Here is a 55,418-nt window from a genome sequence, read left to right on the forward strand (position 1 = left end):
CGCAGCCCAACGCGGGGCAAGCCCGCTCGCCACAGAAAGCTCGTTCCCCTATCCTGCTAGCCACGACATCCCCCGCTACAAAACCAACACGCTTTTCACCTCTCAATCCGTATAATGCGGACCTTTCAGGGTTGTAAGAATTGCGGCATACACTTGTAGCCTTATTACCCGAGCTTCCGCACAGGCCTGCTGAGCCGGGCCATCCACACAGGTGCCATCCATGGATTTCAACCCGCTCGACCTTATCCTGCATCTCGACGTCTACCTCGACCTGCTGGTAACCAATTACGGTCCGTGGATCTACGCCATTCTGTTTCTGGTCATCTTTTGCGAAACCGGTCTAGTGGTCATGCCGTTCCTGCCGGGTGATTCGTTGCTGTTCATCGCTGGCGCCGTGGCCGCAGGTGGCGGCATGGACCCGGTGTTGCTCGGTGGCCTATTGATGCTCGCGGCGATCCTGGGCGACAGCACCAATTATGTAATTGGACGAACGGCAGGAGAACGCTTGTTCAGCAACCCGAACTCGAAAATCTTCCGCCGCGACTACCTGCAAAAGACCCACGACTTCTACGACAAGCACGGCGGCAAAACCGTGACCCTGGCGCGCTTCCTGCCGATCCTGCGTACGTTCGCGCCATTCGTGGCCGGTATCGCCAAGATGCCTTACCCGCGCTTCTTCGGCTTCAGCGTATTCGGCACCATCCTGTGGGTCGGCGGCCTGGTAACCCTGGGTTACTTCTTCGGCAACGTCCCATTCATCAAGAAAAACCTGTCGCTGCTCGTAGTGTTCATCATCCTGCTTTCGCTGGTGCCGATGATCATTGGTGTGTTCCGCAGCCGCTTTGGTCGCACGTCCTCCGAAGCCAAGCCGCAGTAACCTGCTGTGTGGTCCCTCAGCGCCTGGCGTCGCCGGCGCTTGCTGGCCAAGCACCCGATTGCCGATGACACCTGGCAGCGGGTGCGCCACCACCTGACGTTCCTCGACGGCATCAGCGCCGAGCAGGACCAGTGGCTGCGCGAAGCCTGCGTGGTATTCCTTGCCGAAAAGCACCTGACCGCCCTGCCCGGCGTCGAACTGCACCAGGAACAACGCCTGCTGCTCGCCGCCCAGGCGCAATTGCCGCTGATGAACCTCGGCGACCTCGACTGGTACCAGGGCTTCCATGAAATCGTGCTGTACCCCGACGACTTCGTCAGCCCCCAGCGCCACCGCGACAGCAGTGGCATCGAACACGAATGGGACGGCGAACACAGCGGCGAAGCCTGGCAACAGGGCCCGGTGATCCTCGCCTGGCCCGGCGTGCTGGCCAGTGGCAACTGGGAAGGCTACAACCTGGTCATCCACGAACTGGCACACAAGCTCGACATGCTCAACGGCGACGCCAACGGCCTGCCGCCGCTGCACAACGACATGCGCGTGCAGGAATGGGCCAGCGTGATGCAAAGCGCCTACGACGACCTCAACCGTCAGTTGGACGCCAACCCGGACGCCGAGACCGAGATCGATCCCTACGCCGCCGAAAACCCGGCTGAATTCTTTGCCGTCACCAGCGAATATTTTTTCAGCGCCCCGGATTTGCTGGTCAGCCATTATCCCCAGGTGTACGCGCAACTCAGCCGCTTTTATCGCCAGGATCCGCTGGCCCGCCTCACCCAACTGCAAGCCAGCGACCCGCGCTACCAGCCACACGGCGAATGACCGTACGACGTCTGGCGCATGGCATCGGCGTCAGAATGTGCCTATAATCGCCGCCACTTTTAGGCCAATCCGGCCATGTTTAATGGCCAATTAACGGGGGCAACGCCCAATGAGCTACAGCAAGATTCCGGCTGGCAAAGACCTGCCGAACGACATCTACGTCGCCATCGAGATTCCGGCCAACCATGCGCCGATCAAATACGAAATCGACAAAGACAGCGACTGCCTGTTCGTTGACCGTTTCATGGCCACCCCGATGTTCTACCCGGCCAACTACGGTTTCATCCCTAACACCCTGGCTGACGACGGTGACCCCCTCGACGTGCTGGTCGTAACCCCTTACCCGGTTACCCCAGGCTCGGTGATCCGCGCGCGTCCAGTCGGCATCCTGAACATGACCGACGACGGCGGCGGCGATGCCAAAGTCATCGCAGTGCCACACGACAAGCTGTCCCAGCTGTACGTGGACGTGAAGGAATACACCGACCTGCCGCCGCTGTTGCTGGAGCAGATCAAACACTTCTTCGAGAACTACAAGGACCTCGAAAAAGGCAAATGGGTGAAGATCGACGGTTGGGGCAACGCAGACGCCGCCCGCGCCGAGATCCTGAAGTCGGTCGCTGCCTACAAAGGCTGATACCCGCTCCTCATTGCCCCGGCAATTGAAAAAGCCCCGATCATTCGGGGCTTTTTTTGTGGGAAAAATTAAACAGCAAGTTCAATTATTTATAGAACATGTTTAATTTTAGTTTTAATCCGAAGTATCAGGCTACAACTAAGCAAAGACCTACATGCCCCACTCAACGCATGGTTTATTTGATCTGTTTTCCCGATCAGTAAGCTTTGTGTTTATGAATACATCAGGTGATCGTTTAAAAGCACTACTGCGGGAAGTCCATCTTTCCGCCTCCGACTTCGCCAAGAACCGCGGCGTCACGCCTCAACACGTGAACAACTGGTTCAAGCGCGGTGTACCCATGGGCCGACTCAACGAGATCGCAGAACTGCTGTGCATCTCCAGCCGTTGGCTGCGCACCGGCGAAGGCCCCAAACACCCACCGGCCAACTTCCTGCTGGAAGGCCCGACTACCCGAAAAGGACTGCCCACCACCCGCGAAGGAAGCGGCAAATACCTCACAGGCCCCGCCTGTCATCCAGAAAAAATCGACGTGGAGATCGACCTCCACCCCTCATTCACCTCCACCGAACGCATCCGCGTCACCCTGCACACCCTGCAAGCCCTCACCGTCAACCCCGACCGCGCCCTGGGCGCCTACATGGTCGACAACAGCATGATCGACATCATCCAACAAGGCGCCACCCTCGCCATCGACCGAGGCCGCACCCAAATCATCGACGGCGAAATCTACGCCGTCGAACACGACGGCATGCTGCGCATCAAATACCTCTACAACCGACCTGGCGGTGGGTTGAGGATGCGTAGTCACAATGCCGGTGAACATCCCGACGAGTACCTTACGTACGAGCAACGGTTCGAGCAGAACTTCCAGATTGTGGGCTGGGTGTTCTGGTGGTCCACGTTGAATAACCGCCGTCCGCCCGTGCCGCTGGATGAGCATTTATTGGGCTGGGAAGGCTCTAAATCGGATCCGGAGGTGGGCAACTGAGGCGAATGTGGGTATCATGCGCCGCACATTTGGCAGGGGGTGGCTTTAGGCTATTCACCCTGCTCGGCGATGCGGAGGAGTTCCCGCTGATGCCCCTACTATTCAGCCCGACGCAATGTGGGCTGAGCGATTTGAAGGCTGGTGAGGCTTGTCAAAAACAAGCTGAAGCAGTCCCCGAGAAGCCGGCCACAAGCCGGCTTTTTAATGTCTGCAATATTCCTTATTAGTTAGCTGAGTAGCTCAATATCACGACCGCCTGACAAGCCAAGCCGGCATCGAATTGGATGCCCACACCACTCAAGGCTGATCCACTGGACAAACTCAGTTTTGAGATCCAACTGAATCAGTGTAACCGCAGTCTGGTTCATACCCTGGGTGTCGGTTGCAGGCCGGTCGATATTCAACATGTCGTTACCAGCGACACAAGCATGAAACATGTCGCAAAAATCTAAAAACAGCGACACGTTCTGCTCACATGCTTACACTGACGACATGAGAAAGGCGCTCACGAGAGCGGCCTAGCCGTTAATTGGACGACCTAGTGAGCGCACGCCCCGATGACTCAATCCCATTTTCCTTGGCAGGCCGATAAACCCTACAACCAGCTTCCGCCATTGCCGCCGACAACTGAGCTGGAAACCCGGGCAGTACTCAAACGTTGCATTGAAGCCCGCGCAGCTTTGGCCGAATTGAAACAAGCGGCCGAGCTGATTCCTAACCAAACGATGCTGATAAACACCCTCCCATTGCTGGAGGCCAAGGACAGTTCCGAGATCGAAAGCATCGTCACCACTACGGACTTGCTCTTCCAGCACGCCCAGGATGACGCCAACCATGCGGACCCCGCGACCAAAGAAGCGCTGCGCTACCGTAAAGCATTGCATAACGGCTACCAATCATTGGCTGAGCGACCGCTGTCTACCAGTACGGCAATAGAGATCTGTCGCACGCTCAAGGGCGTCAATATGGACATCCGTCGAGTCCCGGGCGTCCAACTTGCCAACGATCGAACCGGCGAGATCATCTATACCCCACCGGAGGGCGAAGACCGTTTGCGCGACTTACTCGCCAATTGGGAGCGTTTTCTACACAACGAGACCGATCTCGACCCTCTGGTTCGAATGGCGGTGGGGCACTACCAATTCGAAGCCATTCACCCGTTCACCGACGGCAATGGCCGTACTGGCCGAGTGCTCAATACCCTGTATTTGATTCACGAAGGTCTGTTGAATCTGCCGATTCTTTATCTGAGCCATTTCATCATTGCGCATAGAGCCGATTACTACCGACTACTGCTTGATGTCACTCGCGAGCAAGCCTGGGAGCCCTGGCTGCTGTACATGCTCACCGCTGTGGAAGAAACCGCTCGTTGGACCACCGCCAAAATTGCCGCCATTCGCAGCCTATCCGAGCACACCAGCCAGTTTGTTCGTGAGCGCCTACCAAAAACCTATTCCCGCGAGTTAGTGGATGTGATTTTTGAACAGCCCTACTGTCGCATCAGCAACGTCGTCGACAAGCAGATAGCACAACGTCAAGCTGCTTCTCGCTACCTAAAAGAATTGGTCTTTATTGGCGTTTTAGAAGAGGTTCAGGTCGGTAAGGAAAAGCTCTTCATTCATCCCAAGCTGATGCAGCTACTGATTCGCGACAGCAACGACTTCAGGCTCTATGCCTGAGCCGCACTTAAAGATTAAGTCGCCTGAACACTGAAGGCTGAACAGGCGACGCTGTCTTACTTAGGCTGCATACACTCCACAGCCCGATCCGCCACCATCTTCGCCATCTCCACCAAATGCATCACCGCCCTCTGCGGCGCACCCAGCGGCTCCCCGAGCACTTGCGATGTCGCTACCGCACATTGCAGCAACTCAGCTACACGCACCCAGGCGTCCTCAAAGCTCAGTTCTTCATTAACGACAAATGGGTTGGGCGCACGCGACGACGGCGAATCAGCGACAACGTTATCCATAGCAAATCTCCAATCGATAATTTGGAGCTGCCACTTCCCGCGACTAAACAAAAGGCGGCAGCTGTACGCAGGTTAGTCGACCGGTCGATTGGACCCGGCGCACCCGGAGGTGCCCTGCGTACAGCCACCATAAGATGCAGGCGAAGGGGTGCCTGACTTATGAGTTGCTCATACGCCAATCGAATCCGGGCGACTAAACCCGATCACTGAATTAACCAGTGACGACCCGCAGCCTAGTCACGCACTCCCGCTGGCGCAATGCGCTTGGGATTCTCTCGGAAACGTCCTTCAAATGAAAGGGACTGATACTGCTGGCCCTCCAACCATTGTCACCTCTGAGTTGACGGTATTACCCATTCCACCCGATTTATCCCCCAAGCCCCACCCATTAATCTGTGCCCATGTTGAACGCAACGCCCAACCAACCTAAACAAAAAAGGATTCAACCATGAGCACTGCAACCTACAACCGCCTCAACAAAGACGACGCCATTGTTCTGCTGGTCGACCACCAGACCGGCCTGATTTCCCTGGTGCAGGACTTCTCGCCCAACGAGTTCAAGAACAACGTGCTGGCCCTGGCCGACCTGGCCAAGTTCTTCAACCTGCCGACCATCCTCACCACCAGCTTCGAGCAAGGCCCGAATGGCCCGCTGGTGCCAGAGCTGAAAGAGATGTTCCCGGACGCGCCCTACATCGCCCGCCCAGGCCAGATCAATGCGTGGGACAACGAATATTTCGTCAAGGCGATCAAGGCCACTGGTCGTAAGCAGATCATCATTGCGGGTGTGGTGACGGATGTGTGCGTGGCGTTCCCGACCTTGTCGGCGCTGGCGGAAGGGTTTGAGGTGTTTGTGGTGACCGATGCATCGGGCACGTTCAATACCACGGTGCAGCAGGCGGCGTGGAGCCGGATGACGCAAGCGGGTGCGCAGTTGATGAACTGGTTCTCGGTGGCGTGTGAGTTGCACCGCGACTGGCGCAACGATATCGAAGGCCTGGGGAACCTGTTGTCCCAGCGCATTCCCAACTATCGCAACTTGATGAATGGTTACTCGGCGTTGACGGCGCGTAAGGACTAACTCAACCGCTGCACACACTAAGCCTGCCTTAAAACGCAGGCTTTTTTGGTTAACTAGCAATGCGCCATTAGCACACTCGCCCTAATTGTGACCGCGCCGCCTCACCACTAAAGTCCTTCGCTTATTTCGAGCCTCAAGGAAGGACGCTATTGAATACCTTAACCAAAGTCGGGCGCTGCCTGGCACTGCTGCCCGTCTTGCTGATCAGCACAACGTCGGTATTGGCCGATGAAGAAACACCGATCGGCGACTGGTCGATCATCTACGGCAGCGGCCGCGCCCATAAAAATGTGATGTATGTGGCCGACCGCACTTCGGTGGTGCCGTCGAACCACAACAAGGGCGCGAAACTGGTGGCCGTCACGGTGGTGTATGAAGAACCGGGCAAGCCGATGATCGATGTGTACAACATCGAGGTGCAGTGCTCCACGCGCAAGTTGCGCTTGCTCAATGGCCAATCGGTCGCACCATTTTCCTACACCCTTACGCACTTGAAAGTCTCCAACACGTGGCAGACGCCGAAGGAATTCTGGCTCGACCGCACGCTCGCGTATGTCTGCGAACCGGGCAAGAGCAAGGACACCATCGCCATGGGCAAGATGACCCATTTGCAGATGATCCAGACCACCAAGGCCATGTTCGATCAGTTGGGGCCGACTCAGGAGAAGAGCCAGATGATCGATGACCTCGACGACATGCTGGGCAACAAGCGCTGAGCAACACTCACCTACAAGAAGGATTCACGATGCCTACATGGACAAGGCTGTTGCTGGCTGGGCTTTTGTTGCCTGCGGTACTGTTTATCAACGGGTGCCACTTGATTGCACAATCGCGCTGGGAAGGACGGGACGTGCAAGAGGCGCTGGATTTATTCGGCAAGCCCGACTCGATGAAGAAGCAGAATGCGCCCAATGGCGACACGCAGGTGGTGATGACCTGGCACAAATCCTCTTCATGGACGACCACTGAAGCCGCCGGGACTTCAATGAATCACACCGGGAACGGGATGGTGTACACGGAGTATTACCAACAGGTCGGGCACAGTTCGGATTGCAAGCTGGAAGCCACGGTGGATAAGACGAAGAAGATCGTGCTGTTCAGGATTGAGGATGGTCGGATCCTGCATGGCAAGTGCCTGAATGTGCCATTTGTGCCGGGGTATATTCCGCCGGGATTTTGAGGCTATCAGTCGGTTTTAACCCGCCAGCTCCCGCTCGATCTGCTCGATGCTTGGCAGGCTGGTTCGCAGCTCTGCGGGCAACGATTCAACCAGTTGATATTCCGCTACACCAATCGGTCGATTGTTATCGCGCAACGCATATTCGGCGACGACTTCGTTCTTGCTCTTGCACAACAGCAGGCCGATGGTGGGCCCATCTTGCGGATGTTTAAGCTGGGCATCGACGGCAGCCAGATAAAAGCTCAGCGTCCCCAGGTGCTCGGGTTTGAACTTGCCGGCTTTCAGTTCGATGACCACGTAGCAGCGTAGCTTCACGTGATAGAACAGCAGGTCGACAAAGAACTCATCGCCCCCGACATCCAGCAGTACTTGCTGGCCGACAAAAGCGAAACCGGCGCCCAGCTCCAACAAAAAATCGGTGACGTGCTTGATCAAGGCGTTTTCTATGTCGCGCTCCTGCGCGTCGAGGGCCAGGCTGAGGAAGTCAAAACGGTAAGGGTCTTTCAGCGACTCACGCGCCAGGTCGGATTGCGGTTTGGGCAGGTGGGTCTCGAAGTTGCTGACCGCCTTGCCACTGCGCTCCAGCAAGCGGTTTTCGATTTGCATCACCAGCGAGTTACGCGACCAGTTGTTCTCTATCGCCTGGGTGATGTACCAGCGGCGGGTTTCGGGGCCGGGGAGTTTGTCCAGTAATGCCAAATGGTGATACCAGGGCAATTGTGCAAGCACCTCTTGCACAAATTCAGCATCTGGCCACGCATCGGCAAAAGCACGCATGTACTTGAGATTACGCGGCGAAAAGCCCTTCATTCGTGGAAAGGCCGCACGCAAATCCTGGGCAAGTCGATCTATGACTTTGCTGCCCCAGCCCTGCTCCGCCTGGCGGGTCAAAATGTCATGGCCGATCTGCCAATAGAGCAACACCAATTCCCGATTCACTGCCAGTGTTGCGCGCTGTTGCGCCGCATGAATACGGCCTTTCAGGTCAGTCAGCCAGTCACTGTAGCCTGCGGGTGGTGTGGTCAAGCCGATACAAGGTTCACTCATGCCATGTCACTCTGGAGTTTTGAGGCAGGCTAGTCAGGCGCATTGACGGTCACAAGGGGCGAAGCGCGTTCCAAGATGGACCTTTCAATAACTACAGAAACGTCCTGCTGGCCATTGCGGACTACTGACTTGACTCTCCCCTATACAGCAGCCTTTACCCTGGAACGCCCTGTTCAGGACCTTCCCATGACCCCGCGTACCCTGGTGATCCTCGGCCATCCTTCCGCTTCCAGCTTTTGTTCAGCCCTGGCCGATACCTACATCCAGACGGCAAAAACCGCCGGCCATGAAGTACGCGTCCTACGCTTGGGCGAACTGGCTTTCGACCCCACCCTTCACCATGGCTACACACAGATCCAGCCGCTGGAGCCCGACCTGCTCAGCGCGCAAGCCGACATCCTCTGGGCCACTCACCTGACATTTGTGTTTCCAATCTGGTGGGGTGGCATCCCCGCTTTGATGAAGGGCTTTATCGATCGAATCTTCTTACCCGGCTTTGCCTTTAAATACCGTGCAGGCAAGGCCTTCCCTGACAAGCTGCTACTCGGCCGTACTGCGCATTTGTTGGTGACCCTGGACACGCCGCCATGGTATTACCGCTGGTTCTATCGCATGCCGGGCATCCACCAGATGCGCAAGACCACGCTGGCGTTTTGTGGCATCAAGCCAATCAAGACGCAGATGTTCGGGCCGGTGCTGGGTTCTACATCGGCGCAGCGGGAAAAGTGGCTGACGCAAGCCGGCGCACTCTTGGGAAAAGGGAGTTTTCATGTACATCGGCAAAGCCGCGCAGTTGTCGGGCACGACCGTCAAAGCGATTCGTCACTATGAGGCAATCGGGCTGCTGCCTGCGCCGCAGCGCCAGGGGCAGTACCGAATTTACTCGGCACAAAGCGTTGAACTGTTGATGTTTATCAAGTGCGCGCAGCAACTGGGGTTCAAGCTCAAGGAATTGCAGGCGATTCTGCGCGATCATCAGGGCGATGCATTACCGTGGGAACGCGCAGACCAAGCCATCGCCAACAAGAAGCATCAACTGGCGGTGCAAATAGCCGAATTACAGAAGATGCACGCGGGTTTGCAGGCATTTGAGGCGCAGCTGCAAACAGCGCACGGGCAATGCGCCTTGAACACCTGACGTTCTTGCGACAACTTCTCATTAGCACTAACATCGCCTTCCCCTACTCCCAGAGCGGCGTCCTCCGCCATGTCCGAAGACCCTGGCAATCGCAACCTCGGCCCGCTCTACCGCCGGCACCGTAGTGAGCTGCTGGCTTACCTCGCTCGCCGGGTCAACTGTCGCGAAACCGCCAACGATCTGCTGCAGGACGCGTTCATCCGCTTGATGAACAGCGAAGTGACCAAGATTGGGAATGTGCGCGCCTTTTTGTACCGCATTGCCAACAACCTGAGCATCGACCACGCGCGACGCACCCGTGTGCGCGGTATCAGTGATGAGCAGGATTTGCAGGATCTGGCGAGTGACGCCGATCCGCAAAGCAGTGCAATTGCCGGAAATACCCTGGAACATTTGCAGCGTTTAATCGATGGGCTACCCTCGCCCACACGGGAAGTGTTTCTGCTGGCCCGGGTCGAGCAGTTGAGTTACAAGGAGATCGCCATTCGCCTGGGCCTGGATGCCCGTGCGGTCGAGCGGCATTTGAACAAGGCCATGGCGCATTGCGCCGCTGTCCTGCAAGCCAACGAGTCCCGATGATCAATCAGCCAAGCCCCTCGCCGTCCGAACGTGATCAGCAAGCGCTGGATTGGTGGACGCGCCTGCGTGGCGACCACGTCACGGCCCAGCAGCGCAACACGTTCGAGCTCTGGCGTGCGGACCCGTTGAATGCCAACGCCTATCAGAATGTGGAGACGCTGTGGAAATTACTGGAGCAACCTGCACACGCGGTTCGGCGTCGCGAGCGGCGTAAGCCGGTGCCGCGACGGGCGATCTATGCGGCGGCGGCCTGCCTGGTACTCGCGTTCGCCACGGTGATGTTGATGACACCGCCAATGAGTACGTGGGGCAGCGATTACGCCACGACAACCGGACAGCAACAAGACATCACCCTGGCTGACGGCTCACAGCTGCATCTGGACAGCGACAGCGCAGTCGACATCACACTGACCAGCGATGAACGACGCGTGAACCTGTTGCGCGGCCGGGTGTTTCTGGACGTGAGTCACGACGGTCGCCCCTTTGTGGTTCGGGCTGGAAACACGCGGGTGAAGGTGTTGGGCACCGCGTTCTCCGTCAGCCACGGATCGGCCGAGGACGAGGTCACGCTGCTGCGCGGCCGCGTTGAAGTGATGGCTGGCGGCAGGCATCAGCCGCTGCAACCGGACGAACAACTGAAGGTCATCAGCGGCCAGATCCAAGCGCCTCTTGCTGTCGACGCCGACCGCCTGCTGGCTTGGCGCGACGGCCAACTGCGGGTGCGCAATGCGCCGCTGCGCGAGGTGCTGGACGAGTTGATGCGTTACCAGGGCGGCCGTGTGATCTGGCTTGATGACCAGGCGGCACAGCGCCCTATCAGCGCCAGCTTCAATCTCAAGCAAATCGACAGTGCCATCGACGCGTTGATCACCACGCAAAAATTGCGCGCCACCTCCCTGACTCGTCGCATCCTGATCGTCCGCGGCTGAGGCCTTCGAAAAATTATTTACGCTGCCCACGGTAATTTGGATTTCTGCTGCGTCTCACCCCGCACTTAGGAAGCATTATCATTTGTAGCTCGGGGGAGGATGTATGCAGTATTCACAGGTAACAGGGTTCAACTACTTACCGCTGGCGGTCGCCTTGATGGCAGCCGGCTTGCCTTTGTCCTACGCTCAAGCCGCCACGCCTGCGGCGAGCGAAGCCACCAGCCAGCGCTTGAATTTCAATATCACCGCACAATCGCTCACCGACGCACTGGATCAGTTCGCCCAGCAAAGTGGCTATCAGGTGATCTACGACGCGGCGCAAGCCACCGGTCTGCGCTCCACGACACTGAGTGGCGAACATACGCCGCAGCAAGCCCTGGCCATTCTCACCAGCGGCACTCACGCCCGTTACAGCAAGCCCAATGCCAGCAGTTTCGTCATTGATATCCCGGCCAGCGCCGGCGATACCTTGCAATTATCGCCTGTGAGTATTTCCGGCAAGGCGCCTGGTTCGACCACCGAAGGCACCGGCTCCTACACCACGCAATCCTCGAGTAGCTCCAACCGCCTGAACATCGCACTCAAGGAAACACCCCAATCGGTCACGGTGATTACCCAGCAGCGTATTGCGGACCAAAAGCTGTCGAACCTGACCGACGCGATGGAGGCCACGTCCGGCATCACCGTGGTCCGCGAAGGCCAAGGCGCGGATTCCGACGCTTACTACTCGCGCGGTTTTGCCATCACCAACTTTGAGGTCGATGGCGTGCCCACCTCATCGAGGATGGACAACTACACCCAGAACACCGCCATGTACGACCGGGTTGAAGTGGTGCGCGGCGCCACCGGCCTGATCAGCGGCATGGGCCAACCGTCCGCCACCATCAACCTGATCCGCAAGCGCCCCACCGCCACACCCCAGGCCAGTATCAGCGGCGAAGCCGGCACGTGGGACCGTTATGGCACATCGGTGGACGTGTCCGGCCCGCTCAACGACGCCGGCAACATCCGTGGCCGCATGGTGCTGGACTACAAGAACCAACATTCCTGGGTCGACCGCTATAAACAGGACACCAACCTGGTTTATGGCATCAGCGAATTCGATCTCAACGAAAGCACCCTGCTGACCCTGGGTTTCAGCTACCAGACCGTGCACACCAACGCGCCGCCCCGCAGCGGTTTCCCACTGTTCGACAGCGCCGGCGGGCGTACGGATTTCAAGCGGTCCTACAACACCGCCGCCAATTGGTCCTACTACGATCACGACCAGACCAGCTATTTCGCTTCTCTGGAGCATCAGTTCGATAACGGTTGGAGCGCCAAACTCGACTTCACCCGCACCGAGAACAAATACGACTCGGCCATCGATTTTCTCTCCGGCAACCCAGACCCAGCCACTGGCCTGGGCGGCGTGGTGATCCCCAATAAATTCCAGGGCAACCCCAAGCAGAATGCGATCGATGCCTATGTCACCGGCCCGTTCGAGTTTCTGGGGCGCGAGCACGAATTGATCGCGGGCATGCAGTTGTCGCAGATCCGCAATACCAACGCCCCGGACTACGGCGGATGGATGCGCGCCTGGACCGGCTACAACGGCAATATCGGGCCGATCTACGAGTGGGACGGCAACGCACCCAAGCCCAATTTCGAGAAGAAAGGCGAAGAGGACTTCAAAGAAAACCAGTACTCGGCCTACCTGACCTCGCGCTGGCACCTGAATGACGCTACCAGCCTGATTCTGGGCGGACGCCTGATCAATTGGAAACAGACTGACGACGTGACCTACACCGCCGCCGGCTACAACGACATCCATCTTGATCGTGAAGAAAACGGCGTGTTTATCCCCTACGGTGGCATTGTCTACGACCTGAGCGACATGTGGTCGGTGTACGCCAGCTACACCAAGATCTTCAGCCCGCAAAGCGACCAGACCGTCACGGGTTCCTACCTGGCGCCGCTGGAAGGCACCGGTTATGAACTCGGGGTCAAGGGCAGCTTCAACGACGACATGCTCAACGCCAGCCTGGCGCTGTTCAAACTCGAGCAGGACAACCTGTCGCAACCCGACGGCAACAACCTCACACCCACAAGTTTCCAGGCCTACAAAGCCGTGCAAGGCACCACCACCCAGGGCGTGGAGCTGGAACTCAACGGCGAACTGGCCCAGGGCTGGAACGTCGCCGGCGGCTATACCTACAGCGTCAGCACCGACGCGGATGACAAGCGCATCGCCACGCAAATCCCCCGTCACAGCGTGAAGATGTTCACCACGTACCGCCTGTCCGGCCCGCTGGACAAACTGACAGTTGGCGGCGGCTTCAACTGGCAGAGCAAAACCGGCTTCGATCTGCGCTACTACACACAGGACAGCTACGCCGTGGCCAACCTGATGGCACGCTACGAGATCACGCCAAACCTGTCGGCCTCGGTGAACCTCAACAACGTGTTCGACAAGGAGTATTTCACTACCACCAGCGCCGGGGTTTATGGGGCGCCACGCAATGTGATGACGGGGTTCAAGTACGACTTCTAACGGCAGGCCAAGTGGACGGTGAGCCGAATAAAATGCACAATCGGCTCACTAAATGAGCCGAATAATGTTTCTATTCGGCTCACGCACTCAGGTACTCCTCAATGGACCAACCGCTCTGGATCTGGCAACACACCGACTGGCCCCACTTCCACTGGCAACCTAAGCAATTGGCGGCCCTGTTGCGCGAGTGCGGCCAGGCGCAAGGCAAGCTGCTGGGCATGCTCGGCACCGTCAGCCAGGCGGTCAACGCGCACAACGAGCTGGATGCGTTGCTGCAAAACATTCTGACCTCTTCGGCCATCGAGGGGGAACAATTGAATGTGGGCTCGGTACGTTCATCACTGGCACGACGCCTGGGCCTGAAGCCGTTGAAGGACGCCAGCGTCAGCCGTCGCAGTGAAGGCTTGGCCGATCTGATGATGGACGCCACCGAGCAATACGCCCAGCCGTTTACCCTCGCCCGTCTTTTGAATTGGCATCATTTGCTATTCCCTGCACCCGAAGCGGGTTATGCCGCACGTGCACTGAATGTTGGAGCATTGCGTGGCGATGAGCCGATGCAGGTGGTGTCGGGGCGGCTTGATCGGCCGACGGTGCACTTCGAGGCACCGCCGCGCAAAGGCCTGGAGCAAGCGCTGGAAGACTTCCTCGAATGGTTCGAAACCAGCCGTGAGCAAACGGAACTGGACCCGCTGGTCCGCGCCGGCGTGGCGCATTTCTGGTTTGTCACGTTGCACCCGTTTGATGACGGCAATGGTCGACTGACACGTGCCATCACCGACTTGGCGTTGGCTCAGGGCGAACACCAGGCCATCCGCTTTTATGCCATGTCGGCCAGCATTCTGGAGGACCGCGCAGGCTATTACAAAGCACTGGAGTCGAGCCAAAAAGCCACGCTGGATATCACCGAATGGCTGGAATGGTTCCTCAAGACCCTGTTGCGCAGCCTGCAGCAAGCCATGGTGCGGATTGACCGGGTATTGGATAAAAGCCGATTCTGGCAGCAGCACCGCGACCTCGCGCTGTCTGCCGAACAGATCAAGGTGCTCAATCGTCTGCTCGATGGCGGTGAAAAGGGCTTTGAGCATGGTATCAGCGCCGCGCAGTACCAAGCGGTGGCGAAGGTGTCCAAGGCCACCGCGACGCGTCACCTGGCGGATCTGCTGGAAAAAAACTGCCTGGTGCGATTGCCCGGTGGAGGCCGCAGCACGCGCTATCAAATCAATGGCGGGGGCGATTGAAGCGCCCCCACTCATTTGCCTGCTCATTTGCCCAGAATCCCCATGTCTGCTAGTGTCGCGCCGGTTTACCGTCTACCGGAATAGCCGCCATGGCCCGCAAAAAAGTTGCACTCGATTTCGAACAATCCCTCGCCGACCTGCAAACCCTGGTCGAGCGTCTGGAGAACGGCGAGTTGTCGCTGGAAGACTCGTTGACAGCGTTTGAGCAAGGCATCGGCCTGACCCGCGACTGCCAGAGCGCCTTGGCGCAGGCGGAGCAGAAGGTACAAGTGCTGCTGGAACGTGACGGGGAGTTGGCCGAAGAACCTTTCGATGCGGAACAGCCCGAATGATCGACGCGTATCAGGCCAGTAGCCAAGCCCGGGTCAATGCGGCGTTGGAACCCTTGTTTGTTGCGCCAAGCCCCGAACTCAAGCGTCTTTACGAAGCCATGCGCTACAGCGTGATGAATGGTGGCAAGCGCGTGCGTCCGTTGCTGGCGTATGCGGCGTGCGAAGCCTTGGGCGCAGACGCCGAGCAGGCCAATGGCGCGGCCTGTGCGGTGGAGTTGATCCACGCCTACTCCCTGGTGCATGACGATTTGCCAGCGATGGACGACGACGATCTGCGTCGCGGCCAGCCGACCACCCATAAAGCCTTTGATGAAGCCTGCGCGATCCTCGCCGGTGACGGCCTGCAAAGCCTGGCGTTCAGCGCACTGCTGGACCCGACGCTGAGCAGCGTCAACGCCGAGATCCGCTTGCGCATGGTCACGGCGCTGGCTGTGGCGGCGGGCCCGGCCGGCATGGTCGGCGGCCAGGCCATCGACTTGGGTTCGGTCGGCCAGAAGCTCGACCAGCAAGCCCTGGAATACATGCACCGCCACAAGACCGGCGCCTTGATCGAAGCCGCCGTGCACTTGGGCGCGCTGGCCAGTGGGCGTGCCGAAGCCGCTCAATTGGCGGCGTTGAAGACCTACGCGCTGGCCATCGGCCTGGCGTTCCAGGTGCAGGACGATATTCTCGACGTAGAAAGTGACACGGCCACCCTGGGCAAACGCCAAGGCGCCGATATCGCACGGGATAAACCGACCTATCCTGCATTGCTCGGGCTGGAAGCCGCCAAGGCTTATTCCCTGGAACTGCGTGACCAGGCCCTGGACGCCCTGCGACCTTTCGACGCGGCAGCCGAGCCACTGCGTGACTTGGCGCGGTATATCGTCGAACGCCGGCACTGATAACGGCGGCCTTTGCGGCCGCATATCGGCCAAGTTCGGCGCTCTGCGTGGGCAGTTCGCGATGCTTGAGGTAAACTGCCGCCTCTTCTATACCTATAACGATTCGCCTGATGCCCACGACGTTTCAAGAGATTCCCCGCAAGCGCCCGTCCACGCCCCTGCTTGACCGTGCTGTCACGCCGGCCGGCCTGCGTCGACTGGGTGAAGCCGAGCTGGAAACCCTGGCCGATGAGTTGCGCCTGGAATTGCTCTACACGGTCGGCCAGACCGGTGGGCATTTCGGTGCCGGCCTGGGCGTCATCGAGCTGACCATCGCCCTGCATTACGTGTTCGATACCCCGGATGACCGGCTGGTGTGGGACGTGGGCCATCAGGCGTATCCGCACAAGATCCTCACCGGTCGCCGCGAGCAGATGGGCACCCTGCGCCAGAAGGACGGCATTGCCGCCTTCCCGCGCCGCGCCGAGAGCGAGTACGACACCTTTGGCGTCGGCCACTCCAGCACCTCCATCAGCGCCGCGCTGGGCATGGCGATTGCCGCCCGCCTGCAAGGCAGCGATCGCAAGGCGATTGCGGTAATTGGTGATGGCGCGCTGACCGCCGGCATGGCGTTCGAAGCGCTGAACCATGCGCCGGAAGTGGACGCCAACATGTTGGTGATCCTCAACGACAACGACATGTCGATCTCGCGCAATGTCGGTGGCCTGTCCAATTACCTGGCCAAGATCCTCTCCAGCCGCACCTACGCCAGCATGCGCGAAGGCAGCAAGAAGGTGCTATCGCGTCTGCCTGGCGCGTGGGAAATTGCCCGCCGTACCGAAGAATATGCCAAGGGCATGCTGGTACCGGGCACCCTGTTCGAAGAGCTGGGCTGGAACTACATCGGCCCGATCGACGGCCACGACCTGCCGACCCTGATAGCCACGCTGCGCAACATGCGTGACCTCAAGGGCCCACAGTTCCTGCACATCGTCACCAAGAAAGGCAAAGGCTTCGCCCCGGCGGAAGTCGACCCGATCGGCTACCACGCCATCACCAAGCTGGAACCGCTTGACGCGCCTGCCGCCGCGCCGAAAAAGGCCAGCGGGCCGAAGTATTCCGGTGTGTTCGGCGAATGGCTGTGCGACATGGCCGCCGCCGACCCGCGCCTGGTAGGCATCACCCCGGCGATGAAGGAAGGCTCCGACCTGGTGGCCTTCAGCGAGCGTTTCCCGCTGCGCTACTTCGATGTGGCGATTGCCGAACAGCACGCGGTGACCTTCGCCGCCGGCATGGCCTGTGAAGGCGCCAAGCCGGTGGTGGCGATCTATTCCACCTTCCTGCAGCGCGGTTATGACCAGTTGGTACATGACGTGGCGGTGCAGAACCTCGACGTACTGTTCGCCATCGACCGCGCTGGTTTGGTGGGCGAAGACGGCCCGACTCACGCTGGCAGCTTCGACTTGTCTTACCTGCGCTGCATCCCCGGCATGTTGGTGATGACACCGAGCGACGAGAACGAACTGCGCAAGATGCTCAGCACCGGCCACCTGTACAACGGCCCGGCGGCTGTGCGTTACCCTCGCGGTAATGGCCCGAATGCAGTGATCGAGAAAGACCTTGAGCCTATCGAGATCGGCAAGGGCATCGTGCGTCGCCAAGGCAGCAAGACTGCGTTCCTGGTGTTCGGCGTGCAACTGGCGGAAGCGCTGAAAGTAGCCGAGAAAATCGACGCTACCGTGGTCGACATGCGCTTCGTCAAACCGCTGGATGAAGCCCTGGTGCGCGAGATCGCCGGCAGCCATGAGCTGCTGGTGACCGTCGAAGAAAACGCCATCATGGGCGGTGCCGGTGCGGCCGTCAGCGAGTTCCTGGCGCGGGAGAATATCCTCAAGTCAGTGCTGCACCTGGGCTTGCCGGATGTGTATGTCGAACACGCCAAGCCGGCGCAGATGCTGGCGGAATGCGGGCTGGATGAAGCCGGTATCGAGGCCTCGGTTCGCGAGCGCATGGCGTTGCTCGGCCTATAACCCACGAAAGGTGGGAGCCTGCTCCCACCTTTGCTATGGATAGCCATGAAAAGCCTGCGCTTCGCCCTGCCCCTGCTGCTTTTGCCCGCCACTGATTTGCTCGCCGAGACGTTCGAGCGCGACGACGCCCTGAAACTCCCCAACGTAGTCATCAGCGCCAACCGCCAGGTCCAGGCCCGCAACGATAGCAGCGCCGCCAACACCGTCTTCACCCGCGACGATATCGACCGCCTGCAACCCACCAGCCTCACGGATCTGCTCAGCCGTGTGCCCGGCGTGCAAATCGCTCCAACCGGCGGGCGTGGCAGTTTGCCCGGGGTTTATATTCGCGGCACCAAATCCGCACAAAGTCTGGTGTTGGTGGACGGCCAGCGCATCGCCAACACCACCTCCGGCGACAGCGGCCTGCAGTACCTGAACGTCGACCAGATTGAACGGGTTGAAGTACTGCGCGGCTCGCGCTCGGTGATTTATGGCAGCGATGCGATTGGCGGCGTGATCCAGGTGTTCACTCGACGTAATGCCGAGCAGGGTCTAAAGCCGCGCTTGAAAATGGGCTTTGGCAGTCACCAAACGTGGGAGCGCAGCCTCGGTCTGTCCGGTGGCGATGAACACACGCGCTTCAACCTCGGCGCGAGCCTGGATGAGACCGCCGGCATTAACTCGACGCACACGTCATTTCCCAGCGATGGCGACCATGATGCCTACCGCAACCAGTCCATCAGCCTGAACCTTAGCCACGCCTTCAACGATGGGCTGGAAGCGGGTTTCAACCTGTTGGATAACCGTGGCAAATCAGAGTACGACAACAGCTTCGGCCGCTACGACGTCGCCACCGGGCAAACGCTGGGGCAAAAGCCCTACACCGACTACACCGCGAGCAGCGCCAGCGGCTACGTGGATGCCAAGCTCAACGAGCGCTGGCAATCGCGCCTGGAACTGGGCCACAGCGAGAACCGCGATACCAAGCGCGACACCCTCAGTGACGATTTCAGCGTGTTCAACACCTACCGCGACTCGGTCAACTGGCAGAACGATCTGACACTGAATGAACAGAACAGCCTGATACTCGGTGGCGACTGGTACGAAGACCGCCTCCATGGCTCCACCACCTTTACCGAGAACAGCCGCTGGAACCGCGCAGCCTTTTTGCAGCATCGCTTCCACGGCGAAGGGTTTTCCACCGAGCTGGGCCTGCGGCGCGACCAGAACCAGCAGTTTGGCGGGCAGAACAGTTGGAGCGGCACCCTGACCTTACCGATCAACTCGGACAATGACCTGCTGCTGAGCTACAGCGAGGGCTTCCGCGCCCCGACGTTCAATGACTTGTACTACCCGGACGAATACGGCTTCAAGAACAGTAACCCTGACCTGAAGCCCGAAACCTCGAAAAGCTACGAAGTGCAATGGCGCAGCCAACTCAGCGACACCAGCCGCCTGGAAGCTTCGCTGTACCGCACCGATATCCAGGATGCGATCGTGTTCGGCAGCGACGGCCCGCAAAACGTCAGTTCGGCGCGCATCAACGGCTTCGAAGCCGCGCTCAAGCAAGAGCTGTTCGGCTGGCAAAGCAGCTTGGGACTGGCAATGATTGATCCACGAGACCGCGATTCCGGGCATACGTTGGCACGTCGCGCCAGGCGCACCGTGAGCCTGGACCTGGATCGCCAGTTCGACCAATTCGGCGTCGGCGCCAGCTGGCAGGCGGTCAGCAGCAGCTACGACGACCCGAGGAACGAGCAGCCGTTGGGAGGCTATGGGTTGCTCGGGTTGCGCGCCAGTTGGGCGGTGAACCGTGAAATCACGCTGAACATGAAGGTCGATAACCTGCTGGACAAAGCCTACAGCCGGGCGCTGTATCAGTATCAAGGCCAGCAATTTGGCTACCGGGAAGAGGGCCGTGCACTGATGGTTGGCGTGACCTGGACGCCGGACCTCTAGCGAGGCGCGATCACCTCACACAACCGCGCCACCGCCTCCAACATCTGCCCGCTGGGCCGCTCCAGGCCTTTATCCGGCACCACGCGCACCCGCTCGGCCATCGCCGGCCAGACCTTCCACGCATCCTTCTGCGCCTGGTCGCCCACCAGTATCATCTCGGGATCACGCTGCAACACCGACTCGATACTCACCTGCGGCGCGGGCAGCTTGAGCTCATCGAACACATTGCGCGCACCGCATACACTCAACGCATCGCTGATGATCTGTCCGCCGCCCACGGTGTACAGCGGCTGGTTCCACACCTGGTAAAACACGCGCAATGGCTCGGCACGCTGATAGCGCTGACGCAGTTCGACCAAGCGTTGGCGTAATTGCGAGGCCAATTGCCGGCCGGCTTCAGCACGGCCCAATTGCTCGGCGATGGCCTGGACCTGGGTGGTGAGTTGTTCAAGGCTATGGGGCTCAGCGACATAAACCGGGATGTTCAGCCGCTGCAACTGCTCGCGCTGGGCTGGGCCGACGCTGCCGGGCCACAGCAGGATCAAGTCGGGCTTGAGGCTGAGCAGGCGTTCCATGTCCAATTGGCCGTAATGCCCCACCGACGCCACGTGCGCCAAGGCGGCCGGACGCTCACCGCCATCGAGCACGCCTACCAGCACGTCGGCGGCGCCCAGCTCAGCAACGATTTCAGACAGGGACGGTGCCAGGCTGACCACCCGCTCGGCCGCCAGAGCCTGGGCAGAGCACGCCAGCAGCAAAACCGCCAGCCAGTGACGTCTCATCCCAGTTGACGGGGGATGCGGTAGAGGTAGAACAGCACCAGCGTCGACAGCGCCAGCAGGAACAGCGGCACCGCTTCCAGGCCGACGAACACCGCCAGCGCGCCGATCCAGGCCGGGACGGCTGCCACCAGCAATGCCGTACGCCGACGGGCCGCCAAGGTAATCCAGGCAGCCGGTTCTTCCGGGGTATCGAGGGCTTTGGAGGTGGCGATCAACGCGTGTTTATAGCCGTGGAAGTAACGCAGGCTGAGAAACATCGAGGCCACGCCGGCAATGAAGAACGGCATGGCCAGCACCGGGAGCAAGGATTCGGCTTGGCCGAACACCAGGTTGATCACAAACAGGGGGAGCAGCGCCAGGGCCAGGTACTGCCACCAATTGAAGGACAGTCGCCGTTTCACCTGGCCACGGGTCACGCGCGGTCGACCTCGCCCTGGTGCTCGTTGCCCATCATGTGGTCGAGCTTGCTGGCCTTGGTGGCCAGGTAGAGTTTGTTGTGCGGGTTGTGCCCGGTGTGCAGCGGCACGCGCTCGGCCACGGTGATGCCCATATCGGTCAAGGCTTTGACCTTGCGCGGGTTGTTGGTCATCAGGCGCAGGGATTTGACGCCCAGGTGCTCCAGCATCGGCAGGCAGATTGCGTAGTCACGCTGGTCGGCAGCAAAGCCCAGGCGCTCGTTGGCTTCAACAGTATCGGCGCCGCCATCTTGCAGCTCGTAGGCGCGGATCTTGTTCATCAGGCCAATGCCACGGCCTTCCTGACGCAGGTACAGCAGCACGCCACGGCCTTCACGGGCGATGGCCCGCATGGCGGCTTCCAGTTGCGAACCGCAGTCGCAACGCTGGCTGAACAGCGCGTCGCCGGTCAGGCATTCGGAATGCACACGACCCAGCACTGGCGCGCCATCCGCGATATCGCCCAGGCTCAGCACAACGTGCTCGCGCCCGGTGGCTTCTTCAAGAAAGCCGTTCATGGTGAACGTGGCAAAAGGGGTAGGCAGCTTGGAAGCGGCGACGAAAACGACGGGCACCGTGTGCTCCTGATTTCAGTTTTTACGATGGCGGCCATTGTAACAGCAGGTTCCTACAGACGCTTAAGCTGAATTATCGCTGATAAAGATCAATCGGTTCGATTGGCCTTCTTATTGATTCTATGTAGGAGCGAGCTTGCTCGCGAAAAATCGTCAACGATGACGCAAGCATTCTGAGTGACCGCGGTGTGCTTGCGTTTTTCGCGAGCAAGCTCACTCCTACAGGGGATCTAGAAGGGATACGGCTGTTTCCAGTGCTCGAAAATCGCCTTTAACTCGCCGCTTTTCACCAGGGCCGCCATGCGCTGGTCGAAGACGCCCATCAAGGCGCGACCTCGCTCGTTATCGGCAAACCCGATGTATAGCGGGAGTTCGGCGATGTGAGTCAGTGTAAACTTGGACGGGTCATCCGCCTGATTCAGCACGTACTTGGCCTCAGTCAGCGCATCGATGTAGAAGTCAGCCCGCGCGTGTTGCAGCATCGGCAAAATACCGTCGCGGCGCTCGATCTGGTTGAAGCGATGCACGTTGGGCAAGTACTCCTCGTACTTGTAGCCACGCACCCAGGCCAGGCGGTAATTGCCCAGCGTGGCTACCGTCGGCGCCGGCGTGCTGGCCAGGCCGAGGGCGTAGATGTGGTCGGAATCGAAGTTCCAATGGGGGTACAACACCCCCGTGGCTTCATCGCGATAGGACCCGACCCAGCCATCCACTTCGCCGCGCTGGGCCAGGCCGACCGAGCGGGTGTAGGGCACCGAGCGCGTCTGCAGCGTGATCCCGGCGGGCTCGAACACCTGGCGCAGCACGTCCCAGGCCAGGCCGCTGCCGTCTTTGTTGGTGTAGTCGTTCCATTCCTCACTGGCCAGCATGACCTTGCCGGGCACGTCCTGCGCCTGGACTAACGACGTAAAGGCACACAGCACTATCAGCAGCCAGCGGCGCACATCCATGGGGGCGACCTCCTACAGAGCCTTGCATCCGTGATTACGCTATAGAGGGTAGCGCAGCTCGCCGATTCAGGGCGCCCCGCGAAAATGTTGATAACCACGAATGGCCGGCGTGATGTCTTGCCCGTTGGCGTCCAGCAGCGTCACGCCCTGCCCCGCCTCGACCCGGCCGATCACATGGACCGGCCAGCCGTCGGCCAGCAACGGCGCCAGCTCGGCGGGTGGCAGGGTAAACGCCAGCACATAGTCATCGCCCCCGCTCAACGCCGCTATGCGCGCCGCGTCATCGCCGACGAACGCCAACAGCGCCTGAGACAAAGGCAAGCGCTGACGCTCGATCAACAGACTGACAGCCGAGGCCGTGGCGATATGACCGCAATCAGCCAGGAGGCCGTCGGAAATATCCATGGCAGACGTAGCCTTGCCGCGCAGCGCCAGCCCCAGGGCCAACTGCGGTTGCGGCGACCAGTAGTGGGCCAGCAGTGGATCGGCGATGGCCGCGTCAGCATTGCGCTCGCCCAATACCAGCGGCAAGGCGCCGGCCGCATTGCCCAGCTCGCCGCCGACACACAACAGATCGCCCGGCTGCGCACCGCTGCGGACCAACGCTTGCCCGGCGGGTACGCGACCAAACACGGTCAGGGTCAGGCTTAACGGCCCACGGGTGGTATCGCCACCCACCAGGCCCACGCCACAGCTCTGCGCCATCAGGTTCAAACCCTGGGCATAGCGTTGCAGCCAATCGGCATCGACCGTCGGTGTGGTGAGAGCAAGGGTAAAGGCGAGGGGGTTGGCGCCCATGGCGGCCAGGTCGCTCACCGCAACGGCCAACGAGCGCTGGCCCAGCAGGAACGGGTCGCAGGGGTCGGCAAAATGCACCCCGGCCACCAAGGTATCGGTGGAGATTGCCAGCTGCTCCCCGGCAGGGAGCGCCAGCAAGGCGCAGTCGTCACCAATCCCAAGTGCAATGCCCTCGCCGCCTTGCGCACAGGGCGCGGCGGCGAAGTAGTTGCGGATCAGCTCAAACTCACCCATCAAGGATTCAAGCGCGGTTTAGCGCTTGTACGCCTTCACTTCGGCTTCACGCAGGCGCGGCGCCAGCTTATCGAGCACGCCGTTGACAAACTTGTGGCCGTCGGTCGAACCATAGACTTTCGCCAGCTCGATCCCTTCGTTGATCACCACGCGGTACGGCACGTCGACGCGATACAGCAGTTCCCAGGCAGACAGGCGCATCACGCACAGTTCAACCGGGTCCAACTCCTCGATGGTCAGGTCCAGGCAAGGTGCCAGGGCCGTGTCGATCTCGGTCAGGTGCGCATGCACACCGTGCAGGATGTCGTGGAAGTACGGCAGGTCGGCAAAGGTGAAATCGTTGTCGACGCGAAACTGTGCTTCGATCTCGTTCAACGGAGCGCCCGCCAGGTGACGCTGGTACAGCGCCTGGGTCGCCAATTGACGAGCAGCGCGACGCTTCTCGTTCTTGGACGGCTTGCCAGCATCGGCTGGACGTGGCTCACGCGGGTTGAAGTTGTCGCTCTCGTCGGAAATCACTTGGCCTCCAACTGCGACAGCAGGCTGACCATTTCCAGGGCGGACAGGGCAGCTTCAGCGCCTTTGTTACCGGCCTTGGTGCCGGAACGCTCGATGGCTTGCTCGATGGAATCCACGGTCAGCACGCCGAAAGCGACTGGCACGCCGAACTCCATGGACACCTGGGCCAAGCCCTTGGTGCATTCGCCAGCGACGTATTCGAAGTGCGGAGTACCGCCACGAATGACCGCGCCCAGGGCGATGATCGCCGCGTATTCACCCTGTTGAGCAACTTTTTGCGCAACCAGTGGAATTTCGAAGGCGCCAGGCGCGCGGATGATAGTGATGTCGCTCTCGCTCACACCGTGGCGAACCAGGGCGTCAACGGCACCGCTTACCAGGCTTTCAACCACGAAGCTGTTGAAGCGGCCAACCACCAGGGCGTAGCGGCCTTTGGGGGCGATGAAGGTACCTTCGATGGTCTTCAGGGTCATTCGACAAATCTCTTAAAGAGCCGGGACGCGTGTATGACGCGTCCCTTAGTGATATTTGAACCGCGAACAAGGGGCGAAAATCGCCAGCCTTTATTCGGAGGGCACGTATTCTACTACTTCCAGGTCGAAACCGGATATCGCATTAAATTTCATTGGCGCACTCATCAAGCGCATTTTGCGCACGCCCAGGTCACGCAGGATCTGCGAACCGGCACCGACGATGCTGTAGGTGGTCGGTTTTTTCACCGGCGCGTGGTCAGCCGTTTCGCGGATATGCGCCAGCAGCACATCACCATCCAGCGGGTGACCGAGCAACAGCACCACACCGCTGCCAGCCTCGGAGACCGCAGCCATGGCGGCGCGCAGGCTCCAGCGGCCCGGTTGCTTGACCATCAGTAGGTCACGCAATGGGTCCATATTGTGTACGCGCACCAGGGTCGGTTCTTCGGCGCAAATGGTGCCCAGGGTCAGGGCCATGTGCACGTCGCCTTCGACTGAATCACGGTAGGTCACCAAATTGAATTGGCCCAGTTCGCTGTCCAGTGGCTGCTCGGCAATCCGCTGAACGGTACGTTCGTGGATCATGCGGTAGTGAATCAGGTCGGCAATGGTGCCGATCTTGAGGTTGTGTTCGGCGGCAAAGGCTTCGAGTTCGGTGCGACGGGCCATGGTGCCGTCGTCGTTCATCACTTCGCAGATCACTCCGCTCGGCTCGAAACCGGCCATGCGCGCCAGGTCGCAGGCGGCTTCGGTGTGGCCGGCACGGGCCAGGGTGCCGCCCGGTTGGGCCATCAACGGGAAGATGTGGCCAGGGCTGACGATGTCTTCGGCCTTGGCGTCTTTCGCGGCGGCGGCCTGCACGGTACGTGCGCGGTCGGCGGCGGAGATGCCCGTGGTGACGCCGGTGGTGGCTTCAATCGAGACGGTGAACTTGGTACCAAAACCCGAGCCATTGCGCGGCGCCATCAACGGCAGCTTGAGCAGTTCGCAGCGCTCGCGGCTCATGGGCATGCAGATCAGCCCGCGGGCGTGCTTGGCCATGAAGTTGATGTGCTCAGGCAGGCAGGCCTCGGCGGCCATGATGATGTCGCCTTCGTTTTCGCGGTCTTCGTCATCCATCAGGATGACCATCTTGCCTTGGCGGATGTCTTCAACCAGTTCTTCGATGCTATTGAGCGCCACGCGGCACCCCCTTGGTCAGGATTTCAGGTAGCCGTTAGCGGCCAGAAAACTTTCGGTGATGTTACTGCCGGTAGGCTCTGCGGCCTTATCGCCCAACAACAGGCGCTCCAGGTAACGGGCAAGCAAGTCCACTTCCAGGTTCACCCGGCGACCTGGCTGGTAAGACGCCATGATGGTTTCGCTGAGGGTGTGGGGAATGATGGTCAGTTCAAATTCGGCGCCGTTCACAGCGTTCACGGTCAGGCTGGTGCCGTCGACGGTGATTGAGCCTTTGTGGGCGATGTACTTGGCCAGTTCCTTCGGCGCACGAATTCGGAATTCGACTGCACGGGCGTTCTCGCTGCGCGCGACCACTTCGCCGACGCCGTCGACGTGGCCGCTGACCAGGTGACCGCCCAGGCGGGTGGTCGGGGTCAGGGCTTTTTCCAGGTTGACCGGGCTGCCGGCCTTGAGGTCGTTCATCGCAGTGCAGTCCAGGGTTTCCCGGCTGACATCGGCGGCAAAACCGTTGCCTGGCAGCTCGATGACGGTCAGGCACACGCCGTTGATGGCGATGCTGTCGCCCAGCTTGACGTCGCCCAGGTCGAGCTTGCCGGTTTCAACCGACAAGCGAACGTCGCCGCCTTTTGGGGTCATCGCACGAATGCTGCCGATGGATTCGATAATGCCGGTGAACATGGCCTTCTCCTGGAAAACGTTACTGCGCTGGGCGCAGGCAGAAAATTATACGCTCGCTGCTGGCACAGGGATGGCAGTGACTCGCCAGTCGTCGCCTACAGCGCGCATTTCAGTGATCTTGAGTTGGAGGGCGTCGGCCAGTTTCTCAAGCGGCCAGTCCAACAAAGGCCGCGCGGCGGAGCCGAGGAATTTGCCGGCGATGAATATCACGTACTCATCCACCAGGCCTTGCTGGGCAAACGCACCGGCCAGGCTTGGGCCAGCTTCCACCAGTACTTCGTTGACGCCACGGGCGGCCAGCGCCACCAGCGCCGAGCGCAGGTCGACCTGGCCGTCGACGCCCGGCACCACCAGGCACTCGGGGCCACGAGGAAACTGGTTTTCCGCGGTCACGCAGGTGATGACCAACGCCGGACCGGCCTTGAAGAATGGCGCATTGAGCGGCACGCGCAGGCGGCCGTCGATCAGCACGCGCAACGGCGGACGCGACATGGCCAGGGCGGTGGTGGCTTCATCCAGGCCGAGTTCGGCGGCGCGCACCGTCAGGCGGGCGCCGTCGGCCAGCACCGTGTCGGCGCCGGTCAGCACCACGCTGGCCTCGGCGCGCAGGCGTTGCACAGCGGCGCGGGCAGCCGGACCGGTGATCCATTGGCTTTCGCCACTGGCCATGGCGGTGCGGCCATCCAGGCTCATCGCCAGCTTGACCCGCACGAAGGGCAGGCCGTGTTCCATGCGCTTGAGGAAACCCGGATTCAGCGCGCGTGCTTCAGCTTCCAACACACCGCTGCGCACCTCGATACCGGCTTGAGCCAAGCGCTGCATGCCGCGCCCCGCCACTTCCGGGTTCGGGTCCTGCATCCCGGCCACCACGCGGGCGACACCGGCGGTGACCAACGCATCCGCGCAGGGCGGCGTACGCCCGTGGTGACTGCACGGTTCTAGGGTCACGTACACCGTGGCGCCACGGGCCTTGGCGCCGGCGGCGCGCAGGGCGTTCGGTTCGGCATGGGGTTCGCCGGTCCGCTCATGCCAGCCTTCGCCGACAATCTGCCCATCACGCACAATCACGCAACCCACGCGCGGGTTGGGATGGGTGGTGTAGAGGCCCTTGCGCGCCAGCTCCAGGGCACGGGCCATGTAATGAGCATCGAGCACAGCTTGTTCGGCAGATGGTGGGTTCATTCTTTGACAGGCTCACGGGCCAGGCGGTCGATCTCTTCGCGGAACTCGTTGAGGTCCTGGAAGCGTCGATACACCGAGGCGAAACGGATGTAGGCAACTTCGTCGAGCTTTTGCAGCTCGCCCATCACCAGCTCTCCCACCACCAGGCTCTTGACCTCGCGTTCGCCGGTGGCGCGCAGCTTGTGCTTGATATGCACCAGCGCCGCCTCCAACCGCTCGACACTCACCGGGCGTTTTTCCAGGGCGCGCTGCATACCGGCGCGCAGTTTTTCTTCGTCGAAAGGCTGGCGGCTACCGTCGGACTTGATCAGACGTGGCAATACCAGTTCGGCGGTTTCGAAGGTGGTGAAACGTTCACCGCAGGCCAGGCATTCGCGCCGGCGACGCACTTGATCGCCCTCGGCGACCAGACGCGAGTCAATGACCTTGGTGTCGTTGGCACCGCAGAAGGGACAGTGCATGGTAGGCAGGCAACAAATAAAGGGAGGGCCATGGTAGCGCATCCCCGTGGCAAGACAAGCCATAGCCTTTACGGTATATAGGCTGACTATTATGTTTCATATTTTTAAAGCCACGGATTTTGTCCTTTCTGGAGCCGTACATGCAGTTACGACCACTTGTTTTGCTCACCCTGTTCAGTTTCCTGGTCGCCTGCAGCAGCGAAGCCCCCAAGCCGGCCGCACCTCAGCCCACACCGGCACAAGAGAAAAAAGTCCCCGGTCTTGAAGACATGGGCCCCCTGCCCGCCTACCAGCGGGAAATCAGTGGCAGCCTGACCAACATTCCGGCGGGCGCCGAAGTCGAGATGGCGTTGCTGGTGATCGATGACCGTTCACGCCCTCAGCAACTGCTCGCCAGCAGCGTATTGAGCGGCAACGGCAAGCCCCTGGCCTTCCGCCTGCGCTTCAACCCCGAGGCATTCCCGGCCGGTGCGCGGGTTGAACTGCGTGGTCGTGCCAGCCAGTCCGGCCAACTGATCCTGCACCTGCCCGCCGTGCGCATCACCCAGGCGATCACCCAGACCACCGGCCCCCTGCAACTCGTCAAGGCACCATGACGCCACCGCTGGGCCTGCAAGCCGCGCTGAGCGAACTGATCGGCGACGCGCACCTGGTGCCCTGCCCGCTGCCGGGCACCGCGTTGTCGTTGTGGCTGCTGGATGCGGACAACATGGACCGCGCTTTCAGCCCCGAGGAAACCCGACGCATCCTGCATGAACCGCCCTACTGGAGCTTTTGCTGGGCCAGTGGCTTGGCGCTGGCGCGGTACCTGGCGACGAACCCGCAGTGGGTCGCGGGCAAGCGCGTGCTGGATTTTGGCGCGGGCTCCGGCGTGGCCGGGATTGCGGCGGTCAAAGCCGGCGCGCTGGAAGTGGTGGCCTGCGACCTCGACCCGTTGGCGCTGGCGTCCTGCCGGGCGAATGCCGAACTCAACGGCGTAGAGTTGGGTTATTCGGCAGACTTTTTTGTCGAAGCCGACCGCTTCGACCTGATCCTGGTGGCCGATGTGCTCTACGACCGGGCGAACCTGCCGCTGCTGGATCAGTTCCTCACGCGGGGCCGCGAAGCGTTGGTGGCGGATTCGCGCGTACGGGATTTTCAGCACCCGGATTATCAAAGGCTGGAGATCCTAGATGCACTGACCTTGCCGGACTTGGCGGAGCCTTGGGAGTTTCGCAAGGTGAGCCTGTACCATTCGCGGCGCCAGCCCTTATAGTTGCCCCATTCCCGCTTTATTCGAGACGCCCCATGAGTCAGCCCACGCCGTATATCTTCGATGTCACCACCGCCACCTTCGACCAGGCAGTGATCCAGAACTCCTTCGAAAAACCCGTGCTGGTGGATTTCTGGGCCGAGTGGTGCGCGCCGTGCAAGGCATTGATGCCAATGCTCGCGAAAGTTGCCGAGAGTTATCAGGGTGAGTTGCTGCTGGCCAAGATCGATTGCGAGGCCGAGCAGGATATCGTTGCGCGCTTTGGCATTCAAAGCCTGCCGACGGTGGTGCTGTTCAAGGACGGCCAGCCGGTGGACGGGTTTGCCGGGGCGCAGCCGGAGTCGGCGGTGCGCGCGATGCTGGAGCCGCATGTACAGATGCCGCCACCGGCGGCAGCGGATCCGTTGGAGCAGGCCCAGGCGCTGTTTGCCGAAGGTCGTATCAGCGATGCCGAAGCCGTGCTGGTGACGTTGCTGGGCGAGGACAACACCAACGCTGCGGCGCTGATTCTCTACGCACGCTGCCTGGCCGAGCGCGGTGAATTGGGCGAAGCCCAGACCGTGCTGGACGCGGTGAAAAGCGACGACCACAAAGCCGCCCTCGCCGGTGCCAAGGCGCAGATCACTTTCCTGCGTCAGGCTGCCGACCTGCCCGACGCCGCCGAGTTGAAAAGCCGCCTGGCGCAAGACCCGCAGGATGACGAAGCGGCCTATCAGTTGGCGATCCAGCAACTGTCGCGCCAGCAGTACGACGCGGCGCTGGAAGGTCTGCTCAAGCTGTTCATTCGCAACCGCAGCTACAGCGAAGGCCTGCCGCACAAGACCTTGCTGCAGGTGTTCGAACTGCTGGGCAATGATCACCCGCTGGTGACCGTGTACCGTCGCAAGTTGTTTGCCGCGCTGTACTAATCGCCGACCCAGCTGTACAGCGGCGTATCGGCGCCGCTGGCCACTTTAACGTTCGAACTGTGGCGCAGGCGCACCAGCAGACGCTTGCCGGAGGCGGCATCGCCGGCCAAACCTTCCAACTGATCGAGCAACTCTAGGCCGCTGAGCTGCCCGGCTTTGCGCAACAGGTCCTGGGCGTTCTGCCACAGGTCGTCATTCTGCTTCACCGGTGTCGCTGTTGCTGCGGCGGGTACAGGCGCCGCCTGCAACTGTGCGCCGAGCCGAGCCCAATCGCCGTCGTCCAGTTCCAGGGTCAAGTCCACCGGCAAGTCGCCGACGGTTCCACGAATTCGCAACATCGTCCTTCCTCCTGCAGTTTTTCTGACAGGCATGCTCCCATGCGGCTTGCGCAACGCCAAGCGGGCGGTCAAACTCAGCGGTAATTGTTATAAGATCACATAACAAAACTTTCATGTTCTGGAGCCTTCTCATGCGCCGTCTGTTGCTTGCTTTGCCGTTTGCCCTGCTGCCACTGGCGGTTGCCCACGCTCATGATGATCACGACCATGAACACGGCAGCCTTGGCGCCCACGAACATGGCGTCGGTCGCCTCAATGCGGTGCTCGACGGCCAGGCCCTGGAGCTGGAGCTGGACAGCCCGGCGATGAATCTGGTGGGTTTCGAACACCTGGCCACCACTCCGGCAGACAAAGCCAAGGTCGTCGCCGTGCGCAAACAGCTGGAAAACCCTATCGCCCTGTTCAACTTGCCCAAGGGCGCCGGTTGCGTGGTCAGCAGCCAGGAACTCAACAGCCCGTTGTTCGGCGACAAGCCGGAAGCGGATCATGACGACGACGATGATGACCACGCCACCGACGGCAAAGGCGCGGCTGCCCATGAGCATCATCACGACCACAGCGAAATCCACGCCCACTACCAGTTCACCTGCGCCACGCCGACGGCCCTGAGCAACCTTGACCTGACCCAGGTATTCAAGACCTTCCCCGCCACCCAGAAAATTCAGGTACAACTGATCGGTCCGAGTGGCCAGCAAGGTGTTGAAGCGACGGCCACAGCAGCCACCCTCAAGTTGTAGGAGCAAGCTTGCTCGCGAAAAACCCAAGGGCGCCGCGTTTGTCCTGAATGCCCGCGTTATCGTTAACGACCTTCGCGAGCAAGCTCGCTCCTACAGAAAGCCCAATGCATACACCTGTGATCATGACCCACCCATTGATTGAACTGCGCGACCTGGGCTTCAACTGGCCCGGTCACCCCCAGTTGCTGGACATCCCCGCGTTCCGCCTGGAAGCGGGGGAAACCCTGTTTCTCAAGGGCCCTAGCGGCAGTGGCAAAACCACGCTGCTGGGCCTGCTCGGCGGTGTACAGAAACCCAGCCAGGGCAGCATCCGCCTGCTCGGCCAGGAGCTGACCGAGCTGTCGGCCGGCGCCCGCGACCGCTTCCGCGTCGACCACACCGGCTACATCTTCCAGCAGTTCAACTTGCTGCCGTTTCTGTCGGTGCGCGAGAACGTCGAGCTGCCTTGCCACTTTTCCAAGTTGCGTGCACAGCGGGCGAAGCAGCGCCACGGCAGTGTCGACCAAGCCGCCGCTGCTTTACTTGCGCACCTTGGGTTGAAAGACAAAACCCTGCTGGAGCGCCGCGCCGACTCGCTGTCCATCGGCCAGCAACAACGGGTCGCCGCTGCCCGTGCATTGATCGGCCAACCGGAACTGGTGATTGCCGACGAACCCACGTCGGCCCTGGACTACGACGCCCGCGAAGCCTTCCTGCAGTTGTTGTTCGCCGAATGCCGTGAAGCCGGCGCCAGCCTGTTGTTTGTCAGTCATGACCAGAGCCTGGCTTCGTTGTTCGACCGCAACCTGTCGCTGGCCGATCTCAATCGCGCCGCCACGCCCGCAGAGGTTTGAGATGTATCTGTTCCGTCTAGCCATGGCCAGCCTGGCTAACCGCCGCTTTACCGCGATCCTCACCGCCTTCGCCATCGCGCTTTCAGTCTGTTTGTTGCTCGCAGTGGAGCGGGTGCGCGTTGAAGCGCGCAACAGTTTCGCCAGCACCATCAGCGGCACCGACCTGATCGTCGGTGCCCGTTCCGGCTCGGTGAACCTGCTGTTGTACTCGGTGTTTCGCATCGGCAACGCCACCAACAACATCCGCTGGGACAGCTTCGAACATTTCGCCGCCAGCCCCCAGGTGAAGTGGGCGATCCCGATTTCACTCGGTGACTCCCATCGCGGCTACCGCGTGATGGGCACCAACGAATCCTACTTCGAGCACTACCAATACGGGCGCAAGCAAAACCTCGAACTGGCTAGCGGCCGTGCCTTCGCCACCGACCCGTTTGAAGTGGTGCTCGGTGCCGAGGTGGCTGACGCGCTGCACTACAAACTCGGCGACAAACTGGTGCTGGCCCATGGTGTGGCGGTGGTCAGCCTGGTGAAACACGATGACAAACCCTTCACCGTCGTCGGCATACTCAAGCGCACCGGCACCCCGGTAGACCGCACGTTGCACATCAGCCTCGGCGGCATGGAAGCGATCCATATCGACTGGCACAACGGCGTACCGGCCCAAGGCAAAGGCCGTATCAGTGCCGACCAGGCGCGCAACATGGACCTCACGCCGCAGGCCATCACCGCGTTCATGCTCGGCCTGAACAACAAGATTTCCACCTTTGCCCTGCAACGGGAGATCAACGAATTCCGTGGCGAGCCGATGCTGGCGATCCTGCCCGGCGTGGCGCTGCAAGAGCTGTGGAGCATGATGGGCACCGCCGAAAAAGCGCTGTTCGTGATCTCACTGTTCGTGGTGCTCACCGGCTTGATCGGCATGCTCACGGCGATCCTTACCAGCCTCAACGAACGGCGCCGCGAAATGGCGATCTTGCGTTCGGTGGGCGCACGTCCCTGGCATATCGCGACACTGCTGATCTTCGAGGCCTTCGCCCTGGCGTTGTCTGGCGTGGTGGCGGGGGTTGGCTTGCTCTACGTGTGCATCGCCGCCTCGCGCGGGTATCTGCAGGCCAACTACGGCCTGGACCTGCCGATGTCGTGGCCCAGCGAATATGAATGGACGCTGCTCGCCGGTATCCTGGGCGCCGCGCTGTTGATGGGCAGCGTGCCCGCGTGGCGCGCCTATCGGCAATCCCTGGCCGATGGCCTGTCCATACGTTTATGAGGAAGGCCTTGATGCGTCGCATCCTGTTTGCATTGTTTCTGCTGATCGCCCTGCCCGCGTGGGCCGCCGAGCCCAAAGAGCTGACGTGGTCGGAGCTGATTCCACCGGATGCCGAACCGGAAGTGCCGAACATGCAGCCGCTGCACAACCTTTCCAGCATGGCGGATGCGTTGGAGTCGGCGCCGGCTGCCAAGCAGGAAATGCCCAACGCGCCAGTGGTGCCTGCGCTCAATGGCCAACACATTCGCTTGCCCGGCTACATCGTGCCACTGGAAGTCAGCGAAAACGGGCGCACTACCGAATTCTTGCTGGTGCCGTATTTCGGCGCGTGCATCCATGTGCCGCCGCCACCGTCGAACCAGATCGTGCATGTCAAAAGCGAAATCGGCGTGAAGCTCGATGAGCTGTACCAGCCGTACTGGATTGAAGGTGAGATGCAGGTCAAACCGTCCACCAGCGAGCTGGCCGATGCCGGTTACCAGATGGAAGCCGAGAAAATTTACATGTACGAGCTGCCTGAATAAGGCTGATCGCCCTTTCATTGAGCTGAGTCAAAAGACCGGACGGAACGATCTTTACCATTGGACGTACAACTTTTAAACGTCCTTTGGAGCTCCCATGAACAAGTCTCTGCTCGGCGCGTCCCTCTTCGCGCTCGCCCTCGTCGCCCCCGTTGCACACGCTCACGAAGCCGGCGACATTCTGGTGCGCGCCGGTGCAATCACCGTGAACCCGAAGGCGGACAGCGGCCACGTCAAAGTTGACCAGGGCCCGTTGGCAGGCACCAACCTGGGCGGCAAGGCGACCATGAGCAGCGACACCCAGCTGGGCCTGAACTTCGCCTACATGCTGACCAACCACGTCGGTATCGAACTGCTGGCTGCCACGCCGTTCGAGCATGATGTGAAGATCAAAGGCACCGCCCTGAGCCCCGCCAACGGCAAGCTCGGCACCCTGAAACACCTGCCGCCAACCTTGAGTGTCGTGTACTACCCACTCGACAACAAGTCGGCCTTCCAACCGTACGTGGGCGCCGGTATCAACTACACCTGGATCTACGACGAACACGTCGGCAGCCGTGCCCAAGGCGCAGGGTTCAGCAACTTCAAGGCTGAAAACTCCTGGGGCTGGGCCGCACAGATCGGTGCGGACTACATGATCAACGACAAGTGGATGATCAACGCCCAGGCGCGCTACATCGACATCAGCACCAAGGCCACCGTGGAAAACAATGGCGTGGCGCCTGGCACCCGCGCCAAGGTCAATGTGGACGTGGACCCGATGGTTTACATGGTGGGTATTGGCTACAAGTTCTAAACCCGCCGCACAAAAAAAGGCGCCTGTTTCAGGCGCCTTTTTTTATTGGCCGTGACGGTAGAACCGATCCAGCAACGCCGGCAACCCCGCCCGCCATGCCCGTGGCTTGATGCCGAAGGTGTGGAGGATTTTCTTGCAGGCGAGCACCGCGTGTTGCGGTTCTTCGCTCGCATCCGGCCGGGCCGCGTGCGCCTGGGCGGTAGGGGATTCAATCGCCAGCGGGTGAAAGTTGCGCGCTTCGGTGAGGATCGCCTGGCCCAGCGCCAACGGCGTGGTCGCCTCTTGGCCGGCGTAGTGATAGGTGCCCCATAGCGGCGCCGCGCAATCGAGCTGCTTGAGCACCGAGATGATCACCCGCGCGGCATCGTCCACGGGCGTCGGGTTACCGCGACGGTCGTCCGCCATCAGCAATTCATCCGGTTTCTCGGCACGAGCCAAAAAGCGCCCGAGGGTGCCATCGACACTGTCATCCAGCAGCCAGCCAAACCGCAACAACACATGTTGCGGGCAAGTGGCGCGCACACTCTGTTCGATACGCCACAACGCCTGGCCGCGCAGGCCCAGGGGCACCGGCTCGTCCTTTTCGCTGTAGGCGGTGGCGCGGGAGCCATCGAACACGCGGTAGCTGGACGGTTGCAGCAAAGTAATGTTGTGGTGCTGGCACAACTCGGCCAGGCGTTCGATGGCGAACTCCTGGGCGGCCAGACGGGTTTCGCTGACCGCTTCGGCCTGGAACCAGTCGAAATAGTAGGCGAGGTTGATCAACGCATCGGGACGGGTGTCGTCGAGCAATTGGGTGAGGCTCGCGGCATCCCAGCCGTCTTGGGGCGGTTTGGGTGCGAGGAAACCGATGTCTTCCTCTGCACCGAGGCGAATCAGCGCCTGCCCGAGGGCATTCCCGCCGCCCAGTAACATAAGGCGCATTCGCATAGATTGAGCAGGCCCGGTCTGTTTGGAACGAAGGTTTTCTGGTCTTGGCCAGAATCGTTGCATTTTGCGGGTTTGTAGCGCAACCGTCACGGATTAACTGTCTTCGCGCCCGCCTCCGTCGGTTCATGCTCAAGGGCCGCCCGCGCAGGCACCATGACCTGCTGTGGATAAGTTTGCGCGAAATGCACCTCGTCACAGTTATCCACAAGCTTTTTCAGGCGCTGGTTGAATGCACGGCTTACTGCATATTGCCCGCCCGACACCGTGCGGAACTGCGCCGTGAGCACCACGCCGTTGAGGTCCATCTTGTCGACGCCGAACACCTCCAGCGGCCCTTGCAGGTTGTACTTGAGGAACACATCATCCCGGATTGACTGCCCTGCCTCGCGGATCAGCTCCACCGCCTTGTCCACGTCCGTGTCGTAGGTGAACTGCACCGAGAAGAACGCGTAGGCAAATTGCCGCGATTGGTTGGTGACCGCCTTGATCTGTCCGAACGGCACCGAATGCACAAAACCCTTGCCATCGCGCAGGCGCAGGGTGCGGATGGTCAGGCCTTCGACGGTGCCGGCGTGGCCGGAGTCAAGCACCACCCAGTCGCCGATGGACAGCGTGTCTTCAATAATAATGAACAGCCCGGTGATCACATCCTGCACCAGTTGTTGCGAGCCAAAACCAATGGCCAGGCCGACCACCCCTGCACCGGCCAGCAGCGGCGCGACGTTGATGCCGAGGTTGGCCATGGTGGTGATCGCACAAATCACCACCAGAATGATTTTCACCGCATTGCGCAGCAGCGGCAGGATGGTTTTCACCCGCGTGCTCGGTTGGCGACTGGAGCGTTTGTTGACCGGCGGTTTCAGCGCTTCCTGGATCGCCGTGTCGAGCACCACCCAGAACAGCCAGGTCATCAGCAGGATCAGGCCGATGCTGCTGAGGGAATCGCTGATGGCCCGCCCCACCGAATTGCGTTGGGCGAATTCGAACAGCGACACGCCCCAGATCCGCCCGAGGATTTCGATAAACGCGATGGCCATGACAATGCGCAGGATCGCGTGCAACAGGCTGAGGAAGCGTTCCTTGTACGCACTGCTGCGTTGGATCGCCACTTGGCTGCGGGACTTGAACAGGTGTTGCAGCACGGTGCTGAGGAACACCGTGCCGATCAGCAGGATCGTGGTGAACAGCGCACAACGCAGGACTTTCTGGTTGTCGTCACCGGCGCCGATCAGGTTGATCGCCGACACCAGCACCATCAACAGGATCGGCCAGTACCACAGGCCGGAAAATATTCGCAGCGACTGTTGCAGTGCCGGGTGTTTTAGGCGCTGAGCCAGAGGTCGATTGCGGATCAGATGGGCGACCGGACGACGCAGCCGGATCACCAGCATGCCGAAAATCACCGCCGCAAACAGCCCGGTAAACACTGCGATGCTGCTGGTGATATTGCCGCCCAGCTGACGGGCGATTTGCGGGCTGGTCAGCGCATCGCTGAGGGCGGCGAGGAAGCCGATCAGGAACAACGGTCTGGGGCAGTAGCTGCGAATGATCCGTACCGCCGGGCGCTTGTGTCCGACGTTGAACATCACAATGACGCACAACAGCATCGAGGTGGAAAAGATACCGCTACTGGTGGCGTAGGCAAAACACAGCGCCAGCGCACGGCCCACGGAGGTGGGTAGAAAGTGACTGACATACAGGGTCAGCGGCAGGCATATCAGCGCGGGAACCGTATAGGGGATCACATACCCGAGCACCGCCAGCAGGCGTTCGCGCCGCTCGAAGAACGAGCGACGACCCAGGCGCTGTACGATAAATCGCCCCAGCAGCGTCATCGCCACAAAAGCGCCGACCCACACGCCAGACAACAGCAGGAAATCCCCCGCCACACTCCAAGGTGAGCGCGCAGCGGTCTGGTCGACCAGCCGCCCCACCTCGTCTGCCGCTCGATCCGCCCGCAGGCGCCACTCATCGATCAGGTTCTGATTGAGGTCGAGCTTTTGCTGTACGTCATCAATGCTGGAACTGATAGCCCCCAGCAGCCCGCCCTCCACCAGCAATTCCGGCTTGGCCGGCGCTTCAGGTTCCGGCGCGGTGGCCGCCGCTTGCAGTGCGCCACTGCCGCAAAACAGCAGCGCACCGAGCAGTAATGCAGTCTTGAGATTCAGCAAAACACCGAGCTCCTTCAGAAGGGTCTGTAAGGAACTGACGGGTTTGCGCCTTGATCGTTCCCCTTCAGCGGCATCTTTATGCCGTCTGTAGGACGCTGGAAACTTTCAGCCAAAAATCACAGTCAGCCATAAACGGGGGCCAGGCCCCCACTTCTTTCACAGGAGCAATCATGGCTGCGATTCCCGACTGGGTGCCCATCACCCCCAGCGTCGCCATCACTCGCTTCACGGTGCTGACGGTCAATATCCACAAGGGCTTTACCGCCCTGAATCGACGTTTCATCCTGCCCGAGCTGCGTGAAGCGGTGCGCAGCGTGGGCGCGGATATGGTGTTTTTGCAGGAAATCCACGGCACCCACGAACGCCATCTACAGCGCTTCAGCGACTGGCCGAACATGCCGCAGTACGAATTCCTCGCCGACAGCATCTGGCCGCAGTTCGCCTACGGTCGCAATGCGGTCTACCCCCACGGTGACCACGGCAACGCGCTGCTGTCGAAATTCCAGATCGTGCGCTACGACAACCTCGATATCTCCCAAAGCGGTCATGAAAACCGTGGCCTGCTGCATTGCGTGCTGCGCCTGCCGGGCACGGGCCAGGAGGTGCATGCGATCTGTATTCACCTGGGTTTGCGCGAGGTGCATCGCCAGCAGCAATTGCGTTTGATCGAGCAGCGTATCAGCGAGCTTCCAGCCGATGCGCCGCTGGTGGTGGCCGGTGATTTCAACGATTGGCGCCAGAAGGCCGACCTGAGCAAGGCCGGCCTGAAGGAGGTGTTCGTCGAGGTTAACGGCAAGCCCGCACGCACCTTCCCGGCGCGCCTGCCGTTGTTGCCGCTGGACCGGATTTACGTGCGTAACCTGAAGGTGCATAACCCTCGTGTGCTGACAACGCGGCCCTGGTCTCATTTATCAGACCATGTGCCGCTGTCGGTGGAGATCGAGCTATGAACGTGGCCGTTGAACATATCTCCACCGACCAGCCGCCGGACGAAGCCAAGGCCCGCGACCTGGACTACGGCTGGCAGAGGGGTAACCAGGTCGAATTGCTGGAGAACGGCGAGGCGTATTTTCCCAAGGTGTTCGAAGCCCTGCGCGCGGCCCGCCGGGAAATTCTGTTGGAGACCTTCATTCTTTTCGAAGACAAGGTGGGTCATGAGCTGCACGGTATCCTGATCGAGGCCGCGCAGCGTGGAGTCAAGGTGGTGGTGAGCCTCGATGGCTTTGGCTGTGGCGAATTGAGCCCGTCATTTCTGGGCGAATTGGCGGACGCTGGAGTGACGGTGCAGATGTTTGACCCGGCGTCCAAGACCCTGGGTATTCGCACCAACTGGTTTCGCCGCCTGCACCGCAAGATTGTGGTGGTGGATGCGGAAATAGCGTTTATCGGCGGGATCAATTTTTCCGCCGATCACTTGGGCGATTTCGGCCCCGAAGCCAAGCAGGATTACGCCGTTCAAGTGATAGGCCCGGCAGTGGCCGACCTGCATCATTTTGCCTTGGCGCAAAGTGGTCGCCAGGTGCGTACGCGACGTGGCTGGCGACGGCGCCAGCAGCGGCCTTCGCTGTGGTCTACCGACCAGGGCGATGGCCTGGTGCGCTTGATTTACCGCGACAACGTGCAGCATCGCGATGACATTGAAGAGGCGTACATCCACGCGCTGAGCAAGGCGCAAACACGCGTGGTGATCGCCAACGCCTACTTCTTCCCCGGCTACCGCCTGCTGCGGGAAATCCGCAACGCTGCGCGCCGTGGCGTGCAGGTGCAACTGATCATGCAGGGCCAGCCCGACGTGCTGCTGGCCAAGCTGGCGGCGCGGATGCTCTACGACTATCTGCTCAAAGATGGCGTGGTGATCCACGAATACTGCCAGCGCCCGCTGCACGGCAAGGTGGCGTTGGTGGATGACGAATGGAGCACCGTGGGGTCAAGCAACCTCGACCCGCTAAGCCTGTCGCTGAACCTGGAAGCCAACGTGTTGATTCGTGACCGCGCGTTCAATCAACAACTTTACGAACGCCTGGAAACACTCGCCAAAGACCACTGCCAGACCATGCCGGAAAACCGCAAACCGCGCCTGTGGCTGTGGCGGTTGACCGTGGGCTTCCTGGTGTTTCATGTGATGCGCCACTTCCCGGCGTTGACGGGCTGGTTGCCGGCGCACAAGCCACGCTTGAAACCCATCGAGAGCCAGGCCAATGACCGCTGAATCCCGATTCAAGCGCTGGAAGAAACCACTGACCATCGCCTTCTTCCTGGTGCTGATCGTGCTGTTCACCCTGCTCGCGCGCCGTATCGACTGGAGCGAAGTGGTGCAGACCCTGGGCGACTTCAAGGTGCGCACACTGGTGATCGCAGGCGCACTGACGCTGTGCAGTTTTCTGGTGTACGCCAGCTTCGACTTGATCGGCCGCACCTACATCCGCCAGAACCTGGTGTGGAAGCAGATCCTGCCGGTGGGCATTATCAGCTACGCATTCAACCTCAACTTGAGCGCGTGGGTCGGCGGCATCGCCATGCGTTATCGGCTGTATTCGCGCTTGGGCGTGAGCACCGGCAATATCGCCAAGATCCTCGGCCTGAGCCTGGCCACCAATTGGTTTGGCTACATGGCGATCGCCGGGGTGGTGTTCAGCAGCGGTCTGGTGACCATGCCGCCGGGGTGGAAGGTCAGCACCACGGCCTTGCAAGGCATTGGTGCGTTGTTGGTACTGGCCAGCCTGGGTTATCTGGTGGCCTGCCAGTTTTCGAAGAAACGTGCGTGGACGATTCGCGGCATGGAAATTAACCTGCCGTCAGTGCGCATGGCGTGCTTGCAGTTGCTGCTGGGCGCGTTGAATTGGTCGCTGATGGCGGCGGTGATCTTCACCTTATTGCCGGCCAAGCTGGATTATCCGCTGGTGCTGGGTGTGTTGCTGATCAGCGCGATTGCCGGAGTGCTCACCCATATTCCGGCCGGGCTGGGTGTGCTGGAGGCGGTATTTATTGCACTGTTGCAGCATGAGGCGTCGCGGGGCAGTTTGCTGGCTGGGTTGATCGCGTATCGGGCGATTTACTTCATCTTGCCGCTGCTGATCGCGCTGGTGATGTACCTCGGTGTGGAGGCCAAGGCGAAGGCGTTGCGGGTGAAGAAAACACCCGCTTGAACGCTTTACTGGGACTGGATAATGCTCAACCGTTCGCCCACCACCATCTCGGTAATCCAGTCCACCAGGATTGAGGTGTAAGCCTGCTGGGACACCGGATCGCTGAGGGAATGGTCGGCGCCGTCGATGATTCGGTGGGTCAGGGAGTGGGTCTGCTGGCACGCCGCGCGGTAGCTCATGATGGTGGCATGGGGCACGTGGTCATCGGTTTCCGATTCGACGATCAACACATCACCGGTAAACGCCGAACACGCGTGCAAGGCGCGATTGGTTTCGGCGTGGACCAACGTACTGCGGTAATCCATCAGGTCGGCCTTATCCAGATCACGCTTGGGCTTGAGCCATTCCTGATCGCGGTACAACGCCGGTACGCGCAGCGCCAGCCAGCGCACCGGGCGCAATGAGGTGAGAATCGCCGCGAGGTAGCCGCCGTAACTGGTACCTACCACTGCCACTGCCGAGGTGTCGATGGCCGGGTGGGAAAGCAGTCGGTCATAGGCCGCCAGCAGGTCGCGCAGGTTGTCTTCGCGGGTGACGCGGGACAATGGAATACCGGTGCCGGCGTGCCCGCGCAGGTCGAAGGTCAGGCACACGCAACCCAAGCCGGCAATGCCTTTGGCGCGTTCCAGGTCGCGCTCCTGGCTGCCGCCCCAACCGTGCACAAACAACACGCCGGGGACTTTGGACTTGGGACTGAGGAAGGTGCCGCTCATCTGTTCGTCGTCGATATCGATCGCAATGCTTTCGCTTCTAGCCGTCATAAGAGGTAACCGTCACGTACTTGAGAAGAAACTCGCTGCTTTGCGCCGGGCCGCGATACACCTCGATGGCATTGGCCGGCAGCGGTTGGTCCACGTAGGTTTCCACCGAGGACACATGGATCGCACGCAGGCCAGGGTTGTTGATAAAACTTTGCAGCGCTGCGACTTCGGCGCTGCTGGCCCCGCCCATGCGCCAGGATTGTTCGAGCACGCCGCTGCGGCGTTGGCCGTTACTGTCGAGGCCCTGGGCGATGTCGTAGTTGCGTCGCGATGCGTAGAAGCCGGGGTAGGCTTCATCCGCAGCAGTGTCGAATACCTGGGCTTGTTCGATGGCTTCGCGTACGTCGTCCGGCAGTTGGAGCTGTAATAGGTCTTCGTAGTAACCCGGCACCACCAGCAGGTTGGAGCCGCCATAGACCTCTTCGCCCTGCCCGTCTTTTGTCAGGTATTGTTCGCCGCAGTAGCTGAACACGTGATCGCCGATAAAACTTTGGCCAACACTGTGAGTGACCACATCGTGCAGGTCCTGCTCCAGAACAACCCCTTCGTTAAAGAGTTTCGCGGCGTCGGATCGCGCCAGCACGGCCTCGAATTCATCCAGGCTGTGGATAACTTCCTGGCCTCGGCCCGCGCAGGCGTGCACGGGTTTCAAGCGGATGGGGCCGCTGTGGAGCAAGCGTGTGGCTGCGAGCCGCGCATCTTCCAGTGCGAAGACGCTCAAGCCGTCCAGCACGACATTGCGTACACGCTCGCAGAACAACGCCGACCAACCTTCCGGCGCTTTGGCGTCAGGGCCGAGCAAGCCATGACTGATGGCTTTGGTGCAGATGAAGTCGTGGTCGACGTAGCCGCCCCACAGATCCTCCGGGCCTTTGATATTCAGCGCTTGCGCCTGGGCCGGGCCGACCAGGGTTTGTGTGGGCAGCAGGTACAACGCCCGCCCCGCGTGCAGATCAGCGTCGTAGCTGCCGCCGAATTTGAGCCCGAGAATCTGCGCCAACCAGCGCGCCAGGGCGCGATTGGTTTCGACCTCATGCAGAGGCGCACCCTCACGTGTGGAGTGCGCAACCACCAGCTTCTTGCGTTGAGTCGGGGTCATGCGTCCCCCTTGGCCATCCCGCCATGTGTGTAGAGGGAACGTTGCAGAGATCAGGCCAAGGCGCGTTCGGACGGGATTGCATTCAAATCAATCGGTTGCCGAAAAACCGATGGCAGTTGGCCTGCTTTATTCTGCACGACGACTCGTTAATGCGGCGGCGTTCTGCACGATTCACACACCGAAACGGCTGCGGTAGTCGCTGGGCGAAAGGCCGGTGATCTTCTTGAAGGTGGTGCGAAAGGCACCGGGGTCCTGGTAACCCACGGTCCAGGCGATATGGTCGATGGTGCCATTGGTGAATTCGAGCATCTGCCGCGCCTTGCCCACCCGCAAGTGCTGACAGTACTCGGTGGGTTTCAAGCCCGTCGCGTTGCGAAAGCGCCGCAGGAAGGTGCGCTCTTCCAAACCGGCTTCCTGGGCCATTACCGTAAGGGAAACATCCACCGCGCCACTGGCTTGAAGCCAGTGCTGAACCTTGAGGATGGCCGCGTCACCGTGGCCGAGTATCGGCGCGAAGTTGCTGCCGCATTGGCTGGCGCTGTCACTGTGCTCGATCACCAGGAAACGCGCGGTATCGGCCGCGATACTCGGCCCCATCAGGCGATCGACCAACCGCAGGCCGAGTTCGGACCAGGCCATCAAGCCGGCGGTGGTGATCAGGTCGCCGTCATCGACGATGGGTTTATCCGCCTCCAGGCGCACCGCCGGGTAACGGACCGCGAAGGATTTGGCGGACGACCAATGCGTGGTGGCGCTGCGTCCGTCGAGCAAGCCGCTGCGCGCCAGCATGATCGAGCCAATGCACACACCGCCCAGTACCGTGCCTGCCGCGTGTTGCTGGCGGATCCATTCCAGCAGCGCGGGCGGCGCCTGGTCTTCGGTGAATTCACCTATCGACGGCGGCACCAATACGGCCATCATCGGCTGGTCAGGGCCAGGATGGCTGCTGAATACGCGCGCCGGTTTGCCGGTAACATCCACCTGCCAATGGCTGACCCGCAGCAACGGCAATTGCGCGGACTGATGCTCGGCGGCGATGCGGTTGGCCACGCCGAACAGGTCGGTCAAGCCATGCACGGCCGCCAACTGCGCACCTTGGTAAATCAACACGCCCAGCTCGACGACCGCCATTGTCAGTTTTCCCCCTGTTATTGTCGGTGCAGCCAATCCCCGGTGCGTGCGCCAGCTAAGATACTGGGCCCATCAACCCATCACGAGGCAACACACATGGCCAAGCAAGCGCTCATCCTAATCGATATCCAGAACGACTACTTCCCTCAGGGCAAGTGGCCACTCGACGGCGTGGACGCCGCAGCAGATAAGGCCGCGCAGGTGCTGCAGGCGTTTCGCCAGGCGGGTGATGCGGTGATTCATGTGCGCCATGAGTTCACCTCCGAGGACGCGCCATTCTTCACGCCGGGTTCCGACGGTGCGCACCTGCACAGCAAAGTGCTGAACGAAGGCAATGAGCCAGTGGTGCTTAAACACTTTGTGAATGCGTTTCGCGAAACCAACCTGCGCGAACTGCTGGAGCAACGCAGCATCACGGACCTGGTGGTGGTCGGCAGCATGAGCCATATGTGCATCGACGCGGTGGTACGTGCAGCAGCGGACCTCGGCTATAAGGTCACGCTGGTCCATGACGCCTGCGCCACGCGGGATCTGGAGTTCAATGGCAAGGTGATCCCGGCTGCGCAGGTGCATGACGCTTATATGGCATCACTGGCGTTCGGCTACGCAACCGTAGTATCGACCGATGAGTTTCTCGCCCCCGTGTAGGAGCCGGCTTGCCGGCGATAGCGTGACCACGGCCTACGCAGTGGCAATGATGAACAGGCGCGGAAACGGCAGCAGCACAGTGCCGTCAGCCAGGGCTGGATAGGCCTGAGTAATTCGCGCCTGATATTCCTGCAGGAAGGCAGCTTTTTCGCTGTCAGTCAAAGGGGCGAGGAAGGGTCTCAGGGCCGACGCCTTGAACCACTCCACCACCGCTGCGTGATCCGCCAATGGGTGCTGATAGGTGGTGCGCCATACATCGACGGTACTGCAATGTTTGCTCAGCAGTTCGTAGTAGTAGCTCGCGGTGTGGCGCTCGTTGTGTTTGACCGTTCCGATCTTGGCCGACCACGGCCCCTCGGCCGCGACTTCGCGGGCGAGCCGGTGGGCGGGTTCGTCGAGGTTGTCCGGGGTTTGCACTGCCAGCGTGCCACCCGGCGCCAACTGGTGGACCAGGTGCGGGTAAAGCGTAGCGTGGTCCGGCAACCATTGCAGGGATGCATTGGCCAGGATCACATCGAAAGTTTGCGCAGATTTCCAGTCCCCGATATCTGCCAGTTCAAAGTTCAGCGACGGCAGCCTTTTGCGGGCGTCGGCCAGCATGTCGTCGGAGCTGTCCATGCCGGTGACGTGCGCTTGCGGGAAGCGTTCGGCCAGCACCTCGGTGGAGTTTCCGGGGCCGCAGCCCAAGTCCACGGCGGTGCGGACGTCAGTGTTTGGAATGGCCGCAACCAGGTCGCGAACGGGACGGGTGCGCTGCTGTTCGAACATTGTGTATTGCTTGGCTGACCAGGTCATCGCGGCTTTCCTTCTTTTTGAGGTTGGCCACAGCCTAAATCTTGTGAGCCATGAGAACAAATGCCAGGATTGAAGCCCTCCCATACCTTAAAAGTATTCCTATGCTGGAACTTCGCCAACTCAAGGCCTTCGTTGCCATCGCTGAAGAAGGCTATATCACCCGCGCGGCGGAACGCCTGGGCATGCAGCAGCCACCGTTGACGCGGATGTTGCAAAGCCTTGAGGCCGAATTGGGTGTAGTCCTGATGGAGCGCCTGCCCCGTGGCGTACGGCCAACTACCGCCGGGCTCGCGTTGCTGGATGAGGCGCGGGAGATCCTTGCGCACGCTGAAGGAATTGCAGAGGTGGTACGCCGTGCCGCACGCGGTGAACGTGGCCGGCTTGCCATCGGCTTCACCAGCTCGGCGGCGCTCCATCCTTTTGTGCCGAGTGTGCTGCGGCTGTTTCGCGAAACCTTTGTCGGCGTCACAGTGGTGCTGGAGGAAGCTGGCACCGGCGAACTGCTCGATGCGTTGGTACACGAAAAACTCGACGCGGCGTTTATCCGCTCGCCTCTCAGCGGGACTCAATCGCTGCAGGACGAACCCATCCTGGTGGAACCGATGCTGCTGGCGCTGCCCACCGATCATCCGCTGGCGCTTGGTGCAGGCTCTCCCCTACCCTTGAAGGCACTGGCGACCGAATCCTTCGTGCTTTATCGCCGCCGCGTGGGGTTGGGGTTGTATGACGCGATTCTGGTCGCGTGTCGTGAAGCGGGGTTCAGCCCGCAGGTGGTCCAGGAAGCACCGCGCATGACGGCGACATTGAGCTTGGTGGCGGCAGGACTTGGCGTGTCCATCGTGCCAGCGTCGATGCAGCGGTTGCGCGGGGACGGCATCGTATATCGGGAGCTGACGGAGTGCCAGAGCCTGGTGGCGCCGCTGCATCTGGCGACGCGGATAGGGGATGCATCGTCGGTGCTCGAGAGATTCCGAGCGTTGGTGATCAGCACGGCTTCAAAAGACGCATCCCATCCCGACACGCCGCCCGCGAAACTGGACTAGTCTTTCGTTTTCGACCCGCTCAAGCTCCGCGTTCTGTTGGTCGTCAATGCAGATGCCAGCGCAGTGTCCACGGACGAATTTACTGGCTAACCCCCCATTAAATACGTTCAAGTTGGAGCTACGCCATGGCTTATCTTAAAACTCGCGAAGGTAACGATCTCTACTACAAGGACTGGGGCAGCGGCCAACCCGTTGTGTTCTGCCACGGATGGCCGCTCAATAGTGATAGTTGGGAATCGCAGATGCTGCATTTCGCCAACAACGGTTTTCGCGCCATTGCACATGACCGCCGAGGGCATGGCCGTTCAAGCCAGCCGTGGGACGGCAATGATATGGACCATTACGCAGATGATTTAGCGGAGCTGATCGAGCATCTGGATCTGACAAATGTAATCCTTTTCGGTTTCTCCACCGGAGGCGGCGAAGTGGCACGCTATATCGCGCGCCATGGCACTGGGCGTGTGGCAAAGGCCGGTTTGATCTGCGCCGTAACGCCATTGATGCTCAAAACCGCCAGCAACCCCCAAGGGACACCCATTGAAGTTTTCGACGGCATGCGTGCCAACTCCATCGCCAACCGCTCGCAGCTCTACCTTGATCTGGCCAGCGGCCCATTTTTCGGATTCAACCGGGCGGGCGTTACTCCCTCTCAAGGCTTGATCAATTCATTCTGGATGCAGGGGGTCATGGGCGGGCACAAGAATACTTTTGACAGCATCAAGGCATTTTCAGAAACCGACTTTCGCGAAGACTTGAGGCATTTCACTATACCCACGCTCATCATCCACGGTGGTGACGATCAAATCGTGCCGATTCAGGCTGCGGCTCTGGAGAGCAAGCGCTTGATTCCACACGCTCAGTTACTGGTGTACGCAGGCGCACCCCATGGGCTAACCGACACGCACAAGCAGCGAGTCAACGGAGATATGTTGCGTTTTGCACAGCTCTGAACCGTTAGCGATGCAAAAAAAAACCGCACGGCCTTCTCGGCGGTACGGTTTTTTAGTTTGCAGCTTTTGGCTTTAATGCACCCTAGAACGGGATATCGTCATCAAAGCTATCGAAATCCGGAGCCGGCTGCGGAGCGGCCTGTTGTGGCGCTGGACGCGACTCACGCTGTGGCTGCTGGCTTGGCTGTGGACGCGACTGCTGTGGACGCGGTGCCGAGTTGGACATGCCGCCCTGGCCCTGTTGGTCGCCCTGTGGACGGCCGCCCAGCAGTTGCATGGTACCTTGCATGTCGACCACGATTTCAGTGGTGTAACGCTTGATGCCGTCTTTTTCCCACTCGCGGGTTTGCAGCTTGCCTTCGATGTACACCTGCGAACCTTTACGCAGGTACTCACCAGCGATCTCGGCCACCTTGCCGAACATCGACACACGGTGCCATTCGGTTTTCTCGACCTTCTGGCCGGTTTGCTTGTCGGTCCACTGTTCGCTGGTCGCCAGACTCAGGTTGGTCACGGCGTTACCGTTAGGCAAGTAGCGAACTTCGGGATCCTGGCCGCATGTACCGACCAATATGACTTTGTTAACCCCACGGGCCATAACGTTCTCCTAGGCTGGGCGCGCTGTCGGCACTGGGTTGACCAGTTGCTCAAGCGTCGCGCGATCCAATAATTCGGTGTCCAATTTGATGTAAATGGCCGCCTCTTCCGCGACCACGACTGCATCTGTTACCCCTACGACTGCCTTGAGGCGCTCTACCAGACCGCTTTCGCGGATCGCCTCGGGCGATAGCGGCAAACGCAGACTTGTGACGTAGGGAGGTTCGCGCATGGTAACAGCAAAGGCCAGCCAAAGTGCAGCCAGCCCGGCGCATCCGAGGAAGACAACCGACAAACCGCCATGCTGGAACATCCAGCCCCCCATGATGCCGCCCAGTGCAGAACCGAGGAACTGGCTGGTGGAATACACCCCCATCGCCGTGCCCTTGCCACCGGCCGGTGAAACTTTGCTGATCAGCGAAGGCAATGAAGCCTCCAGCAGGTTGAACGCGGTGAAAAACACCACCGTGCCGATTACCAGCGCCCGCAGGCTGTCGCCGAACTGCCAGAAGAATAGCTCAGTGAGCATCAGCGTCGTGACGGCGCCGAGCAGGATTCGTTTCATTTTGCGTTTTTTCTCGCCATAGATGATGAATGGGATCATGGCGAAGAACGAAATCAGCAGCGCAGTGAGGTAGACCCACCAGTGCTGCTCCTTGGGCAAGCCGGCTTTTTCAACCAGCGCCAGGGGCAAGGCGACGAAGCTGCACATCAGCATCGCGTGCAATACGAAGATACCTAAATCCAGGCGCAGCAGGTCCGGATGCTTGAGCGTCGGCAACAGCGCCTTGCGTGCGACGCCCGACTCGCGATGCTGCAATGTGCCGGTGGAGCGCGGCACCATGAAGGCCACGATCACGATGCCGAACAGCGCCATACCGCCGGTGGCGAGGAACAGTCCATGCAAGCCGAACGCACGGGTCAGCAAGGGACCGACCACCATGGCCACGGCAAACGACAGGCCGATAGTCATGCCGATCATGGCCATGGCTTTGGTGCGGTGTTGTTCGCGGGTCAGGTCCGATAGCAAGGCCATCACTGCGGCGGAAATCGCTCCGGCGCCTTGCAGGATCCGTCCGGCAATCACCCCCCAGATAGAGTCGGATTGAGCCGCGAGCACACTGCCGAGGGCAAACACAATCAGCCCGAGGTAAATCACCGGACGACGGCCAATGCGGTCGGAAATGATCCCGAACGGAATCTGGAAAATCGCCTGGGTCAGGCCATAGGCGCCAATGGCCAGGCCAATCAATGCGGGGGTCGCGCCTGCGAGATCCATTCCATAGGTCGCCAGCACCGGCAACACCATAAACATGCCCAGCATACGGAAGGCGAACACCAGGGCCAGACCGCTTGCCGCTCGGGTCTCGCCGCTACTCATGCGTTCGCTGTGGGGATCGTGCATGGAAAAACCTCGTGTGAACCGGCGGCGATTCTACCAGTCCCATCGATTGAGAGGGTATATGCGGCGGTTTGCCGCGCAGCTTTCATCTAAGGCTGCAAGCGGCCTTTTGACAGTGTATATTCATCCAGTCTTTAGCCGTATACTCCGGCATTATTTACGCCCGCCGTGCGAGGCCATCTTGGACAAGATCCTGATTCGTGGGGCTAGAACCCACAACCTGAAGAACATCGACCTGACCCTGCCCAGGGACAAACTGATCGTCATCACCGGCTTGTCCGGGTCCGGCAAATCGTCCCTGGCGTTCGACACGCTGTATGCCGAAGGCCAGCGTCGCTATGTGGAATCGCTGTCGGCCTACGCTCGCCAGTTCCTGTCGATGATGGAAAAACCCGACGTCGACACCATTGAAGGCCTGTCGCCGGCGATCTCCATCGAACAGAAGTCGACCTCCCATAACCCGCGCTCCACCGTGGGCACCATTACCGAAATCTACGATTACCTGCGCCTGCTGTATGCACGCGTGGGTATTCCGCGTTGCCCGGACCATGACATTCCCCTGGAAGCCCAGACCGTCAGCCAGATGGTCGACCTGGTGTTGGCTCAGCCGGAAGGCGCCAAGCTGATGCTGTTGGCGCCGGTGATCCGTGAGCGCAAGGGTGAACACCTTTCCGTCTTCGAAGAACTGCGGGCCCAGGGTTTTGTGCGCGCGCGCATCAACGGCAAGCTTTATGAGCTGGACGAAGCGCCGAAGCTCGACAAACAGAAGAAGCATTCGATTGATGTTGTAGTCGATCGCTTCAAGGTACGGGCCGACCTGCAGCAGCGCCTTGCGGAATCCTTCGAAACCGCGTTGAAGCTGGCCGACGGCATCGCCCTGGTGGCGCCAATGGACGACGAGCCGGGCGAAGAGATCATCTTCTCCGCGCGCTTTGCCTGCCCGATCTGCGGCCATGCCATCAGCGAACTGGAACCCAAGCTGTTTTCCTTCAATAACCCGGCCGGCGCCTGCCCGACTTGCGATGGCCTGGGCGTGAAACAGTTCTTCGACATCAAGCGCCTGGTCAACGGTGACCTAACGCTGGCGGAGGGGGCGATACGTGGCTGGGACCGGCGCAACGTCTATTATTTCCAGATGCTCGGGTCGTTGGCGTCGCACTACAAGTTCAGCCTGGAAGTGCCGTTCAACCAACTGCCGGCGGATCAGCAGAAGGTCATCCTGCACGGCAGCGGCTCGCAGAACGTCGACTTCAAATACCTGAACGACCGTGGCGACATCGTCAAACGCTCCCACCCGTTCGAAGGCATCGTGCCAAACCTGGAGCGTCGCTACCGCGAGACCGAATCGGCTAGCGTGCGTGAAGAGTTGGCGAAATTCCTCAGCACCCAGCCTTGCCCGGATTGCCGCGGCACTCGCCTGCGTCGTGAGGCGCGGCATGTGTGGGTGGGCGAGAAGACACTGCCGGCGGTGACCAACCTGCCAATCGGCGATGCCTGTGAATACTTTGGTGTGCTTAAGCTCACCGGCCGCCGCGGGGAAATCGCCGACAAGATCCTCAAGGAAATTCGCGAGCGCTTGCAGTTCCTGGTCAACGTGGGTCTGGACTATCTGTCGCTGGATCGCAGTGCCGACACCTTGTCCGGCGGTGAAGCCCAGCGGATACGCCTGGCCAGCCAGATTGGTGCCGGCCTTGTGGGTGTGTTGTACATCCTCGATGAACCTTCGATTGGCTTGCACCAGCGCGACAACGATCGCCTGCTGGGCACGTTGAAACACCTGCGGGATATCGGCAATACGGTGATTGTGGTCGAGCACGATGAAGATGCGATCCGCCTGGCGGATTACGTGGTCGATATCGGCCCCGGCGCGGGTGTGCATGGCGGGCATATTGTCGCCGAAGGTACGCCGGCGGAAGTCATGGCTCACCCGGACTCGCTGACCGGTAAGTACTTATCTGGCCGCGTGAAGATCGAAGTGCCGGCCAAACGTACACCGCGTAACAAGAAGCTGGCGCTGCACCTCAAGGGCGCACGCGGCAACAACTTGCGCAATGTAGACCTGGAAATTCCACTGGGCCTGCTGACGTGTGTGACCGGCGTTTCCGGCTCGGGTAAATCGACGCTGATCAACAATACGTTGTTCCCCTTGAGTGCCACCGCCCTGAATGGCGCGACCACCTTGGAAGCGGCGGCCCACGACAGCATCAAAGGCCTGGAGCACCTGGATAAGGTGGTCGATATCGACCAAAGCCCGATTGGTCGTACACCGCGTTCCAACCCGGCGACCTACACCGGTTTGTTCACGCCGATTCGTGAGCTGTTTGCTGGCGTTCCGGAATCGCGCTCACGGGGTTACGGGCCGGGCCGGTTCTCGTTCAACGTCAAGGGCGGGCGCTGTGAAGCGTGCCAGGGCGATGGCTTGATCAAGGTGGAGATGCACTTCCTCCCGGACATCTACGTGCCGTGCGATGTGTGCAAGAGCAAGCGCTACAACCGCGAAACCTTGGAGATCAAGTACAAGGGCAAGAGCATCCACGAAACCCTGGAGATGACCATCGAGGAAGCACGGGTGTTCTTCGACGCGGTCCCGGCGTTGGCGCGCAAGCTGCAAACACTGATGGACGTGGGCTTGTCCTACATCAAACTGGGGCAGTCGGCGACCACGCTGTCGGGGGGTGAGGCGCAGCGGGTGAAGTTGTCTCGCGAGCTGTCCAAGCGCGATACCGGTAAAACCCTGTATATCCTCGATGAGCCGACCACCGGCCTGCACTTCGCGGATATCCAGCAACTGTTGGACGTGCTGCACCGCCTGCGCGACCACGGCAACACCGTGGTGGTGATCGAGCACAACCTTGATGTGATCAAGACGGCCGATTGGCTGGTGGACCTGGGGCCGGAAGGCGGCTCCAAAGGTGGCCAGATCATTGCCGTGGGCACGCCGGAGCAAGTCTCCGAAATGCCGCAGTCGCACACCGGTTACTACTTGAAACCATTGTTGGAGCGCGACCGGGCCTGACTTTTCGGGCCCAATGAAAAGCCCCTGTCACTTTGCGGTGACAGGGGCTTTTTTGTAGCCGGGAATCAGAACTGCGATTGCAGGTAATTCTCCAGGCCAATCAGCTTGATCAGGCCCAACTGCTTTTCGAGCCAGTAGGTGTGATCTTCTTCGGTGTCATTCAACTGTACCCGCAGGATTTCCCGGGTGACATAGTCGTTGTGCTGCTCACAGAGCTCGATGCCTTTGCAGAGCGCGGCACGGACCTTGTACTCGAGGCGCAGGTCGGCAGCGAGCATGTCAGGGACTGTGGTGCCCACATCCAGGTCATCCGGACGCATACGCGGCGTGCCTTCGAGCATGAGGATACGGCGCATCAGTGCGTCGGCGTGCTGTGCCTCTTCTTCCATCTCGTGGTTGATACGTTCGTAGAGCTCAGTAAAGCCCCAGTCTTCGTACATGCGCGAATGGATGAAATATTGGTCACGAGCAGCCAGTTCGCCCGTCAGCAACGTGTTGAGGTAATCGATTACGTCGGGGTGACCTTGCATCGCCCTACATCTCCCTGCTTGAAAGTCTGTAGTTTGAACCATGATGACTTGAAGGTCACGGGATCAACGGCAGAAAAGTGATGTTTTTCGGAGAAAAGTAGCTGAAATAACGCAAAAACCGCCCAAATGAGGGCGGTTCTGCTTATCGTTTAGAGTCAGTTAAGCGATACACCCAACGCCTTTGCGATTGCTTCTCCATAAGCCGGATCGGCCTTGTAGAAGTGCTGCAGTTGGCGCTGAACCACGTCACTGGAAACGCCACCCATCGCGCCGGCAATGTTGTTGGTGAGCAAGGCTTTCTGCTCATCGTTCATCAGGCGGAACAGCGCACCGGCGTGGCTGTAGTAATCGGTGTCTTCGCGGTGATCGTAGCGGTCTGCCGCGCCGCTAAGGGCCAGTGCCGGCTCCGCATACTGAGGTGCTTGTTTCGGCGCATCGGCGTAGCTGTTTGGCTCGTAGTTAGGCGCCGCGCCACCGTTGCTGCCGAAGGCCATCGAACCATCACGCTGGTAGCTATTTACTTGGTTACGCGGAGCATTCACCGGCAGTTGCTGATGATTGGTGCCAACGCGATAGCGGTGGGCATCGGCGTACGCAAAAACACGACCTTGAAGCATACGGTCTGGCGACAGGCCGACGCCTGGAACCATGTTGCTTGGGCCGAAGGCAGCTTGTTCCACTTCAGCGAAGTAGTTCTGCGGGTTACGGTTCAGTTCCAGCTCGCCGACTTCGATCAGCGGGAACTCCTTCTGCGACCAGGTTTTGGTCACATCGAAAGGGTTCTCGTAATGAGCGTTGGCTTGGGCCTCGGTCATGATCTGAAGGCAGACGCGCCATTTCGGGAAGTCACCGCGTTCGATCGCACCGAACAGATCGCGCTGCGCGTAATCTGGGTCGGTACCGGCCAGGCGTGCAGCTTCAGCCGGCGCCAGGTTTTTGATGCCCTGCTTGGTCTTGTAGTGCCACTTGACCCAGTGACGCTCACCCTTAGCGTTGATCAGGCTGTAGGTATGACTGCCGAAGCCGTGCATGTGGCGGTAGCCGTCAGGGATGCCACGGTCCGAGAACAGGATAGTGACCTGGTGCAGCGCCTCAGGGGAATGCGACCAGAAATCCCACATCATTTGCGCGCTTTTCAGATTGCTTTGCGGCAAACGTTTCTGGGTGTGGATGAAATCCGGGAACTTCAAGGGATCGCGAATGAAGAACACAGGGGTGTTGTTACCCACGATGTCCCAGTTGCCTTCTTCGGTGTAGAACTTCAAAGCGAAACCGCGTGGATCGCGCTCGGTATCAGCCGAACCACGCTCACCGCCAACGGTGGAGAACCGCAGGAAGGTTGGGGTTTGCTTGCCAACGGACTCGAACAGCTTGGCGCTGGTGTATTGCGTGATATCTGTAGTGACCGTGAAAGTACCGTAAGCACCCGAGCCCTTGGCGTGCACACGACGCTCGGGAATGTTTTCACGGTTGAAGTGAGCGAGCTTCTCGATCAGGTGAAAATCGTCGAGCAGCAACGGGCCACGCGGGCCGGCGGAACGGGAATTCTGGTTGTCCGCAACGGGGGCGCCGCTCGCGGTGGTAAGGATTTTATTCTGGCTCATGCTCAATTTCCCTCAGGTCGGACTTGGAACTGCCGGCTAATCGGCTTGGGAGGAGTATTGATCATCAACATGACGTCTACAAATTCATTAAATTGTAGGCATCAATAGATATTTTCTACCGAACACTCCACCCCCCATAGTGCCGAGCACAACCCACGGAAGCTTGTATCGAGCGCGCTTTTTGTTACAGACACAAAAAACCGGGCACTAGGCCCGGTTCTTCGATGCAGCTTGTCGTCTTACTCGGCGCTTACAGCTTCGCCGGCAGTAGCACGATCAACCAACTCGACGTACGCCATAGGCGCGTTGTCGCCAGCGCGGAAACCGCACTTGAGGATGCGCAGGTAGCCACCCTCACGGGTAGCGTAACGCTTGCCCAGGTCGTTGAAGAGCTTACCAACGATAGCTTTCGAACGAGTACGGTCGAAAGCCAGACGGCGGTTAGCCAGGCTGTCTGTCTT

General features: G+C 60.3%; 58 protein-coding genes (1 of these 58 cut by a window edge). 33 read left to right on the forward strand and 25 right to left on the reverse strand.

Going from position 1 to position 55,418, the window contains the following annotated elements:
* The first annotated feature begins 220 nt into the window (after positions 1 to 220).
* The 5 genes from CI807_RS02660 to fic all read left to right on the forward strand — a co-directional run bounded on the left by CI807_RS02660 (position 221) and on the right by fic (position 5,006).
* Positions 221 to 877, forward strand: coding sequence for a DedA family protein (locus tag CI807_RS02660; RefSeq protein WP_016978561.1), 657 nt, complete (start codon positions 221 to 223; stop codon positions 875 to 877).
* A gap of 6 nt (positions 878 to 883) precedes the next feature.
* Positions 884 to 1,699 (forward strand): zinc-dependent peptidase, encoded by an 816-nt coding sequence (locus CI807_RS02665; protein WP_095013662.1) that lies wholly within the window; start codon positions 884 to 886, stop codon positions 1,697 to 1,699.
* Positions 1,700 to 1,808: 109 nt separating this feature from the next.
* Complete coding sequence (ppa, locus tag CI807_RS02670; protein WP_003219382.1) at positions 1,809 to 2,336, forward strand: inorganic diphosphatase; 528 nt, start codon at positions 1,809 to 1,811, stop codon at positions 2,334 to 2,336.
* A gap of 214 nt (positions 2,337 to 2,550) precedes the next feature.
* Positions 2,551 to 3,327, forward strand: coding sequence for a S24 family peptidase (locus CI807_RS02675; RefSeq protein ID WP_095013663.1), 777 nt, complete (start codon positions 2,551 to 2,553; stop codon positions 3,325 to 3,327).
* A gap of 557 nt (positions 3,328 to 3,884) precedes the next feature.
* Positions 3,885 to 5,006 (forward strand): protein adenylyltransferase Fic, encoded by a 1,122-nt coding sequence (gene fic, locus CI807_RS02690; RefSeq protein WP_095013666.1) that lies wholly within the window; start codon positions 3,885 to 3,887, stop codon positions 5,004 to 5,006.
* A gap of 56 nt (positions 5,007 to 5,062) precedes the next feature.
* Here the strand turns inward: fic and CI807_RS02695 are convergent, their stop codons facing one another.
* The gene (locus CI807_RS02695) at positions 5,063 to 5,299 is read right to left on the reverse strand and encodes a hypothetical protein (RefSeq protein WP_095013667.1); all 237 of its coding nucleotides are present in this window, start codon (positions 5,297 to 5,299) and stop codon (positions 5,063 to 5,065) included.
* Positions 5,300 to 5,747: 448 nt separating this feature from the next.
* On the opposite strand from CI807_RS02695, the gene ycaC reads away from it, so the two are divergent.
* From ycaC to CI807_RS02710, 3 genes are all read left to right on the forward strand, one after another.
* Positions 5,748 to 6,380, forward strand: coding sequence for an isochorismate family cysteine hydrolase YcaC (gene ycaC / locus CI807_RS02700; protein ID WP_095013668.1), 633 nt, complete (start codon positions 5,748 to 5,750; stop codon positions 6,378 to 6,380).
* 149 nt (positions 6,381 to 6,529) lie between these two features.
* Positions 6,530 to 7,096 carry a hypothetical protein gene (locus CI807_RS02705; protein WP_095013669.1) on the forward strand — a complete coding sequence of 189 codons (567 nt, stop codon included), beginning with the start codon at positions 6,530 to 6,532 and terminating at the stop codon, positions 7,094 to 7,096.
* Between the two features lie 29 nt (positions 7,097 to 7,125).
* Entirely contained in the window at positions 7,126 to 7,560 is a 435-nt protein-coding gene (locus CI807_RS02710; protein WP_016978554.1) for a hypothetical protein, read from the forward strand.
* 15 nt (positions 7,561 to 7,575) lie between these two features.
* Here the strand turns inward: CI807_RS02710 and CI807_RS02715 are convergent, their stop codons facing one another.
* Entirely contained in the window at positions 7,576 to 8,607 is a 1,032-nt protein-coding gene (locus CI807_RS02715; protein ID WP_095013670.1) for a YhcG family protein, read from the reverse strand.
* Between the two features lie 186 nt (positions 8,608 to 8,793).
* On the opposite strand from CI807_RS02715, the gene CI807_RS02720 reads away from it, so the two are divergent.
* The 10 genes from CI807_RS02720 (at position 8,794) to CI807_RS02765 (ending at position 20,193) form a co-directional block, all read left to right on the forward strand.
* Entirely contained in the window at positions 8,794 to 9,438 is a 645-nt protein-coding gene (locus CI807_RS02720) for an NAD(P)H-dependent oxidoreductase (RefSeq protein WP_095013671.1), read from the forward strand.
* The gene (locus CI807_RS02725) at positions 9,377 to 9,745 is read left to right on the forward strand and encodes a MerR family transcriptional regulator (RefSeq protein ID WP_095013672.1); all 369 of its coding nucleotides are present in this window, start codon (positions 9,377 to 9,379) and stop codon (positions 9,743 to 9,745) included. Before CI807_RS02720 ends, CI807_RS02725 begins: the two co-directional genes overlap by 62 nt.
* Positions 9,746 to 9,814: 69 nt before the next feature.
* Positions 9,815 to 10,324, forward strand: coding sequence for an RNA polymerase sigma factor (locus CI807_RS02730; protein ID WP_095013673.1), 510 nt, complete (start codon positions 9,815 to 9,817; stop codon positions 10,322 to 10,324).
* Positions 10,321 to 11,253 carry a FecR family protein gene (locus CI807_RS02735; RefSeq protein ID WP_095013674.1) on the forward strand — a complete coding sequence of 311 codons (933 nt, stop codon included), beginning with the start codon at positions 10,321 to 10,323 and terminating at the stop codon, positions 11,251 to 11,253. Before CI807_RS02730 ends, CI807_RS02735 begins: the two co-directional genes overlap by 4 nt.
* A gap of 103 nt (positions 11,254 to 11,356) precedes the next feature.
* Positions 11,357 to 13,786, forward strand: coding sequence for a TonB-dependent receptor (locus tag CI807_RS02740; RefSeq protein ID WP_095013675.1), 2,430 nt, complete (start codon positions 11,357 to 11,359; stop codon positions 13,784 to 13,786).
* A 101-nt stretch (positions 13,787 to 13,887) separates the two neighbouring features.
* On the forward strand, positions 13,888 to 15,027 hold the full coding sequence (locus tag CI807_RS02745; protein WP_095013676.1) for a Fic family protein: 1,140 nt from the start codon (positions 13,888 to 13,890) through the stop codon (positions 15,025 to 15,027).
* A gap of 89 nt (positions 15,028 to 15,116) precedes the next feature.
* Positions 15,117 to 15,359: an exodeoxyribonuclease VII small subunit gene (locus tag CI807_RS02750; protein ID WP_003176346.1), complete on the forward strand. Its 243-nt coding sequence runs from the start codon at positions 15,117 to 15,119 to the stop codon at positions 15,357 to 15,359.
* Entirely contained in the window at positions 15,356 to 16,243 is an 888-nt protein-coding gene (ispA, locus tag CI807_RS02755; RefSeq protein ID WP_095013677.1) for a (2E,6E)-farnesyl diphosphate synthase, read from the forward strand. The genes CI807_RS02750 and ispA overlap by 4 nt, the downstream gene beginning before the upstream one ends.
* A 110-nt stretch (positions 16,244 to 16,353) precedes the next feature.
* A complete protein-coding gene (gene dxs, locus CI807_RS02760) occupies positions 16,354 to 18,252 on the forward strand; it encodes a 1-deoxy-D-xylulose-5-phosphate synthase (RefSeq protein WP_038850094.1) in 1,899 nt (632 codons plus the stop codon).
* Between the two features lie 45 nt (positions 18,253 to 18,297).
* Positions 18,298 to 20,193: a TonB-dependent receptor domain-containing protein gene (locus CI807_RS02765; protein ID WP_095013678.1), complete on the forward strand. Its 1,896-nt coding sequence runs from the start codon at positions 18,298 to 18,300 to the stop codon at positions 20,191 to 20,193.
* On the opposite strand, the gene CI807_RS02770 is transcribed toward CI807_RS02765, so the two are convergent.
* From CI807_RS02770 to nrdR, 11 genes are all read right to left on the reverse strand, one after another.
* A complete protein-coding gene (locus tag CI807_RS02770) occupies positions 20,190 to 20,975 on the reverse strand; it encodes a cobalamin-binding protein (RefSeq protein ID WP_095013679.1) in 786 nt (261 codons plus the stop codon). The two genes, CI807_RS02765 and CI807_RS02770, sit on opposite strands and share 4 nt — an antisense overlap.
* Complete coding sequence (locus tag CI807_RS02775) at positions 20,972 to 21,391, reverse strand: nuclear FMR1 interacting 1 family protein (protein ID WP_016978545.1); 420 nt, start codon at positions 21,389 to 21,391, stop codon at positions 20,972 to 20,974. Before CI807_RS02775 ends, CI807_RS02770 begins: the two co-directional genes overlap by 4 nt.
* The gene (gene ribA / locus CI807_RS02780) at positions 21,388 to 22,005 is read right to left on the reverse strand and encodes a GTP cyclohydrolase II (protein WP_095013680.1); all 618 of its coding nucleotides are present in this window, start codon (positions 22,003 to 22,005) and stop codon (positions 21,388 to 21,390) included. Before ribA ends, CI807_RS02775 begins: the two co-directional genes overlap by 4 nt.
* A 230-nt stretch (positions 22,006 to 22,235) precedes the next feature.
* The gene (locus CI807_RS02785; protein WP_095013681.1) at positions 22,236 to 22,955 is read right to left on the reverse strand and encodes an ABC transporter substrate-binding protein; all 720 of its coding nucleotides are present in this window, start codon (positions 22,953 to 22,955) and stop codon (positions 22,236 to 22,238) included.
* A gap of 66 nt (positions 22,956 to 23,021) precedes the next feature.
* The gene (gene thiL / locus CI807_RS02790) at positions 23,022 to 23,987 is read right to left on the reverse strand and encodes a thiamine-phosphate kinase (protein WP_095013682.1); all 966 of its coding nucleotides are present in this window, start codon (positions 23,985 to 23,987) and stop codon (positions 23,022 to 23,024) included.
* Between the two features lie 18 nt (positions 23,988 to 24,005).
* Positions 24,006 to 24,506, reverse strand: coding sequence for a transcription antitermination factor NusB (gene nusB, locus CI807_RS02795; protein WP_095013683.1), 501 nt, complete (start codon positions 24,504 to 24,506; stop codon positions 24,006 to 24,008).
* Positions 24,503 to 24,979 (reverse strand): 6,7-dimethyl-8-ribityllumazine synthase, encoded by a 477-nt coding sequence (ribE, locus tag CI807_RS02800; RefSeq protein WP_003176356.1) that lies wholly within the window; start codon positions 24,977 to 24,979, stop codon positions 24,503 to 24,505. Before ribE ends, nusB begins: the two co-directional genes overlap by 4 nt.
* A gap of 90 nt (positions 24,980 to 25,069) precedes the next feature.
* The gene (ribBA, locus tag CI807_RS02805) at positions 25,070 to 26,161 is read right to left on the reverse strand and encodes a bifunctional 3,4-dihydroxy-2-butanone-4-phosphate synthase/GTP cyclohydrolase II (RefSeq protein WP_033897960.1); all 1,092 of its coding nucleotides are present in this window, start codon (positions 26,159 to 26,161) and stop codon (positions 25,070 to 25,072) included.
* A 15-nt stretch (positions 26,162 to 26,176) separates the two neighbouring features.
* Complete coding sequence (locus CI807_RS02810; protein WP_017736638.1) at positions 26,177 to 26,839, reverse strand: riboflavin synthase; 663 nt, start codon at positions 26,837 to 26,839, stop codon at positions 26,177 to 26,179.
* A gap of 45 nt (positions 26,840 to 26,884) precedes the next feature.
* A complete protein-coding gene (ribD, locus tag CI807_RS02815; protein WP_095013684.1) occupies positions 26,885 to 28,021 on the reverse strand; it encodes a bifunctional diaminohydroxyphosphoribosylaminopyrimidine deaminase/5-amino-6-(5-phosphoribosylamino)uracil reductase RibD in 1,137 nt (378 codons plus the stop codon).
* The gene (nrdR, locus tag CI807_RS02820; protein ID WP_016978538.1) at positions 28,018 to 28,482 is read right to left on the reverse strand and encodes a transcriptional regulator NrdR; all 465 of its coding nucleotides are present in this window, start codon (positions 28,480 to 28,482) and stop codon (positions 28,018 to 28,020) included. The genes ribD and nrdR overlap by 4 nt, the downstream gene beginning before the upstream one ends.
* A gap of 140 nt (positions 28,483 to 28,622) precedes the next feature.
* Between nrdR and CI807_RS02825 the strand changes: the two genes are divergently transcribed.
* From CI807_RS02825 to trxA, 3 genes are read left to right on the forward strand one after another with little or no spacing between them, the layout of a single operon-like run.
* Entirely contained in the window at positions 28,623 to 29,078 is a 456-nt protein-coding gene (locus CI807_RS02825; RefSeq protein WP_033897963.1) for a YbaY family lipoprotein, read from the forward strand.
* The gene (locus CI807_RS02830) at positions 29,075 to 29,737 is read left to right on the forward strand and encodes a methyltransferase (protein WP_095013685.1); all 663 of its coding nucleotides are present in this window, start codon (positions 29,075 to 29,077) and stop codon (positions 29,735 to 29,737) included. The genes CI807_RS02825 and CI807_RS02830 overlap by 4 nt, the downstream gene beginning before the upstream one ends.
* 32 nt (positions 29,738 to 29,769) lie before the next feature.
* Positions 29,770 to 30,642: a thioredoxin gene (trxA, locus tag CI807_RS02835; RefSeq protein WP_095013686.1), complete on the forward strand. Its 873-nt coding sequence runs from the start codon at positions 29,770 to 29,772 to the stop codon at positions 30,640 to 30,642.
* Here the strand turns inward: trxA and CI807_RS02840 are convergent.
* Complete coding sequence (locus CI807_RS02840; protein ID WP_038850113.1) at positions 30,639 to 30,980, reverse strand: hypothetical protein; 342 nt, start codon at positions 30,978 to 30,980, stop codon at positions 30,639 to 30,641. The two genes, trxA and CI807_RS02840, sit on opposite strands and share 4 nt — an antisense overlap.
* A gap of 131 nt (positions 30,981 to 31,111) precedes the next feature.
* Here CI807_RS02840 and CI807_RS02845 point away from each other — a divergent pair, with 131 nt between their 5' ends.
* The 5 genes from CI807_RS02845 (at position 31,112) to CI807_RS02865 (ending at position 35,134) form a co-directional block, all read left to right on the forward strand.
* A complete protein-coding gene (locus CI807_RS02845) occupies positions 31,112 to 31,717 on the forward strand; it encodes a DUF2796 domain-containing protein (protein WP_095013687.1) in 606 nt (201 codons plus the stop codon).
* Between the two features lie 122 nt (positions 31,718 to 31,839).
* The gene (locus CI807_RS02850; protein WP_095013688.1) at positions 31,840 to 32,550 is read left to right on the forward strand and encodes an ABC transporter ATP-binding protein; all 711 of its coding nucleotides are present in this window, start codon (positions 31,840 to 31,842) and stop codon (positions 32,548 to 32,550) included.
* A gap of 1 nt (position 32,551) precedes the next feature.
* Positions 32,552 to 33,817, forward strand: coding sequence for an ABC transporter permease (locus CI807_RS02855; protein ID WP_016978529.1), 1,266 nt, complete (start codon positions 32,552 to 32,554; stop codon positions 33,815 to 33,817).
* A gap of 11 nt (positions 33,818 to 33,828) precedes the next feature.
* A complete protein-coding gene (locus CI807_RS02860) occupies positions 33,829 to 34,341 on the forward strand; it encodes a DUF3299 domain-containing protein (RefSeq protein WP_095013689.1) in 513 nt (170 codons plus the stop codon).
* Positions 34,342 to 34,435: 94 nt separating this feature from the next.
* Positions 34,436 to 35,134: an OmpW family protein gene (locus tag CI807_RS02865; RefSeq protein ID WP_016978527.1), complete on the forward strand. Its 699-nt coding sequence runs from the start codon at positions 34,436 to 34,438 to the stop codon at positions 35,132 to 35,134.
* 42 nt (positions 35,135 to 35,176) lie between these two features.
* Here the strand turns inward: CI807_RS02865 and CI807_RS02870 are convergent, their stop codons facing one another.
* Both CI807_RS02870 and CI807_RS02875 read right to left on the reverse strand, forming a co-directional pair.
* Positions 35,177 to 36,064 carry a sugar nucleotide-binding protein gene (locus CI807_RS02870; protein WP_080642437.1) on the reverse strand — a complete coding sequence of 296 codons (888 nt, stop codon included), beginning with the start codon at positions 36,062 to 36,064 and terminating at the stop codon, positions 35,177 to 35,179.
* Between the two features lie 86 nt (positions 36,065 to 36,150).
* Positions 36,151 to 38,235, reverse strand: coding sequence for a mechanosensitive ion channel family protein (locus CI807_RS02875; protein ID WP_095013690.1), 2,085 nt, complete (start codon positions 38,233 to 38,235; stop codon positions 36,151 to 36,153).
* Positions 38,236 to 38,405: 170 nt separating this feature from the next.
* Here CI807_RS02875 and CI807_RS02880 point away from each other — a divergent pair, with 170 nt between their 5' ends.
* From CI807_RS02880 to CI807_RS02890, 3 genes are read left to right on the forward strand one after another with little or no spacing between them, the layout of a single operon-like run.
* A complete protein-coding gene (locus tag CI807_RS02880) occupies positions 38,406 to 39,185 on the forward strand; it encodes an endonuclease/exonuclease/phosphatase family protein (RefSeq protein ID WP_095013691.1) in 780 nt (259 codons plus the stop codon).
* Positions 39,182 to 40,444, forward strand: coding sequence for a cardiolipin synthase ClsB (clsB, locus tag CI807_RS02885; RefSeq protein ID WP_095013692.1), 1,263 nt, complete (start codon positions 39,182 to 39,184; stop codon positions 40,442 to 40,444). The genes CI807_RS02880 and clsB overlap by 4 nt, the downstream gene beginning before the upstream one ends.
* On the forward strand, positions 40,434 to 41,381 hold the full coding sequence (locus CI807_RS02890) for a lysylphosphatidylglycerol synthase domain-containing protein (RefSeq protein WP_095013693.1): 948 nt from the start codon (positions 40,434 to 40,436) through the stop codon (positions 41,379 to 41,381). Before clsB ends, CI807_RS02890 begins: the two co-directional genes overlap by 11 nt.
* Before the next feature lie 5 nt (positions 41,382 to 41,386).
* Here the strand turns inward: CI807_RS02890 and CI807_RS02895 are convergent, their stop codons facing one another.
* The 3 genes from CI807_RS02895 to CI807_RS02905 all read right to left on the reverse strand — a co-directional run bounded on the left by CI807_RS02895 (position 41,387) and on the right by CI807_RS02905 (position 44,372).
* Positions 41,387 to 42,142, reverse strand: a complete 756-nt coding sequence (locus tag CI807_RS02895) for a S9 family peptidase (RefSeq protein WP_025857195.1) — start codon at positions 42,140 to 42,142, stop codon at positions 41,387 to 41,389.
* Entirely contained in the window at positions 42,132 to 43,241 is a 1,110-nt protein-coding gene (locus CI807_RS02900) for a DUF3182 family protein (protein ID WP_095013694.1), read from the reverse strand. Before CI807_RS02900 ends, CI807_RS02895 begins: the two co-directional genes overlap by 11 nt.
* A 171-nt stretch (positions 43,242 to 43,412) precedes the next feature.
* Complete coding sequence (locus CI807_RS02905; RefSeq protein ID WP_095013695.1) at positions 43,413 to 44,372, reverse strand: GlxA family transcriptional regulator; 960 nt, start codon at positions 44,370 to 44,372, stop codon at positions 43,413 to 43,415.
* A 96-nt stretch (positions 44,373 to 44,468) separates the two neighbouring features.
* On the opposite strand from CI807_RS02905, the gene CI807_RS02910 reads away from it, so the two are divergent.
* Positions 44,469 to 45,020 carry a cysteine hydrolase family protein gene (locus tag CI807_RS02910; RefSeq protein ID WP_095013696.1) on the forward strand — a complete coding sequence of 184 codons (552 nt, stop codon included), beginning with the start codon at positions 44,469 to 44,471 and terminating at the stop codon, positions 45,018 to 45,020.
* Positions 45,021 to 45,053: 33 nt separating this feature from the next.
* On the opposite strand, the gene tam is transcribed toward CI807_RS02910, so the two are convergent.
* Complete coding sequence (gene tam, locus CI807_RS02915; RefSeq protein WP_095013697.1) at positions 45,054 to 45,815, reverse strand: trans-aconitate 2-methyltransferase; 762 nt, start codon at positions 45,813 to 45,815, stop codon at positions 45,054 to 45,056.
* 101 nt (positions 45,816 to 45,916) lie between these two features.
* Here tam and CI807_RS02920 point away from each other — a divergent pair, with 101 nt between their 5' ends.
* Positions 45,917 to 46,858, forward strand: a complete 942-nt coding sequence (locus CI807_RS02920; RefSeq protein WP_177409559.1) for a LysR family transcriptional regulator — start codon at positions 45,917 to 45,919, stop codon at positions 46,856 to 46,858.
* 125 nt (positions 46,859 to 46,983) lie between these two features.
* Positions 46,984 to 47,808 carry an alpha/beta fold hydrolase gene (locus CI807_RS02925; protein WP_095013699.1) on the forward strand — a complete coding sequence of 275 codons (825 nt, stop codon included), beginning with the start codon at positions 46,984 to 46,986 and terminating at the stop codon, positions 47,806 to 47,808.
* 82 nt (positions 47,809 to 47,890) lie between these two features.
* On the opposite strand, the gene CI807_RS02930 is transcribed toward CI807_RS02925, so the two are convergent.
* Positions 47,891 to 48,406 carry a single-stranded DNA-binding protein gene (locus tag CI807_RS02930; RefSeq protein WP_003232445.1) on the reverse strand — a complete coding sequence of 172 codons (516 nt, stop codon included), beginning with the start codon at positions 48,404 to 48,406 and terminating at the stop codon, positions 47,891 to 47,893.
* A gap of 9 nt (positions 48,407 to 48,415) precedes the next feature.
* Entirely contained in the window at positions 48,416 to 49,810 is a 1,395-nt protein-coding gene (locus CI807_RS02935; protein WP_010206876.1) for an MFS transporter, read from the reverse strand.
* A 178-nt stretch (positions 49,811 to 49,988) separates the two neighbouring features.
* Between CI807_RS02935 and uvrA the strand changes: the two genes are divergently transcribed.
* Positions 49,989 to 52,823, forward strand: a complete 2,835-nt coding sequence (gene uvrA, locus CI807_RS02940) for an excinuclease ABC subunit UvrA (RefSeq protein WP_033900046.1) — start codon at positions 49,989 to 49,991, stop codon at positions 52,821 to 52,823.
* Between the two features lie 65 nt (positions 52,824 to 52,888).
* On the opposite strand, the gene bfr is transcribed toward uvrA, so the two are convergent.
* The 3 genes from bfr to rplQ all read right to left on the reverse strand — a co-directional run.
* Positions 52,889 to 53,353, reverse strand: coding sequence for a bacterioferritin (bfr, locus tag CI807_RS02945; RefSeq protein ID WP_003176400.1), 465 nt, complete (start codon positions 53,351 to 53,353; stop codon positions 52,889 to 52,891).
* 155 nt (positions 53,354 to 53,508) lie between these two features.
* Positions 53,509 to 54,957: a catalase gene (locus CI807_RS02950; protein WP_095013700.1), complete on the reverse strand. Its 1,449-nt coding sequence runs from the start codon at positions 54,955 to 54,957 to the stop codon at positions 53,509 to 53,511.
* Between the two features lie 239 nt (positions 54,958 to 55,196).
* Positions 55,197 to 55,418, reverse strand: partial view of a 50S ribosomal protein L17 gene (gene rplQ, locus CI807_RS02955; protein ID WP_003176402.1) — the 3' portion only. The gene runs 165 nt beyond the window's last position; only the last 222 of its 387 coding nucleotides appear in the window; its start codon lies beyond the right edge, outside the window; it ends in the stop codon at positions 55,197 to 55,199.

Source organism: Pseudomonas sp. NS1(2017) (assembly GCF_002269425.1).
Taxonomy (GTDB): domain Bacteria; phylum Pseudomonadota; class Gammaproteobacteria; order Pseudomonadales; family Pseudomonadaceae; genus Aquipseudomonas; species Aquipseudomonas reactans.

What these genes read in the sequence shown, in the direction of transcription:
- CI807_RS02660 (WP_016978561.1), top strand. Translation starts at nt 221, where the DNA reads ATGGATTTCAACCCGCTCGACCTTATCCTGCATCTCGACGTCTACCTC.
- ppa (WP_003219382.1), top strand. Translation starts at nt 1,809, where the DNA reads ATGAGCTACAGCAAGATTCCGGCTGGCAAAGACCTGCCGAACGACATC.
- CI807_RS02675 (WP_095013663.1), top strand. Translation starts at nt 2,551, where the DNA reads ATGAATACATCAGGTGATCGTTTAAAAGCACTACTGCGGGAAGTCCAT.
- fic (WP_095013666.1), top strand. Translation starts at nt 3,885, where the DNA reads ATGACTCAATCCCATTTTCCTTGGCAGGCCGATAAACCCTACAACCAG.
- CI807_RS02695 (WP_095013667.1), bottom strand. Translation starts at nt 5,299, where the DNA reads ATGGATAACGTTGTCGCTGATTCGCCGTCGTCGCGTGCGCCCAACCCA.
- ycaC (WP_095013668.1), top strand. Translation starts at nt 5,748, where the DNA reads ATGAGCACTGCAACCTACAACCGCCTCAACAAAGACGACGCCATTGTT.
- CI807_RS02710 (WP_016978554.1), top strand. Translation starts at nt 7,126, where the DNA reads ATGCCTACATGGACAAGGCTGTTGCTGGCTGGGCTTTTGTTGCCTGCG.
- CI807_RS02715 (WP_095013670.1), bottom strand. Translation starts at nt 8,607, where the DNA reads ATGAGTGAACCTTGTATCGGCTTGACCACACCACCCGCAGGCTACAGT.
- CI807_RS02720 (WP_095013671.1), top strand. Translation starts at nt 8,794, where the DNA reads ATGACCCCGCGTACCCTGGTGATCCTCGGCCATCCTTCCGCTTCCAGC.
- CI807_RS02725 (WP_095013672.1), top strand. Translation starts at nt 9,377, where the DNA reads ATGTACATCGGCAAAGCCGCGCAGTTGTCGGGCACGACCGTCAAAGCG.
- CI807_RS02730 (WP_095013673.1), top strand. Translation starts at nt 9,815, where the DNA reads ATGTCCGAAGACCCTGGCAATCGCAACCTCGGCCCGCTCTACCGCCGG.
- CI807_RS02735 (WP_095013674.1), top strand. Translation starts at nt 10,321, where the DNA reads ATGATCAATCAGCCAAGCCCCTCGCCGTCCGAACGTGATCAGCAAGCG.
- CI807_RS02740 (WP_095013675.1), top strand. Translation starts at nt 11,357, where the DNA reads ATGCAGTATTCACAGGTAACAGGGTTCAACTACTTACCGCTGGCGGTC.
- CI807_RS02745 (WP_095013676.1), top strand. Translation starts at nt 13,888, where the DNA reads ATGGACCAACCGCTCTGGATCTGGCAACACACCGACTGGCCCCACTTC.
- CI807_RS02750 (WP_003176346.1), top strand. Translation starts at nt 15,117, where the DNA reads ATGGCCCGCAAAAAAGTTGCACTCGATTTCGAACAATCCCTCGCCGAC.
- ispA (WP_095013677.1), top strand. Translation starts at nt 15,356, where the DNA reads ATGATCGACGCGTATCAGGCCAGTAGCCAAGCCCGGGTCAATGCGGCG.
- dxs (WP_038850094.1), top strand. Translation starts at nt 16,354, where the DNA reads ATGCCCACGACGTTTCAAGAGATTCCCCGCAAGCGCCCGTCCACGCCC.
- CI807_RS02765 (WP_095013678.1), top strand. Translation starts at nt 18,298, where the DNA reads ATGAAAAGCCTGCGCTTCGCCCTGCCCCTGCTGCTTTTGCCCGCCACT.
- CI807_RS02770 (WP_095013679.1), bottom strand. Translation starts at nt 20,975, where the DNA reads ATGAGACGTCACTGGCTGGCGGTTTTGCTGCTGGCGTGCTCTGCCCAG.
- CI807_RS02785 (WP_095013681.1), bottom strand. Translation starts at nt 22,955, where the DNA reads ATGGATGTGCGCCGCTGGCTGCTGATAGTGCTGTGTGCCTTTACGTCG.
- thiL (WP_095013682.1), bottom strand. Translation starts at nt 23,987, where the DNA reads ATGGGTGAGTTTGAGCTGATCCGCAACTACTTCGCCGCCGCGCCCTGT.
- ribE (WP_003176356.1), bottom strand. Translation starts at nt 24,979, where the DNA reads ATGACCCTGAAGACCATCGAAGGTACCTTCATCGCCCCCAAAGGCCGC.
- CI807_RS02810 (WP_017736638.1), bottom strand. Translation starts at nt 26,839, where the DNA reads ATGTTCACCGGCATTATCGAATCCATCGGCAGCATTCGTGCGATGACC.
- ribD (WP_095013684.1), bottom strand. Translation starts at nt 28,021, where the DNA reads ATGAACCCACCATCTGCCGAACAAGCTGTGCTCGATGCTCATTACATG.
- nrdR (WP_016978538.1), bottom strand. Translation starts at nt 28,482, where the DNA reads ATGCACTGTCCCTTCTGCGGTGCCAACGACACCAAGGTCATTGACTCG.
- CI807_RS02825 (WP_033897963.1), top strand. Translation starts at nt 28,623, where the DNA reads ATGCAGTTACGACCACTTGTTTTGCTCACCCTGTTCAGTTTCCTGGTC.
- CI807_RS02830 (WP_095013685.1), top strand. Translation starts at nt 29,075, where the DNA reads ATGACGCCACCGCTGGGCCTGCAAGCCGCGCTGAGCGAACTGATCGGC.
- trxA (WP_095013686.1), top strand. Translation starts at nt 29,770, where the DNA reads ATGAGTCAGCCCACGCCGTATATCTTCGATGTCACCACCGCCACCTTC.
- CI807_RS02840 (WP_038850113.1), bottom strand. Translation starts at nt 30,980, where the DNA reads ATGTTGCGAATTCGTGGAACCGTCGGCGACTTGCCGGTGGACTTGACC.
- CI807_RS02845 (WP_095013687.1), top strand. Translation starts at nt 31,112, where the DNA reads ATGCGCCGTCTGTTGCTTGCTTTGCCGTTTGCCCTGCTGCCACTGGCG.
- CI807_RS02850 (WP_095013688.1), top strand. Translation starts at nt 31,840, where the DNA reads ATGACCCACCCATTGATTGAACTGCGCGACCTGGGCTTCAACTGGCCC.
- CI807_RS02855 (WP_016978529.1), top strand. Translation starts at nt 32,552, where the DNA reads ATGTATCTGTTCCGTCTAGCCATGGCCAGCCTGGCTAACCGCCGCTTT.
- CI807_RS02860 (WP_095013689.1), top strand. Translation starts at nt 33,829, where the DNA reads ATGCGTCGCATCCTGTTTGCATTGTTTCTGCTGATCGCCCTGCCCGCG.
- CI807_RS02865 (WP_016978527.1), top strand. Translation starts at nt 34,436, where the DNA reads ATGAACAAGTCTCTGCTCGGCGCGTCCCTCTTCGCGCTCGCCCTCGTC.
- CI807_RS02870 (WP_080642437.1), bottom strand. Translation starts at nt 36,064, where the DNA reads ATGCGAATGCGCCTTATGTTACTGGGCGGCGGGAATGCCCTCGGGCAG.
- CI807_RS02880 (WP_095013691.1), top strand. Translation starts at nt 38,406, where the DNA reads ATGGCTGCGATTCCCGACTGGGTGCCCATCACCCCCAGCGTCGCCATC.
- clsB (WP_095013692.1), top strand. Translation starts at nt 39,182, where the DNA reads ATGAACGTGGCCGTTGAACATATCTCCACCGACCAGCCGCCGGACGAA.
- CI807_RS02890 (WP_095013693.1), top strand. Translation starts at nt 40,434, where the DNA reads ATGACCGCTGAATCCCGATTCAAGCGCTGGAAGAAACCACTGACCATC.
- CI807_RS02895 (WP_025857195.1), bottom strand. Translation starts at nt 42,142, where the DNA reads ATGACGGCTAGAAGCGAAAGCATTGCGATCGATATCGACGACGAACAG.
- CI807_RS02900 (WP_095013694.1), bottom strand. Translation starts at nt 43,241, where the DNA reads ATGACCCCGACTCAACGCAAGAAGCTGGTGGTTGCGCACTCCACACGT.
- CI807_RS02905 (WP_095013695.1), bottom strand. Translation starts at nt 44,372, where the DNA reads ATGGCGGTCGTCGAGCTGGGCGTGTTGATTTACCAAGGTGCGCAGTTG.
- CI807_RS02910 (WP_095013696.1), top strand. Translation starts at nt 44,469, where the DNA reads ATGGCCAAGCAAGCGCTCATCCTAATCGATATCCAGAACGACTACTTC.
- tam (WP_095013697.1), bottom strand. Translation starts at nt 45,815, where the DNA reads ATGACCTGGTCAGCCAAGCAATACACAATGTTCGAACAGCAGCGCACC.
- CI807_RS02920 (WP_177409559.1), top strand. Translation starts at nt 45,917, where the DNA reads ATGCTGGAACTTCGCCAACTCAAGGCCTTCGTTGCCATCGCTGAAGAA.
- CI807_RS02925 (WP_095013699.1), top strand. Translation starts at nt 46,984, where the DNA reads ATGGCTTATCTTAAAACTCGCGAAGGTAACGATCTCTACTACAAGGAC.
- CI807_RS02930 (WP_003232445.1), bottom strand. Translation starts at nt 48,406, where the DNA reads ATGGCCCGTGGGGTTAACAAAGTCATATTGGTCGGTACATGCGGCCAG.
- CI807_RS02935 (WP_010206876.1), bottom strand. Translation starts at nt 49,810, where the DNA reads ATGCACGATCCCCACAGCGAACGCATGAGTAGCGGCGAGACCCGAGCG.
- bfr (WP_003176400.1), bottom strand. Translation starts at nt 53,353, where the DNA reads ATGCAAGGTCACCCCGACGTAATCGATTACCTCAACACGTTGCTGACG.
- CI807_RS02950 (WP_095013700.1), bottom strand. Translation starts at nt 54,957, where the DNA reads ATGAGCCAGAATAAAATCCTTACCACCGCGAGCGGCGCCCCCGTTGCG.